The following is a 44,835-nucleotide window of genomic DNA, read 5'->3' on the forward strand; positions in this document are numbered from 1 at the left end:
GTAGCCCGGACAGATGCGCAGCATCGCCTCCGGAAAAAACACCGGAAAACATCTCAGCGCAGCGACCACCACTCCCGCAGGCAGGCCTTGCCTTCCGGGCAGCTTTTACAGCTGCCGGAGAGGCAGCCATCGGCATCTTCGGTGGTTTTCACCGCTTTACCCATTGCTTCCAAGCGGCCCAGCATGGCGTCGATTAACGGCTGCGGCGCACGCAGGCGGGCGCTGATCTGCTTTGCTTCCATCCTTCCCTGCAGGGCGAGCATATCGCGAACTTCAATTAACGACGCCATCATCGCTCCTTAGTGGCAATCGCCAGCAGGACTCTGGCAGCAGGAAGACGGCGTTTTGCGCGTCGCCAGCAGCGAAACGTCCACCCGGCTACGCGCTCTGCGCAGCAGGCCAAAGACCACGATATTGAACAGCACCACCGCCAGAATGCATACCAGGCTGTAGCGCGGATGCTGGCTAAAGCTGACGGTCTGGTAGTACAGCGTAGAGAGCGAATAAGCGATATTCAGCCCCCACAGGACGGAGAACATCATCCAGCCGCGGCTCGACTCGCGGGCAATCGCCCCCATAACCGAGATGCAGGGAATATAGAGCAGGACGAAAATCAGGTAGCTATACGCCGCCGCAGCGCTGCCGAATTTGCTTCCCATCACGCCCATCGCACCGGTTTCCATTTCGCCGTCGCCTTTACTGGCTTCGATGGGGTTGGCCAGCACGCTCAGGCTGAACGTATCTTTCAGGCTCTGCCAGGTCTCGTCCACTGCAGCCAGCAGCTCATCGCCGAGGCTAAACGTCTGCGGATTGAACTCTTCGTTCTGGATATCTTCGGCGGTGTAGAGGGTGTTCAGCGTCCCTACCACGACTTCCTTGGCCATCGCGCCGGTGAACAGTCCGACGGTCGCCTGCCAGTTATCCTCATGTACGCCAATCGGTTTAAACACCGGGGTAATCACCCGGCTGACCGACGCCAGCGCCGAGTCGTTGATGTTATCGACGATCTTACCGCTCAGCGAGAAGCTGTTCAGCGCGCTGAGGAAGATACTAACGATAACGATCACTTTACCCGCGCGCAGCACGAAACCTTTCAGGCGCTGCCAGGTCTGAATAATCAGGCTCTTCACGTGCGGAACGTGGTACACCGGCAGCTCCATGACGAACGGCGAAGCTTCGCCGCGCATAATGGTATGCTTCAGCATAAGACCGGTGGCAATCGCCATCACGATACCCAGCACGTACAGCGAGAAGACCGCCAGCGCGCCATTCTGGCCGAAAAAGGCGGCGGCAAAGACGGCAAAAATCGCCAGCCGCGCGCCGCAGGACATAAACGGCGCCATCATAATGGTCATCAGACGCTCACGCGGCGCATCAAGCGTACGCGCGCCCATCACCGAAGGGACGTTACAGCCAAAACCCACGATTAACGGCACGAAGGATTTCCCCGGCAACCCCAGCGCCTGCATCAGGCGGTCCATCACAAACGCCGCCCGCGCCATATAGCCGGAATCTTCAAGGAAGGAGAGGAACAGATACATCATGCCGATTTGCGGCACCAGCGGCAGCACGGTATTGATCCCCCCACCAATCCCCTGGGCGAGGAAAACGGTCAGCCAGTCCGGGAAATGCAGGGTATAGCCAATCCACTGAATGCCGTGGATAAAGATCGCCACGGAACCGGCATCGAAAATGGGCTGCAACGCGCCGCCGATATTGATCGCCAGTAAGAACATCAGATACATAACGAACAGGAAGACCGGCAGTCCGAGGAAACGGTTGAGGATGACTTTATCCATCGCTGCGGTAAAGCGGCTGGGCTCGGCGGTAAGCGTGTTACTGACCGCATCGCAAATAGCAGCAATGCTTTGGTAACGGGCATCGGCGATATGCAGCGCGGGATCATCCAGCTCTTCGCTCAGGTGCGCCAGGGCCACGTCCAGCTTATGGGCGGCATCACCGGCGTAGGCGCGGCTGTAAATATCGCCTTCAAGCATCTGTAAGCCCAGCCACCGACGCTGGCGCTGCGGGATCTCCCCGGACATCACCTGCGCCAGCTTGTCCGCTTCGCGCAGCAGCGGCTGCGGATAGTGCACCAGTTCTACAGGCTGATTTTGCTGATGGAGATCGATCGCCATTTTCAGGGCTTCAATACCGCGTCCGCGGGTGGAAACCAGCGGGATAACCGGGCACCCGAGGCGGGCGGCCAGCGCGTCGACATCGATACGGATGTTCTGTTTTTCCGCGATATCGAGCATGTTCAGCGCGACGACGCAGGGGATGCCCAGCTCCAGCAGCTGCAGCGTCAGATAGAGGTTACGTTCCAGATTGGACGCATCGACCACGTTAATCAGCATGTCGGCGTCGCCGCTGAGAATATAGTGGCAGGCAATCTGTTCATCCAGCGAGGTTTGCGAGGAGATAGTGGTTAGCGAATAGGTGCCCGGAAGATCCACCAGCGTGACCTGATGATCGGTGGTGTTGAAGCCCCCCTCTTTACGCTCAACGGTCACCCCCGCCCAGTTACCAACGCGCTGACGCGCACCGGTGAGCTGGTTAAACAGGGTAGTCTTACCGGAATTAGGATTACCAATTAAACCAAGGGTTAATTTTTTCATATTCATGCTCTTAGTGCCGGTCAGGCATTATTGTGCAACCGCTTCCAGCTCAATTAACGCAAGATCCTTTTTACGTAATACCAGGCTCACGCGTCGGGTTTCAATATGGATAGGGTCGCCGAGCGGCGCCACGCGAACCACATTAAAAGATGAACCCGGCAGCATTCCGAGGGACAGCAGTTTCTGCCGATACGCCGGACTAATATCGCGGGAGAAACCAATGATTTTCCACGCACTATCAGGTGTGAATTGCATAGGACCTACTTGTGTATCGCCAACTGAAAAAGAGTTTTCCGTACGCGCCGAAGATGCGGCGCAAGGGACCGTAGCCAACGAAGAATAAAAAATATTCAATGCAAATAATGATAATGAGAATAGTTTTTATCATCAATACATATAATGCGGTCGATTGTTTTTTTAAACAGGAGATTGAGCTTTTGTTGATATTGAGCAAACTCTATTTTGTAACAGGCGTCGAAATAATAATAATTCTTAATGACCAAATGTTTAATTAAGGTTTCGATAGTTAACGAAATGAAAATAATAATCTCACCGTCCGCATTTCGCGCTTATTACGACGTTATAAGAAAATACTGATGCTTGTTTGCACAATATGGCGAATGCCGGAAGAAATGCGGCCCCTCGACAAAAGGGGCCGGAGAGTTTAGCGTTTTTTACCCATCGCCGCCGCCAGCGCGTCCATCATCGCGCTGTTGCCCGCAGGTTGCGTCTCACGACCGCGAGGTTTAGCAGCCTTCGCCGCCGGGCGGTTGCCCTGAGGGCGATCGTTCCCACCGCCGCGGCGCGCGTTGCTGTCGCCGGGCTGTTCGTCCAGACGCATCGTCAGCGCGATACGCTTGCGCGGCAGATCAACTTCCATCACTTTAACCTTCACGATATCCCCCGCTTTCACCACCGTATGCGGGTCTTCAACGAACTTGTTCGAAAGGGAAGAGATATGCACCAGGCCGTCCTGGTGAACGCCGATATCAACAAACGCGCCGAAGTTGGTGACGTTGGTCACCGCGCCTTCGAGGATCATCCCCGGCAGCAGGTCGTTCATCGTTTCTACGCCATCGGCAAACTGGGCGGTTTTAAACTCCGGGCGCGGGTCGCGGCCCGGTTTTTCCAGCTCTTTGATGATGTCGGTGACCGTCGGCACGCCGAATTTCTCATCAGTAAAATCAACGGCTTTCAGATGACGTAGCTCGCTGCTGTTGCCCATCAAATCTTTCAGCGCCTGCTGAGTCGCCGCCAGAATGCGCTCCACCACCGGGTACGCTTCCGGGTGCACGGTTGAGGCATCCAGCGGGTTATCGCCATGGTTGATACGCAGGAAGCCCGCGCACTGTTCAAAGGCCTTCGGCCCCAGACGGCTAACCTTCAGAAGCTGCTGGCGGTTCTGGAACTGACCGTTCTCATCGCGCCAGGAGACGATATTCTGCGCCATCATGCGGGTCAGGCCGGCAACGCGGGTGAGCAGCGGAACGGATGCGGTATTCAGATCGACGCCAACGGCGTTCACGCAGTCTTCCACCACCGCGTCCAGCTTACGCGCCAGCTGGGTCTGGCTGACGTCATGCTGATACTGGCCGACGCCGATGGATTTCGGGTCGATCTTCACCAGTTCGGCCAACGGGTCCTGGAGCCGGCGGGCGATAGAGACCGCGCCGCGCAGGGAAACGTCGAGGTCCGGGAACTCCTGCGCCGCCAGCTCGGAGGCGGAATACACGGATGCGCCCGCTTCGCTGACGATGACCTTCTGCGCGGTCACTTTCGGGAACTGCTTCTGGACGTCGAGGAAGAAGCGCTCGGTTTCACGCGAAGCGGTACCGTTGCCTATCGCTACCAGCTCAACGTTGTACTTTTCGCACAGTGCGGCAACCGCTACCGCCGCTTTGGCGGCCTGTCCGGTATGCGGGTAGATGGTATCGGTAGCCACCAGTTTGCCGGTGCCGTCAACGACGGCGACTTTTACGCCGGTGCGCAGGCCAGGATCGAGCCCCATGGTGGCGCGTAGTCCGGCCGGCGCGGCCATCAGCAGGTCGTGCAGGTTGCGGGCAAAGACGTTAATGGCTTCGTCTTCCGCGCGTTCGCGCACGGTGCCCATCAGCTCGGTTTCCAGGTGCATCAGCACCTTGATACGCCACGTCCAGCTCACTACGCCCTTACGCCAGCCGTCGGCCGGAGCGTTATTCAGGCGCAGGCCGAGATGGTCGATAATAATCTGCTCGCCGTGGCTCTCTTTCGGCGGCTCATCGAACTGCGGGTCAGCGTTCAAAGAGAGCTGCAGCACGCCTTCGTTACGGCCGCGGAACATCGCCAGCGCGCGGTGCGACGGCACGGTGGAGATCGGTTCATGGTGATCGAAGTAGTCGCGGAATTTCGCGCCTTCCTCTTCTTTGCCGCTAACGACGGTGGCCACCAGATGGGCGTTTTTCCACAGATAGTCGCGCACTTTCGCCAGCAGGCCCGCATCTTCAGCAAAGCGCTCCATCAGAATATAGCGCGCGCCATCGAGGGCAGCTTTGCTGTCCGCGATGCCTTTATCAGCGTCGATATATTTGGCAGCTTCGGTTTCCGGGTCATGAGAGGGCTCGTTCCACAGCAGCTCAGCCAGCGGCTCCAGCCCGGCCTCAATGGCGATCTGCCCGCGAGTGCGGCGCTTCGGCTTGTACGGCAGATAGAGGTCTTCGAGCTCGGTCTTACTCAGCGTCCCGTTGATGGCTTTTTCCAGCGCCTCGGTCAGCTTGCCCTGCTCGCCGATGGACTTCAGGATCGCCTGACGACGGTCTTCGAGTTCTCGCAGGTAACCCAGGCGGGTTTCCAGATTACGCAGCTGCGTGTCATCCAGACCGCCGGTGACTTCTTTACGATAGCGTGCGATAAACGGCACGGTATTCCCTTCATCAAGCAGGCGAACGGCAGCTTCTACCTGTTCAGCCCTGGCCTGAAGTTCACCCGCAATAATGCGGCAGAGCGAATCATTCATCATCGGTTTAATTCATCTTTAGGATCAAAAATCAGGGGGATAGTTATACGGACTGGCACGCTAAAATGCCAGCCGCGACCCAAGCCTCTCGGAATGTTCCGCACCTATTTAGCTTTGACGTATTCAATTTCGTTCACGTACCAGGCAGCCTCGCCCGCGGGCGTGTTAACGATAGCTAAATCGCCGACCTCTTTTTTCAGCAGCGCGCGCGCCATTGGCGAATCAATGGAGATGTAGTCATTGCGGCCAAAGATTTCATCGTAGCCGACAATCCGAAAGCGCTTCGTCTCGCCCGCATCGTTTTCAATCTCTACCCAGGCGCCGAAAAAGACCTTTCCTTCCTGCTGCGGCGAATAATCGACGATTTTCAGCTGTTCGAGGCATTTGGTCAGATAGCGCACCCGGCGGTCGATTTCACGCAGGCGCTTTTTATTGTACTGATAGTCGGCGTTTTCGCTGCGGTCGCCAAGGCTCGCCGCCCAGGTCACTTTTTTAGTGACTTCCGGACGTTCTTCGCGCCACAGGGTATCCATCTCTTTCTTCAGTTTTTCATACCCTTCACGGGTGATCAGCGGCGTTTTCATCGAAGGTTACGGCTCCTGATTACAAATCTTTGTGCAATGCTGCGCACAATTCGTCGCGCGTCATAATAGCAACAGGATAAATAATGCGTCTTATGCTTAAATGTATACTTAAGCTGCTGTTAAATATGCTTTGTAACAATTTAGCCTGGAATATATACCAGATTTCGCTGGTGGGCGACCCGGGCTTTTTTGAGAATACGTACTGACAATTGCAGTGAACCTTTGGGAGTATAAACAATGCAAGAGAATTATAAGATTCTGGTTGTCGATGACGATATGCGCCTGCGTGCGCTACTCGAACGTTATCTGACCGAGCAGGGCTTCCAGGTTCGTAGCGTGGCGAACGCTGAACAGATGGATCGCCTGCTGACCCGTGAATCCTTCCACCTGATGGTGCTGGATCTTATGCTGCCGGGCGAAGATGGCTTGTCCATTTGCCGCCGCCTGCGCAGTCAGAGCAACCCGATGCCGATCATCATGGTCACGGCGAAAGGGGAAGAAGTTGACCGAATCGTGGGCCTGGAAATCGGCGCCGACGACTATATCCCAAAACCGTTCAACCCGCGCGAGCTGCTGGCCCGTATCCGCGCCGTGCTTCGCCGTCAGGCCAACGAACTACCGGGCGCGCCCTCGCAGGAAGAGGCGGTTATCGCCTTTGGTAAATTCAAGCTGAACCTCGGCACCCGCGAAATGTTCCGTGAAGATGAACCCATGCCGCTGACCAGCGGTGAATTCGCGGTGCTAAAAGCGCTGGTGAGCCATCCGCGCGAACCGCTGTCCCGCGATAAGCTGATGAACCTCGCCCGCGGCCGTGAGTATTCAGCCATGGAGCGTTCCATCGACGTACAAATCTCACGCCTGCGCCGCATGGTGGAAGAAGATCCGGCGCATCCTCGCTATATCCAGACCGTATGGGGCCTGGGCTACGTTTTCGTCCCGGACGGCTCTAAGGCATGAAACGCGTGCGCTTTTCGCCGCGAAGCTCGTTTGCCCGTACCCTGCTACTGATCGTCACCCTGCTGTTCGCCAGCCTGGTGACGACCTATTTAGTGGTGCTGAATTTCGCGATCCTGCCCAGTCTCCAGCAGTTTAATAAGGTTCTGGCCTACGAAGTGCGTATGCTGATGACCGATAAACTGCAGCTGGAAGACGGCACCCAGCTGGTGGTTCCGCCGGCGTTTCGCCGCGAAATTTACCGCGAGCTGGGCATTTCGCTCTATTCCAACGAAGCGGCGGAAGACGCAGGCCTGCGCTGGGCGCAGCATTATGAATTCTTAAGCCAGCAGATGGCGCACCAGCTCGGCGGGCCGACCGAAGTGCGGGTTGAGGTCAACAAAAGCTCCCCCGTGGTGTGGTTAAAAACCTGGCTCTCCCCCAATATCTGGGTGCGCGTACCGCTGACCGAAATCCACCAGGGCGACTTCTCGCCGCTGTTCCGCTACACCCTGGCGATCATGCTGCTGGCGATTGGCGGCGCCTGGCTCTTTATTCGTATACAGAACCGACCGCTGGTCGATCTGGAGCACGCTGCGCTGCAGGTCGGGCGTGGGATTATCCCTCCGCCGCTGCGCGAATACGGCGCATCAGAGGTGCGTTCGGTGACACGTGCCTTTAACCATATGGCCGCAGGCGTTAAGCAACTGGCGGACGACCGTACGCTGCTGATGGCCGGGGTGAGCCACGATTTACGGACTCCGCTCACGCGTATCCGTCTGGCGACGGAAATGATGGGCGAAGAGGACGGCTACCTCGCCGAGTCGATTAATAAAGATATCGAAGAGTGCAACGCCATTATCGAGCAGTTTATCGACTATCTGCGCACCGGTCAGGAGATGCCGGTGGAGCTGGTGGACCTGAATGCGGTGCTGGGCGAAGTGATTGCGGCGGAGAGCGGCTATGAGCGGGAAATCGCTACCGATCTGCAGCCGGGAGAGATCCCGCTGCGCGTGCATCCGCTCTCCATCAAGCGCGCGCTGGCGAATATGGTGGTCAACGCCGCCCGCTACGGCAACGGCTGGATCAAGGTCAGCAGCGGCAGCGAAGGTAACCGGGCCTGGTTCCAGGTCGAAGACGATGGACCGGGAATCAAGCCGGAGCAGCGCGAACATCTGTTCCAGCCTTTCGTTCGCGGTGACAGCGCCCGAACGATTAGCGGAACCGGCCTTGGGCTGGCTATCGTTCAGCGCATCATCGATAACCATAACGGCAAGCTGGAACTTGGCTCCAGCGAACGCGGCGGATTATTAATTCGCGCCTGGCTGCCGGTGCCGATGCATCGCACCCTGCCGGCGGTAAAACCCACAAAAGAGAGCTAATTCCGCAATCATCAGCTGGCTGCGGGCCGGTAGCCCGGACAGGTGCGCCAGCACCGCCTCCGGGGAGTCGCTTCTCAGATAATACCAGCAGGAATTAAAACAGCACGGTACCGCAGCGGTAATCCAGGCGGATCTGCGGTAAACTATCGGTTATCTTGTTTAATTCCCGGAATCACCGCATCCATGCTCAGTTATCGCCACAGCTTTCACGCAGGCAACCACGCCGACGTTCTAAAACACACCGTTCAGAGCCTGATCATTGAATCGCTCAAAGAGAAAGAAAAACCGTTTCTCTATCTGGACACCCACGCCGGCGCTGGCCGCTATCAGCTGAGCAGCGAACATGCCGAGCGCACCGGTGAGTATCTCGAAGGTATCGCCCGCATCTGGCAGCAGGATGACCTGCCCGCCGAGCTGGAGCCGTATATCTCCGTGGTCCAGCACTTCAACCGTAGCGGCCAGCTGCGCTACTACCCCGGCTCTCCGCTGATTGCCCGCCAGCTGCTGCGCGAGCAGGATAGCCTGCAGATGACAGAACTGCATCCCAGCGATTTTCCGCTGCTGCGCGCGGAGTTCCAGAAAGACGACCGCGCCCGGGTTGAAAAAACCGATGGCTATCAGCAGCTGAAATCTAAGCTGCCGCCGGTATCTCGTCGTGGCCTGGTGCTAATCGACCCGCCTTATGAAATCAAAAGTGACTACCAGGCGGTGGTCACCGGAATTCATGAAGGCTACAAACGCTTTGCTACCGGCACCTACGCGCTGTGGTATCCGGTCGTACTGCGTGCGCAGATTAAGCGCATGATCAAAGAGTTAGAGGCCACCGGCATTCGCAAAATTCTGCAAATCGAGCTGGCGGTGCGTCCGGATAGCGACCAGCGCGGGATGACCGCCTCCGGGATGATCGTCATCAACCCGCCGTGGAAGCTGGAGCAGCAGATGAACAACGTTCTGCCCTGGCTACATAAAAAGCTGGTGCCGACCGGTATCGGCCATGCCACCGTCAGCTGGATCGTGCCTGAGTAACAATCACAGCAATCGGTGGAACCTGGTGATTTCAGGTATACAATCGCGCCAATCAGACATTAAGGATAAGACTCATGAGCAAGCATTATGACTATATCGCCATTGGCGGCGGCAGCGGCGGTATCGCCTCCATTAACCGTGCCGCTATGTACGGCCAAAAGTGTGCGCTGATTGAAGCCAAAGACCTGGGCGGCACCTGCGTGAACGTCGGCTGTGTACCGAAGAAAGTGATGTGGCATGCGGCGCAGATCCGTGAAGCCATCCATCTGTATGGCCCGGATTACGGTTTTGATACCACAATTAATCACTTCGACTGGGATAAGCTGGTCGCCAGCCGTAGCGCCTATATCGATCGTATCCACACCTCTTACGATAACGTGCTGGGCAAAAACAAGGTCGATGTCATTAAAGGCTTCGCCCGTTTTGTCGATGCGAAAACCGTCGAAGTTAACGGCGAGACGATAACCGCCGACCATATTCTGATCGCCACCGGCGGCCGTCCGAGCCATCCGAGCATTCCCGGCGTCGAGTACGGTATTGATTCCGATGGTTTCTTCGAACTGCCGGCGCTGCCGAAGCGCGTTGCGGTAGTCGGCGCGGGCTATATCGCCGTTGAGCTGGCGGGCGTGATTAACGGACTGGGCGCGGAGACCCATCTGTTCGTGCGTAAACACGCGCCGCTGCGTAGCTTCGATCCGCTGATCGTTGAAACGCTGGTTGAGGTGATGAACGCCGAAGGCCCGCAGCTGCATACCCATGCCATTCCGAAAGCGGTAGTGAAGAACGCCGACGGCAGCCTGACCCTGGAGCTGGAAGATGGCCGCAGCCAGACCGTGGACTGCCTGATTTGGGCGATCGGTCGCGAACCGGCAACCGATAACTTCAATCTCGCCGCTACCGGAGTGGAAACTAACGATAAAGGCTATATCGTCGTCGATAAATTCCAGAATACCAACGTTCCGGGTATTTACGCCGTCGGCGATAATACCGGTGCCGTCGAGCTGACTCCGGTCGCCGTTGCCGCCGGCCGCCGTCTCTCCGAGCGTCTGTTTAACAACAAGCCGGACGAACATCTGGACTACAGCAACATCCCGACCGTGGTATTCAGCCATCCGCCAATCGGTACCGTCGGTTTAACCGAGCCGCAGGCGCGCGAGCAGTACGGCGATGAGGCGGTAAAAGTGTATAAATCCTCTTTCACCGCCATGTATACCGCCGTCACTTCACACCGCCAGCCGTGCCGCATGAAGCTGGTCTGCGTCGGCCCGGAAGAGAAAATTGTCGGCATTCACGGTATCGGCTTCGGTATGGATGAAATGCTGCAGGGCTTCGCGGTGGCGCTGAAGATGGGCGCAACCAAGAAAGACTTCGACAATACCGTGGCGATCCACCCAACCGCAGCGGAAGAGTTTGTGACGATGCGGTAACACGCGCACCGTACTTGAAAAAGAAGCTCTCCGGAGCTTCTTTTTTTATCTTTACGCCACGCCGTTATTGCCGTGGCGCTTAAACGCCGGGCGCTGATTCAGCGCCATATACCAGCGCTCCACTTCGGCCATTTCCGGATGCGCGAACGGCGTCATTTTCCAGCGATGCACCGACAGTCCCAGGACGATATCCGCGAGCGTAAACTGGCTGCCGGCAACCCATGCCCCGGTTTGCTGAAGCTGCGCATTGAGGATCTGCACGCAGCGGGTCCAGGCGACAATGCTCTCTTTGATAGCCGTCGGTTCCTGAAAACGCGGGTCCTTGCGCACCAGTCCCATAAAGGCGTAGCGCCAGGCAGTATTGAATTCCGTTGCCTGCCAGTCCATCCAGCGCTCAACCTCGGCGGCAGCCTGCGGCGCCGTGGGGAGCAGGTCTTCCCGCCCGGCTTTGCGCGCCAGATAGCGGCAGATGCTGTTTGACTCCCACAGCACAAAATCGCCATCCAGCAGCACCGGGACCAGGCTATTCGGATTAAGGGCGCGAAACGCCGGAGTCTCGATGGACTGGAACCCGCTACCGTAATCCTCCTGCTGATATGCTATTCCCGCTTCTTCACAGGTCCACAGTACCTTACGCACGTTAATTGATGAGCGTTTGCCCAGTATTTTTATCATTGTCAGCAATTCCTCAATCAAAAGAGATGGTTGTTTCACAATACTGCATCGGCGGCTCATGTACAGCCGGATAATGTGTATAGTGGATTGCACGATTTTTCTCCAGAACAGGTTACCCGACATGTTGACCTCTTTTAACGTTTTAACTCCGGGCAATATCCGCTTTGGGCGCGGCCTTGCTCTAAGCGCGGCCCCCTGGCTCGCCGGGCGCTCGACAAAGATTCTGCTGATTCACGGCGCCACCCCGCAGCGCGCGGAGTGCTTGCTAAGCGAACTCCACGCGCTTCGGCTGCACGTCACCACACTCTCTATCGCCCATGAACCCTGCCTGCAGGATATTGAACGGGGCGTGAGTCTGGCACGGGAAAAAGGCGTCGGCGCCATCGTCAGCCTCGGCGGCGGCGCGGTCATTGATGCGGGCAAAGCCATTGCGGCGCTGGTTCCCGCGCAGGGGCCCGCGATCGAATACCTGGAAGTGGTGGGTAGCGGCCGCATATTAGAGGCCAATCCGCTGCCGTTCGTCGCCATTCCCACGACGGCCGGTACCGGCGCGGAAGTCACAAAGAACGCGGTGATTAACGTCCCCGAGCAGCAGCGCAAGGTCAGCCTGCGTGACGACCGCATGCTGCCGGACCTGGCGATTATCGACCCGTCCCTCACCGACAGCGCGCCGCGCGCGGTGACCTTAGCCTCCGGTCTCGACGCTATCACCCAGGTGATTGAGCCCTGGCTGTGCACCCGCGCGAATCCTTTTACCGACGCACTCTGTCGGGAGGCGATCCCGCGCGGTATGAAAGCGCTCAGAACGCTGATGGAACATGAGTGTCCGGATAGCCGCGATGAGATGGCGTGGGTCAGCCTGTGCGGCGGACTGGCGTTAGCCAATGCCGGACTCGGCGTGGTTCACGGCCTGGCAGGCCCGCTGGGAGGCCTGAGCAACGCTGCCCACGGCGCACTTTGCGGTAGTCTGCTCCCCTTCGGCCTGGCGCTCAACGAAGCACAAATTAGCGACGCACGCCTCCGCCAGCGTTTTGCGGATGTACGCCAGTGGCTGGCCGCTGGACTGGATTCCGATCCTGACAGCGCATGGGAGAGCCTGCGCGAATGGAGCCAGCGCGCCGGTCTGGGTAATCTGCGCGATCTCGGCGTCCCCCGCGAAGCGCTGGAGCCTGCGGCCCTCGCCGCCAGCAGCTCCTCATCCATGAAGGCTAACCCGGTCACGTTGACCAGCGAGCAACTGCTGGAGCTGCTGGAAGCCGCGTGGGAGTAATGGCTGAATAGCGGCAGCGCCCGGGAATTTAGATTTTGTTGCAAAACGAAATCTCCGAATTTTTCGACGCAATACGCAGCGGTTAAAACGGTTTTAATCCGGTAGATCAAAAAGTTAAAGCAAAAACTCCGAACCGATTGTTCCGAGGAAAGCGTGATCTACCGCACACTTCTCTTTTCGTTTCCCGCTGCGAATGTCTAAGCTTATTAGACAGGTCGGGCGTGCCCGGCATCCTCTACTGACGCAATCCGGAGGTCCGTACCCCTATGTTCAGCCAGAAATTACGCAACGTTGATGACGATGAGCTCAGGATCGACACCGATCCGTGCTACGAAGCCGATCCGTATGAGTTAAAGCTGGATGAAATGTTCGACGCCGAACCTGAACCGGAGATCATTGAAGGGCTGCCCGCCTCGGATGCCCTCACCCCTGCCGATCGTTATCTGGAGCTGTTCGCCCACGTCCAGAAATCGCGAATTTTCGCCGATAGTAAAACCTTCCCGGACTGCGCGCCGAAGCAGGATCCGCTGGATATCTTGATTCACTATCGTCGCATCAGGCGCACCCCCGGATTCGATTTACGCCAGTTTGTGGAAGATCATTTCTGGCTGCCGGAAAGCCGCGCCGAGGACTACGTCTCCGATCCCACGCGATCCCTTAAGGAGCATATTGATAATCTGTGGCCAATCCTCACCCGCGAGCCGCAGGATCATATTCCGTGGTCGTCGCTGCTGGCGCTGCCGCAGTCATATATTGTTCCCGGCGGGCGCTTTAGCGAAACCTACTACTGGGATTCCTACTTCACTATGCTGGGGCTGGCGGAAAGCGGCCGCGAAGACCTGCTGAAATGCATGGCCGATAATTTCGCGTGGATGATCGAAATCTATGGCCATATTCCTAACGGCAACCGCACCTACTATCTCAGCCGCTCGCAGCCGCCGGTCTTTGCCCTGATGGTCGAACTGTTTGAAGAAGATGGCGTCCGCGGCGCTAAACGGTACCTTGACCACCTGCAAATGGAGTACAGCTTCTGGATGGACGGCGCGGAATCGCTGATCCCCAATCAGGCGTATCGTCACGTGGTGCGTATGCCGGACGGCTCTTTGCTGAACCGCTACTGGGACGATCGCGACACGCCGCGCGATGAGTCGTGGCGGGAAGATGTTGAAACGGCGAAGCGCTCCGGGCGCCCGCCGAATGAAGTTTATCGCGACCTGCGCGCGGGGGCGGAGTCCGGCTGGGATTACTCCAGCCGCTGGCTGCGCGATATCACCCGACTGGCAAGCATCCGCACTACCCAGTTTATCCCCATTGATCTGAACGCCTTGCTGTTCAAGCTGGAGAATACCATCGCCAACCTCTCCGGCCTGAAGGGCGACCGGGAAACCGAGGCCGCTTTCCGCCAGAAGGCCAGCGACCGTCGGGCGGCGGTGACCCGCTATCTGTGGGATGACGAAAGCGGTTGTTTCCGCGATTATGACTGGCGCCGCGAGCAGCTGGCGCTGTTTTCCGCCGCCAGCATCGTCGCGCTCTATGTCGGTATGGCGACCCACGATCAGGCCGACAGGCTTGCCGATGCGGTACGCGCCCGCCTGCTTACCCCCGGCGGTATTATGGCAACCGAATATCAAAGCGGTGAACAGTGGGATAAGCCCAACGGCTGGGCGCCGCTGCAGTGGATGGCGGTACAGGGTTTTAAAATGTACGGTCAGGATCCGCTCGGCGATGAGATAGCCCACAGCTGGCTGCAAACGGTGAATCATTTCTATAAACAGCACTTTAAGTTGATTGAAAAGTACCACATCGCCAGCGCCACTCCTCACGAAGGCGGAGGGGGTGAGTACCCGCTTCAGGACGGCTTCGGCTGGACCAATGGCGTGGTGCGCCGGCTTATTGGTCTGTACGGCGAACCGTTGTAACGGCAGACTGTTCCGGCAGTCGATGTCCTGCTATGTTCATGGCATCGACTTTTGCCGGAACCCTGCTATGCCAGAACTGATGACCCCACGTCTGCGCTGTTCCCCGCTGCAGCTTGACGACTGGCCTTTTTTCCTCGCCCTCCAGCAGGATCCCCAGGTGATGCTTTACGTCGCGGATCCTCGCCCGGTCGCCGACATTCGTGAGGCTTTTGATTCGCGGCTTCCCTTATGGTCCCCGGGCGCGGCCCACTGGCTGTGTCTGGTCGTGCGCGATCGCTTCACCCATGCTCCCCTTGGCCTCACCGGCTACCAGCATCACGCTGGCGATAGCGCTGAAGTGGGTTTTCTGTTCGCTCCCCACGCGCAGGGGAAGGGATACGCCAGTGAATCGCTGCGCGCGCTGTGCGAGTACGCGTTGACTACGGGCGGTATCCGGCGGCTGACGGCGACCGTCACCGCGGGCAATCTGGCGTCAAAAAATCTGCTGCTAAAGGTTGGTTTTCATCAGGAAGGCGAGCTGCGTGAATGCTACTGGCTCAACGGTCGCTGGCACAACGATTGGCTTTTCGGCCTGCTGCGCCGCGAGCATAACCAGCCTGGGCCATCTGGCGAATAGGGCGCGGTTAACTTTTCCTCTACACTGCGGGCCAGCCAAAGAGGAAGAGAACATGTCCCCCATAACACTGTCGCTAAGCCCGCAGGGCCTGGACTTTATTAAACGAACTCAGGGATTAGCACTCGCCCCCTATCGGGACGAGAGCGGCCTGCGCGTGATTGGCTATGGCCACGTTCTCAACGATTATGAAACGTTCAACCACTTCACGCGCGAGATCGCGGAGACCTTGCTTACCGTCGACCTGGTGCAATGCCAGCGCCAGCTTAAGCGCAACCTGCGGGTGAGGCTTAACCCATCGCAGTATGATGCGCTGGTCTCTTTAGCCTTTAGCTGCGGCCCGGCGTCTCCGGAGTTTGATATTGTTTTAACTCACCTCAACCATCAGCGGTTCGCTGAGGCGCTGACCGCCTGGGAAAATATTCGCAGCGGCCACGAACAGCGGCGTGAAGAGTGCGCAAGATTCAAGGCGACAACCGATTAAGTTTCGCTGACGCCATTAAACACCATCGCCGCCTGGGTACGATTCTTCACATCCAGTCGGCGATACAGCGACTCCAGATGCGCCTTGACCGTGCCCGCGCTAATATTTAAGGCGCGGCTAATCTCTTTATTGGAATCCCCCGCCGCCAGCAGCTGTAAAATCTCGCGCTGACGCTGGCTTAAATGAACCAATTTATTATCCCGCGCTTCCGCCGTCATTAGCCAATCGCCCGGCAAACAGAGCAGGCCATGCATGATGCTGTTGATCGCCTGGGCGAATGTTTGCAGGCTTTCCCTGCGTTGAATGATCCCGCGCACATTCCAGGAAAGCGCGCGCTGTAGCCAGCTTTTATTATCGTCGGACACGATCAGCAGCACCTGAGTCGCCGGGAAGCGGAGCTGCTTTTCCTGCAGTAGCCAGCAGCAAAACTCGCTGTGCATATCGCCATCCAGAATGAGCAGTGCTTCAGGATTCGCCGTTAGCTTCTGCCAGAGCTGATCCGCCTGACAGGTGCCAAAAATATCAAGTTCAGGAATGTGTTGCTGGAGGCCAATTTTCATTCCGTGAATAAATATCGACTGCCTGTCAAACATGATTACCTGCATGGATTTATCTCCAACAAAGAAATGCCCGATTAAAAGAGGGGGAAGGGTAATATCAGCAAGATAAAATAAGAACTCGCTGTTTGGCCTGGGGCATTTTACCGATAGGGAGGATTATCTAAACATCATAACAATGAATAGTTACAGGCCTTATTCACGCCATTACTTATTCACAATATTTATTACATTTAAATTAAGGAAATCCTTAATGAACCAGGCAGGTAAAAATAAATATAATATTATTTTTCTATTTTAAACGAACCCGCAAACGCAGGCGATGGCAAAGCGGGGAAAGTGTGTTACGGAGTAAGAAAGCGCATGAAATGCGTATACCCCTTCATGATCCATGAAGGGGCTCGGGATTACAAAAACATTCCGCCAGAGACCTCAACGCGCTGGGCGTTCATCCAGCGCAGATCGTCGCTGAGTAGCGCGGCGATAGCATCGCCTATATCATCCGGCTGCCCCACTCTTCCCAGCGCCGTTTGCCCGGCGATATGCTGATTCACCTGCGGGTTATCGCGTACCACGCCGCCGCCAAAATCGGTTTCAATGGCGCCAGGAGCAATGATATTGACCGAAATTCCGCGTTCCCCAAGCTCCTTCGCCTGATAGCGCGTCAGTACCTCCATCGCGCCTTTCATCGCGGCATAGGCCGCATAACCCGGCAGAGCAAAACGCGCCAGTCCGCTGGAAACGTTGAGGATGCGTCCCCCGTCCTGCAATAGCGGTAACAGACGCTGGGTAAGGAAGAACGGTCCCTTAAACTGGATGTTCATTAATTCATCAAACTGCGCTTCGCTGGTTTCGGCAAAAGCGACGTTCAGGCCAATACCGGCATTGTTTAATAAATAGTCGAATGTCTCCCGCTGCCAGCGTTGTTGAAGCACTTCCCCAACCTTGTGTGCAAAACCATCAAAACTGGTGATATCACCGACGTTTAACGGTAATGCTGCGGCTTTTACGCCTTTTTTCTCAATTTCAGCTACCACGTCAAGCGCCGCCTGCGGGTTGCTATGCCAGGTCAGAATAATATCGGTTCCCTTCTCCGCCAGCTTCAGGGCGGCGTTTTTCCCCAGCCCGCGGCTGCCGCCGGTCACCAAAGCGATACGTTGTGTCATCAGAAAACCCCTTTTCGGTTGCGTTTGCCTCGTTAAAGAGCTTATTAGCTGCTATAAAAACAATAAATACTGAAAATTACGCTTTACTGTTTCATTAAGAGCAACAAAAGGTCTGCGGAATGGATAAAATTCACGCAATGCAGCTGTTCATCAGAGTAGCGGAGCTGGAGAGTTTTTCCCGCGCTGCGGATACGCTTGGCCTGCCTAAAGGGAGCGTTTCGCGCCAGATTCAGGCACTGGAAAACCATCTTGGCGTTCGTCTGCTGCATCGCACCACCCGCCGGGTGCAGCTGACTCAGGATGGTATGGTCTACTACGAACGCGCCAGAGACCTGCTCAGCAATCTCGATGAGCTGGACGGGATGTTTCAGCTCGATCCCTCCAGCATTAGCGGACGCCTGCGGGTCGATATGCCGGTCGCCGTGGCGAAAAAACTGGTTATTCCGCAACTGCCGGCATTTCTGCAGCAGTATCCCGGCATCGAACTGGAGCTCAGCAGCAGCGACAGGTTGGTTGACGTAATCCGCGAGGGTTTTGATTGTGTGATACGCGTCGGTACGCTGAAAGATTCCGGGCTGATTGCGCGACCGCTGGGCAAGCTCACGCAAATCAACTGCGCCAGTCCTCAATATCTCACCCGCTTTGGCTACCCGCAGTCGCTGGACGATCTCGCCGATCATGCGCTGATCCACTACGCCAGCAATCTGGGCGTGCGCCCGCTGGGCTTCGAAGTGGTTAGCGATGGTGCCGTCCGCTGGGTCAAAACCGGTGGCGTTCTGACGGTTAACAGCACCGAAACTTATCAAGCCTCGTGCCTGGCGGGGCTGGGGATTATTCAGGTACCCCGGGTGGGCGTTCGTGAAATGCTGCGCACCGGGGAGCTGATAGAAATTCTGCCCCACTACCGCGCCGAGCCGCTGCCGGTTTCGCTCATTTATCCGCACCGGCGCAACCTTTCACGTCGGGTACATCTGTTTATGGAGTGGCTGGGCGGGCTCATGAAAAGCTATGTTGATGAGTCCGCATGATGAAAAATCCGTATTTGTGGGAGTAGCGGTATTTTATGTCGGGTAGCGGCTAACGCCTTACCCTGGATAAATATAGATAACTATCAGTGAATTATGAATTTTCCGCGGCCCTGCGCAAACAAAACGCCGGCGAGCGATTAGCGCAGAACAGGCAGCAAACAGGAACGTATTCATGCCTCCGATGCCCCCGGCACGCCTTATCCGTGATTTTACGTATATAATTTTGATGAATATCGCTGTAAAAAAGGAAGAAATAATTTATGACGCCGGAAAACGACGCCCAACGACCAGCCCAGGATCCGGACCAGCAGCCGGATGAAAATAAAAGCGCCCTGGCTGCGATAAATGACTCCACCGTGGCGAAAAAAGCCAACCAGGCGCTAAAAAGCGTCACCGGAACGGCGGAAAAAGTCCAGCGTAACCCCATTATTGCGCACCTCATCCGCGCCGCAGAGCGTTTCAACGACAGGCTGGGCAATCAGTTTGGCGCGGCGATCACCTACTTCTCATTTTTATCGATGATCCCGATTCTGATGGTCTCTTTTGCGGCAGCCGGTTTTGTTCTGGCCTCGCATCCTACGCTGCTACAGGACATCTTCGATAAAATCCTGCTTAACGTCAGCGACCCGACGCTCGCGGCAACGCTGAAAAATACCATCAATACCGCCGTACAGCAGCGCACCACCGTCGGCATCGTCGGTCTGCTGGTGGCGCTCTATTCCGGCATTAACTGGATGGGCAACCTGCGTGAGGCGATTCGCGCCCAGTCCCGCGACGTCTGGGAGCGTACGCCGCAGGATCAGGAAAAAATTTGGGTGAAGTACTTTCGCGACTTTATCTCGCTAATCGGCCTGCTGGTGGCGCTGGTGATCACCTTGTCAATCACCTCCATCGCCGGGTCGGCTCAGCAGATGATTATCTCGGCGCTCTATCTGGACTACATCGAGTGGCTGAAACCGGCGTGGCGGCTTATTGGCCTGGCCATTTCCATCTTCGCCAACTATCTGCTCTTTTTCTGGATTTTCTGGCGACTCCCGCGCCACCGCCCGCGCCGTAGGGCGCTGATTCGCGGCACCCTGATTGCGGCGGTCGGCTTTGAGATAATCAAGATCGTCATGACCTGGACGCTACCGTCGCTGGTCAAGTCGCCGTCCGGGGCGGCATTCGGCTCGGTGCTGGGAATCATGGCCTTCTTCTATTTCTTCGCCCGCCTGACGCTTTTCTGCGCCGCGTGGATTGCGACCGCCGAGTATAAAGACGACCGCCGGATGCCGGGCAAAGCCCACGACTAAACCATCACTGGGCTGAATAAAAGACGCAAAATTCAGCCCAACCTGGCATTTCAGCAGATAAATCCAATATGTAACTTTTATTTAACCTAAACCTGGTTTTATCAACCATTATTTGAATTGTGTGAAGCATTTCATAGAACTTATTTTTCTGGCACAGAAATTATTCACTTTTTGCCTGTTTTTTAGCCTCCCCGTCCCCTTGTTACAGATTGAAATGTCCCCAAGGCTGTGGCTATATGGCCTTTCGTTCGCAAAAAATAAGAAAGATCTATGCAAGCCACAGCCACAACACTCGACAATGCTCAGGAAACCGTTCCGGTTAACTCACGCAACAAGGTCGTCGTCGCTTCGCTCATTGGCACCGCCATCGAGTTCTTCGACTTCTATATCTATGCCACCGCGGCGGTCATTGTATTTCCGCATATTTTCTTCCCGCAGGGCGATCCCGCCGCCGCGACGCTACAATCGCTGGCGACCTTCGCCATCGCGTTTATTGCCCGCCCTATCGGTTCTGCGGTATTCGGCCATTTCGGCGACCGCGTAGGCCGTAAAGCGACCCTCGTGGCCTCGCTGCTGACGATGGGGATCTCAACCGTAGTTATCGGCCTGCTGCCCGGCTATGAAACCATTGGCATTATGGCGCCGGTGCTGCTGGCGCTGGCCCGCTTTGGCCAGGGGCTGGGCCTTGGCGGCGAATGGGGCGGCGCGGCGCTGCTGGCGACGGAAAACGCCCCGCCGCGCAAGCGCGCGCTGTATGGCTCATTCCCACAGCTGGGCGCGCCTATCGGCTTCTTCTTCGCTAACGGCACATTCCTGCTGCTCTCCTGGCTGCTGACCGACCAGCAGTTTATGGAATGGGGCTGGCGTATGCCGTTTATCTTCTCCGCCGTGCTGGTCATTATCGGCCTGTACGTCCGCGTTTCGCTGCACGAGTCGCCGGTGTTCGCAAAGGTAGCCGCCGCGAAGAAACAGGTCAAAATCCCGCTGGGCACCCTGCTGACAAAACACGTACGCGTCACCGTTCTCGGCACCTTTATCATGCTGGCGACCTACACGCTGTTTTACATCATGACCGTCTACTCCATGACCTTCAGTACCGCCGCCGCGCCGATTGGTCTCGGCTTGCCGCGCAACGAAGTGCTGTGGATGCTGATGATGGCGGTCATTGGTTTTGGCGTGATGGTGCCGGTGGCGGGCCTGCTGGCGGATGCCTTTGGCCGTCGTAAGAGCATGGTCGTGATCACGACTCTCATCATCCTCTTCGCGCTGTTTGCCTTTAAACCGCTGCTCGGCTCCGGCAATCCGCTGCTGGTCTTTGCCTTCCTGCTGATTGGCCTGAGCCTGATGGGGCTGACCTTTGGCCCTATGGGCGCGCTGCTGCCGGAGCTATTCCCGACCGAAGTTCGCTACACCGGCGCCTCGTTCTCCTACAACGTCTCGTCGATCCTCGGGGCGTCCGTAGCGCCGTATATCGCCGCATGGCTGCAGGGCAACTACGGTCTGCCCGCGGTTGGGCTCTACCTCGCCGCCATGGCGGCGCTGACGATGATCGCGCTGCTGCTGACTCACGAAACGCGTCATCAATCGCTGTAGCTCTCCGTCCACTCCCCCGGCCATCCGGCCAGGGGAGTCTTCTTCCCGACTATTTTTTCATCTGCGACAAGATTGCCCGACACTGGTTCGCCTCGCCTTCGGCAGGTGATATCAGCGCCAGCAGCGCTGCTGCCGGCGTCACCAGCGTCGCCAGCGCTGCCGCTACCGCGCCGCGGGCAATCAGCGGCCCCGCCTTCACGCCCGCATTCGGCGACTTAAAGCTGCCGCGAACGTACAGTGGGGAGCGCAGGGTGATAATACGAAAGCCCTTACTCTCCGGATCGATAGTGAGGTCCAGCTGCTCCGACGCAAAGCTGGCGGTCCCGGTCACGTTGATCAGCGCGTTTTCGGTATCAAACGCGAACACCTGCGGCCGGGCGACGCCGTTGACCACGTCGATATTCGCCGCCGCGCAGTTCACCCGCACCTCATCATCGCCAAAGATCTGGCCGATAATAAAGTTACCGACGTTCAGGCCGAGGATCTCCATCAGGTTACGGCTAATCAGCCCGTCGTTCATCAGCAGCTTCAGGTTACCGTTACTGTTGCCCAGCAGCGCGGCGACGGAGTTACCGGTGCCGCGAAGCTCAACATCGCCGTTCATTTCGCCGAGCGTTTTCTGCATCATCTCCACGTTTGGCATCAGCGCTTTCAGCTTCAGGCGGCGCGCCTGCAGGTTGGCCGTCCCCTGCAGCGGTTTTTTATCCCCTTCAAGATGAATGCTGCCGGCGAGGGTACCGTTAGCCAGCCCCAGACGCAGCGGCTGCAGGCGCAGGTCGCCCCGCTGCAGGATGATGTGCGTAGAAAGGTCGCTGATGGGTAGCGTGCTGCCGTGCTCAATCCGCCGTCCTTTGAAGCGCACATCGGCATCCATTACCTGCCACTTGTCGGTTTCAAAGCGGTCATACGGCAACACTTTTCCGGCTGGCTGCGGAGAAGCTTCACCTTTACGCCGTTCAGTCTGGCTGCCTTTGCCGCCGGAATCGACGCCAATCAGCGGCCCCAGATCCGCCAGCCGTAGCTGCCTGGACTCCAGATCGCCCTCCAGCTTAGGCCGGGGTTTACCGGTGGTGTAGATCAGCGACCCGTGGATATCGCTCTCGCCAATACGGCCATTGAAATCCTGATAGGCGAAGCGTGAACCGTTTTTCTCCTTAAAGGTGGCGCGCAGATGGCCGTCAGTAGAGAAAGTCGGCGTATCCGGCAGCAATACGCCGGTCAGATCGTAGAGATCGCCCAGCGAATCACCGGAAAACTTGAGGCGCAGATCGACGCCGCCGAGATTGAGCGGATCGCTGACCGTGCCGGTAAAAGCGACCCGGGTATTGCCGGAACGAAAATCCCCCTGCAGCGGGAACGGCGTCCCTTCGCTGCGCAGCGCCAGCATGCCGCCGATTTTGCCGTTACCGGAGAGCGGCTGCCCGTTGTAGCTCCCTTTCGCCTGCAGGCCGAAGACGTAATCGCCCACTTTCTGCGACGCTCCTTTCCCTTTTTCGCCGGTCACTTCACTAAACGCCAGCGGTTTACCGAGCGGATCAACCACGATCGTCACGTCGGCGCGCGATACCTTGTCATCGATAGCAATCTTGCCGCGATCGAAAAGAATATTGTCGAGTCGGAAAGACCAGCTGGAAGGCGCCGCATCTTTCTCAGACGCTCCCGCCGAAGCCAGGTCGAAAGTCCAGTTGTTGGTCTTCTCCGACAGTCGAATCAATCGCGCGTCCGGCTGTTCAAGCTTAATCCACGGTAGATAGACCGTTTTGCTGAGCAGCGCCAGCGGGGCGAGGGTCGCCTCAACGCGCGGCAGGTGAACCATGGTGACCTGCGGGATGTCAGGCGGGTTGCCGAGGATAATATCTTCGGCATGCACGTGCGGCCAGGGTATCCAGCTTCGCCAGCCTCTTTCGCCGGGCTGGCGCTCCCACACGACGCCCAGATCGCCGCGAATCGCAAACGGACGGTTCAGCTCGGCCGACACTTTCTGATTAATCGTCGGCTTCAGGCGATTCCAGTCAAAGGTCGCCACTACAATAAAAAACAGAACGATCAGTACGACTATCGTTCCGAGGATAATAGCCACGGTTTTACGGGTTCTGGTCATCCCTTCTGCACTCCTTTTGCGTCTCGTCAGTCATGAATATAGTTGAGAAACGTCAGGTGCTCTGCCAAATGCGCTTTTCGTCACATAATCCGCGTCAGGTCAAAAAAATAATGGAACGTTGTTTTAATATCATTGACCATAAAAGCGGCCCAGCGCACACTAGGGTTAATATTGATTTAATTTCAGGTCATCACTATGTCTAAGAAAATTGCCGTCATTGGCGAATGCATGATTGAGCTGTCAGAGAAAGGCGCGGCGGTAAATCGCGGCTTTGGCGGCGACACCTTAAACACTTCCGTCTACATTGCCCGCCAGACCGACGCCAGCGAGCTGGGCGTACACTATGTTACCGCCCTGGGCACGGACACCTTCAGCCAGCAGATGCTCGAATCCTGGCAGAGTGAGAATGTCCAGACGGACCTGATTCAGCGCATGGCCGACCGTTTACCGGGCCTCTACTACATCGAAACTGACGATACCGGCGAGCGTACGTTTTACTACTGGCGTAATGAAGCCGCAGCGAAGTTCTGGCTGGAGAGCGAGCAGTCTGCGGCCATCTGCGAAGAGCTGGCGACCTATGATTATCTTTACCTCAGCGGCATCAGCCTGGCAATCCTGAGCCCGACAAGCCGCGAGAAGCTGCTGACCCTGCTGCGGGAATGCCGGGCAAACGGCGGTAAAGTTATCTTTGATAACAACTATCGTCCGCGCCTGTGGAGCAGTAAAGAAGAGACGCAGCAGGTTTACCAGCAGATGCTGGCCTGCACCGACATTGCGTTCCTGACCCTTGATGACGAAGACGCGCTGTGGGGCGAGAAGCCAGTGGCAGAGGTGATTGCCCGCACTCACGCCGCTGGCGTTGAAGAAGTGGTGGTGAAGCGCGGCGCCGACTCCTGCCTGGTAGCGATTGCCGGACAGCCGCAGCTGGAAGTCCCGGCCGTTAAGCTGGCAAAAGAGAAAGTCGTTGATACCACGGCAGCGGGCGATTCATTCAGCGCCGGCTATCTGGCCGTGCGCCTGACCGGCGGCGATGCCGAATCGGCGGCAAAACGCGGCCACCTGACCGCCAGCACGGTGATTCAGTATCACGGTGCGATTATCCCGCGCGAGGCGATGCCGCAGTAATTTCGATGGAGTTACGCCCGCCGGCGAGAATCCCGGCTTGCGCTGCGCTTAGCCGGGCTACGGGTTTACCGCCATCTGCGGGTCGGTAGCCCGGAGAAGGCGCGCCAGCGCCGCCTCCGGGAAAATCACCGGGCCAATCCCGAGCAATAGTTAAAACAGATAAGCCATAAACCTCACCGGATAGCCACGCTATCCGGTTTTGCTTTACTGCGCAGGCGGGATATCCGTCGCTTCGCTACGTCCTTGCGCAACATCACCGGCGCTGTTCGACGCCGCGGCGGCCGCTGGCGCTGGCGCCATCAGCTTTTCCCACGTCGCCTGCAGGTCCTTCATGTTGTACTCCGGTTCGCCCTGCGGCTGCTGCAACACCAGCGCCATATCCTGCGAAAGCTGCTGACGCAGGTACTGATTCAGCATGTCAACCGTCAGCGAATTGAGGAACTCCTGACGCAGCTTCTGATACTGCTCGGGAGCGATATCCACCACCTGATTTTGCAACGAACGCATCCGCTGGCTAATCAGAAGATAGGTATCCGTACGGGCATAGGTGGCAAACAGCTTCTGCAGTTCAAGGTTTTTCTGCGCAATCAGGGCATCAAACTCATCCTGCGGCAGACCGTTATCGCGCACTTTCGCCAGCTCGCGCGCCACGGTCGTTAAGTTGGCGTTCAGCCGCTCGCCCGGCGATTCGATATTGATCGCGCACTGGGCGCGCTGGTAAAGCACGCGGCAGTCAAAGCCCAGGCCGATATCCTTGATGTTACTTTTGCTCAGATTCTGCTGAACGTGCCAGAACAGCGCTTCTCTGGCGAGGTCATCTCGCCAGTAGCGCTGCAGCGCGACCGAGTCGCGAATCGGCTGCCACGGCGCATCCCACATCAGCGACAGCTTATCCTGGCGCACTGCATCGGTCATGATGCTGACCGGCGTCGTCGGCAGCGGCGACAGGGTAGGAACCGCCACCGGCGTTTCGCGCTTGCCCTTCAGGCCGCCGAAAGTTTTGTTAATTTGCTCCGCGACGCTGCGGCTATCGACGTTGCCGACCACAATCAGGGTCATGGCATCCGGCGTGTACCACTTGTGGTAATAGTCTTTAAGCTGAGCAATATCCACCGGCTGCTTCAGCGGCGCCGCCGGATCATGCCCCAGCATGGTGGAGCCTTTCAGCCGATAACGCCACCAGCCCTCTTTAGTATCCGCAGGCCAGGTGACCACCATATCTTCGCCCTGCAGCGCATGGTTGACCGCTTCCGGAGTGATCGACATTTTACCGCTGGCGCTCGCCAGCCAGCTCAGCGCCTCTTTCAGCAGGTCGTTACGGTTATTCGGTAAGCTCAGGTTAAACAAACTGTAGTCATAAGAGACGATGGCGGGCGGCAGAGGACGTTTCGGGTCAATACTCTGCTGCCATAGCGAACGGGCCTGCATGGTCGGGAGGCCACCGTTTTGCGTCAGCGCGAGGCGCGGGATAAAGTGGCTAAAGCCGCTCTGCTGAGTGCTTTCGCTCAGCGAGCCAATATTCACGGACAGGCGAACTTCGATACGATCGCTGGGACGCTGCGGGGTGGCTAAAACCTGCCACTGAAACCCGTTTGCCAGTGTGCCCTGTTGCCAGGCCGGGTCCGGCTGGAGCGCTTCTGCCTGCACATAACCGACCGTCGCCAACATCAGCAAACCACCGGTTAAGAGTCGAATTTTTGTGCCCTGCATGTGAACCCCTGATGAACAATCCTGGTTACAACAGCGGCCCACGGGAGGGCCGCCGAAAAAATGGTGAGTTAAGTACGTCGGTTAGACCACACGGAGACGAAAATGTCGCATGTTGACGTGAAATAATCATAAGGGTCACCGCCGCGCATGCGGCAGCGACCCCTAATTATGCGCAGGAGCCCATAGTCCAGCAAGGGACTATGGACCTAACAGATGGATTTATGAGGATAATTCGTGCGATTTGTCTACCGGCGTACGGTTATTCAGCACATTATCGAGCTGCTGTGAGTCCAGCTCTTTAACCCATTTCGCGACCACAATAGTCGCTACGCCGTTACCCACCAGGTTGGTCAGCGCGCGCGCCTCGGACATAAAGCGGTCAATGCCAAGGATTAACGCCAGGCCAGCGACCGGCAAATGACCGACGGCGGAGATGGTCGCCGCCAGGACGATAAAGCCGCTGCCCGTCACGCCCGCCGCGCCTTTCGAGGAGAGCAGCAGCACCACCAGCAGGGTAATCTGATGGAAAATATCCATATGGCTGTTTGTCGCCTGGGCGATAAACACCGCCGCCATCGTCAGGTATATTGAGGTGCCATCGAGGTTAAAGGAGTACCCCGTCGGGATCACCAGCCCCACCACCGATTTACGGCAGCCCAGCTTCTCCATCTTATCAAGCATCCGCGGCAGCGCCGACTCGGACGAAGAGGTTCCCAGGACGATCAGCAGCTCTTCGCGGATATAGCGGATGAACTTAAAGATGCTGAAGCCGGTGGCTTTGGCGATCGAGCCCAGTACCACCACGACAAACAGGATACAGGTGATGTAGAAGCAGACGATCAGCTGACCAAGCTGCACCAGCGTACCGACGCCGTATTTCCCGATAGTAAAGGCCATGGCGCCGAATGCGCCAATCGGCGCCAGGCGCATGATCATATTGATGATGCCGAATATAACCTGCGAGAAGCTTTCGATAACGTTAAAAATCAGCTGGCCTTTGCTGCCCAGACGATGCAGCGCAAAACCGAACAGCACGGCAAACATCAGCACCTGCAGAATGTTGCCGCTGGCAAACGCGCCAATCACGCTGCCGGGGATAATATCGAGCAGGAACGCCACGATACCCTGATCTTTCGCCTGTTCGGCATAAACCGCCACGGCCTTCGCATCAAGGGTGGCCGGGTCAACGTTCATACCCGCGCCGGGCTGCACCACGTTAACAATGATCAGACCGATGATCAGCGCGATGGTGCTCACGACTTCAAAATAGAGCAGCGCCACCGCCCCGGTGCGGCCGACGGCCTTCATGCTCTCCATCCCGGCAATCCCCGTCACAACGGTACAGAAGATAACCGGGGCAATAATCATTTTAATCAGCTTAACGAAGGCATCGCCGAGGGGTTTCATCTGCGCACCCAGCTCCGGGTAAAAATGGCCCAGCAGAATACCGATCGCTATGGCCGATAAAACCTGGACATAGAGGCTTTTAAAGAAAGAGATTTTCATAGGGTGTCCTTTGGATATAACCACAGACTGTGAGGGGGTATTGCGTCTGTGGCTTAAAAATAACACCCATGAAACATTTCAGAAATAACGAGTGATGAAATTGCAATGCAATTGTTAATTTATTTGAACTGACTCGCATAAGCTAACAATGTTGTTACAAACTTGCATCCTCAACAACAGCCGGTAAAAAGCGGGCCTTAAAAGCCTCAGGCGGCATGGCGCAGCCAAAAAGATAACCTTGCACCGTCTCGACACCCGCCTCCTGCAGCCAGCGATACTGCTTATCGGTTTCAACGCCCTCCGCGACGATGTGCAGATTCAGCCCCCGCGCCAGCTGGATAATCGCGGGCACCATGCTGATGTCATCAGGTAGCATATCGATAAAGACTTTATCGATTTTCAGGATATCCACCGGCAGCGATTTAATATGCTGCAGTTGACGCAGCCCGGCGTAGCCCATACCAAAGTCGTCCAGCGCGATCCGCACGCCCGCTTCACGCAGCGGACGCAGCAGGGAAATTATGGCCTGCGGGTCGTCTATTCGACGGCTTTCGGTGACTTCGAGGATCAGCGTGCCCGGCGCGATACGATAGCGCGCGAGCAGCGCCAGCATCTCCGCGCCGCGATCGTGATGCAGCAGCTGTAGCTGCGACACGTTGACCGATAGCGGCAACATGATCCCCTGATTTTGCCAGGCGGCAAGCTGTCGGCAGGCCTCTTCCATCACCCAGTAGCCGACCGGGACGATCAGCCCGCAGGCTTCGATACGCTCAATCAGATCGCCAGGCAGCGACCAGCTCCCGTCAGCCTGACGCTGACGCAGCAGCGCTTCTGCACCGCAGACCTCGCCGCTGATAGTATCCACCTGCGGCTGCAGCCAGATGGCAAACTGCTGATTATCAAGCGCCGTTAAAATATCGTGCTCTTCCATCAGGCGGCGCTGCGCTTTTTCCATCTGTTCCGGATCGAAGAACTCAATCTGATTTTTACCTTTACGCCGCGCGGTAACGGCGGCGGAAAACGCCCGGCGATAGAGCTGTTCGCCGTTAATTTCGCCGTTAAACATCGCAATGCCGACGCTGGCGCAGGGGCGCAGCTGGATGCCGTGCAGGGGTAAACGTTCGCTTAAGACAGTAAGTACTTGCTTACTTAACGTCACCGCCTGCCAGGGCTCGGTAATTCCGTGGGCCAGAATCGCAAAGTCGTAGCCGCTCACCTGGGCCAGGACCATCTGCGTCGGGATAACCGCCCGCAGTTTTTCAACGAGCGTCAACAGCAGCATTTCGCGCTGCGTCTCTTTGAGTACGCCAGCGGTATCCTGCAGCGTTTCGCAGGCGACAATCAGCAGCGCAGACGCCTGCCCACGGGCGACGGTTTGCTCCAGCATCGCCATCAAAAAGGCTTTATTTGGCAGCTCGGATACCGGGAAACGGGTCGATTGCAAAGAGAGTTCATCGTGCAGGCGCAGCAGAGTCTGCTGGTTACGGTTATAGCTGCGCACCAGCATGCCGATTTCATCGTCATGATGTAAGCGCGGTATAGAAAGCTGATGGCCAAGACGCTCCTGCTGCGGGACATCATTCAGCTCGCGGGCGATTTTACGCAGCGGTCGTACCATCAGACGGTTGATGCACCAGGTGATGGCTACCGTCAGCATCAGCACCAAAAGTAAGTAAGCAGTCACTAATGTTGCCAGGGCGCTCATCACGAATTTATACATGCGATATGAATCGGCCTGCAGCACCAGATAGGCCAGCGGCTGTGGGTTAGCGGGCCGCTCAAGGGAGTAGATAGGCAGCGAAATCTGTACCGGCAGTTCAAACATGCGGGTGATGGTTACCGGCACCGGACGCTCGGGGATAAAGCGCATCCGCAGCGCCTGGAACTGATTAGGCAGGACAACATCCGCCCGGCTGACGATGCCAGCAGGCTGAATGCGGCTCAGAATGGCTTCCGCCTCCGGGATATCGGCTTTCAGAATAGCCGCTGACAGCGGTTCGCGGACGGAACGCGCAATGCTCTCTAACTGCGTGGCCGTGGTATAGCGACTCTGCTGAACAAAATGGAACAGCAAAATAGAACAGAAGACGAGTACAAACGCCATGGACACGCTCGCGACCATTGCCATCTGTTTAATTGTAAGTGAACGGCTGACGCGCAACGGGGTTCTCCACTGAAACTGAACGCATACCCGGTTTAGATCCATCATCTCCGGTCGTTTTCAGGCTGATTATATACTCAAATTGTTCGCTCACGCCCGCAAGGCGCGAAGCAATGCCATCGGGAGGCTTTCCCGGCGGCGGCACGGACCTGTAAGCATAGCGCGACCCGGGGACAATTCCCGGGCGGCGGCTGACGCCTTACCCGGGCTACAAAACCCGCAGGACCTGTAGCCCCGGTAAGCACAGCATTCCCGGGTCGCGGCTGACGCCTTACCCGGGCTACAAAACGACAAAACCGTCCGGGGGACAAGTTCACCACCGCCATCGGGTCGGTAGCCCGGACAAGGTGCCTCTGGCACCTTGTCCGGGATACAGCGCGCAATGCAGCTTCGCTAGCTCTCCCCAGTGGCGCCGCGCTTACCGGAGCTAAAGGTTCACAATCGCCACCGGAGGGGAAATCGGGCTGTATGGCCGGAGGCAACGAGTATACGCGAAGAGCGTCGTGGAGTGACGCCCTGTCGCATAATTCAGCCTAATCTGCTACCAGTCGGCGTAAGGGACCAGCGGTTGCGGCGGCATATCCATATCGCCCTGCCAGCCGGAAGCCGAATAGCGGACGTACAGCAGCGCATGGCTCGGGGTATAATCCTTCGCCTGCTGAATATCCACCGCCGCCCCGACAAACCAGTTGCTGGTTACCCGTCGTTCAATCAGCGCCCGCGCGGTATAGCCGACGCCAGAGCTGCTGCTGCCTTCTTCCGTAAGCTGGCTGGCATCATGACGATACTGAGAGGGGATCAAATTGAGCAGCGGATAGCGCGCCTCGGTTTTGGTCCGCGAGTGGGACCACGACACCGAGCCCCCCAGCTCCCATGACCAGTTCTCCGTCCGCTGACGCCAGGTCACAGGTACCGAGAAGGAGACATATTCCTGCGGACTGTAATATCCCCCCTGACCCAGGGTATAGCCGCTCAGGTCTTTATCGTAGTGCCAGAGCATATTGTTCAGGCCGACGGTGACCCGGCGGTTATCTTCGTTGATCGCTTTATAGTAGTAGCCGGTCATCCAGCGCACGCGCCAGTTGTCGGCAACGTTTTTCCCGGTCAGCTGGTCGACGCCCAACGAAGACCAGACCCCGTTGGCCTCGCCTTTATCGTAGCTCAGACTCACACCGCCGCCGTCGGCGCGCACCCCGCCCCAGGTCTTGCCAGTATGGCCGCCGTTAGGGTTATCTTTCTGCCCGCCGAAGGCCAACAGCGAGCTGGAGATGGGTCGCCGATGAAGATTAACGGTGTAGCCCAGCGGGCCAACGTCGCTGCTGTAGCTCAGGCCGCCCACCACATCAACGACGTTAAAGCCCATCGGCGTGGTGCCGATATCGCCGCTCCAGGTCTCGTTCTGCCAGCCCACCGCTACGCTGGCGCCGCTGTCGCTCTGATGTTTGCTGCCGCCGGTACAGGCGATTTCGCCGCAGGTGCCCCAGCTCGGCGCATAGCTGCCGTCGCTATTGGTAGAAAAACTCCCGGCATCCATATTAACCAGATCGGTACGGAAGAACATTCGCCCGTCGGCCAGCGGGGCATCTACGTGTAACATGGTGGTATGCGCTTTCAGATCGGAATAGCCGCCGGTACCGCTGGAGCCCCAGTAATCATGCTCGAGGGTGACGTTAAGATCCTGCTGGCGATAAAGATCGGCGGCATCACTGCGGATCCCGCGCTTGAGCCAGTCATCGCTGCTGTCGTTACGCGTTAAGCGCGTAAAGGTGTCGTTATCCTGCGGGCGCTCGCGAGTAACCCCGGAGGCCACCATGGCATCCTTATAACCTTCCAGCGCCTGCTGCGGCTCGCCGTTCTGCGCCTGGAAACGCGCGGCGTCGCGCAGCACCAGCGCGCTTTCCATCGACGGCGGCTGCGCTTTCGCCTGGGGCACGATGCGGGCGAAGGTTTGCTGCGCCTGAACGCGATCGCCCAGACCGGCCTGCGCGAGGGCAATACGCCGCTGCATATTGATAGAATCGATGTCTTCGCCCTTGAGCTGCGCCACCTGAGCGCGGGCAGCATTCTTATCGCCGTCGGCAAGATACACTTCCGCGAGTCCCAGACGCGCATCGCCGTTATCCGGCTGCTGGCCAAGCACCCGCTGATATTCCGCTATCGCAGTCTGGCTGTCGCCGCGCTGCTGCGCCCAGTCCGCCAGCGTGAGCGCGTAGCGCACCGACGTCGGTTGCTGTTTAATCAGCGCGATAGCCTGGGCCTCCTGGCCGCTATCGCGCAGCTGGTTTGCCTGCCGCAAGATCCTGTCGCTTTGCAGACGCGCCTCCAGCTCGCGAATATTGTCCGTCCACTGCCCTTGAGGCAGGGCGTTTATCTGCGCCAGCGCCATCTCATCCTGATTATTACCGGATAAATAGAGGCCGTAGGCGTAAACCCGATCAGCATCGCCAGGCTGGCGGTTGACCATCGCGCGCATCAGCGCGTCAGCCTCGCTGCGGCTGCCCGCGCTGACCAGATCCCGCGCCAGGCGGTAGGTTATCCACACGCTATCCGGATCCAGCGCCAGCCGACGGCGCTGCACTTCCGCCGCCTGCGCCCAGTCCCCCTGGCTCTCCAGCGCTTCGGCCTGTTTCTCCAGGCGTTCGTTCGTCAGGCTACGTTCAATATCATCAATGCTGCGCCGCTGGGCCGGCGACAGGCTGGCGATATACGCGCTGGCTTTTTCCGGCGATTCGCCGCGATACAGATTCGCCAGACCGCGTACCGCCAGGCTATTGCCGCGATCCATTCGCAGCGCGCGCTGGTAGTAACGCTCCGCCGCGGCGTTTTCTTTACGCGCCGCGGCCACGTCACCCAGCCCCAGCACCGCATAGCTATCGGTAGTGTCTATCCGCTGCGCCTGAGCGTAAGCATTTTGCGCTTGCGCCAGCTGGCCGCTTTTCAGAGCGCTATCGCCCTGCTTGATCAGCAGCCAGTAGCGGTTAGTCTTGAGCAGGCTGTCCCACTTATCGCGGCTCGGGCTATCCGGGGCCATTTTGATAGCTTTACTCAACTGAGCAACCGCCCGCGCCCGATCGCCGCGCTGGGAGTACGCCTGCCCCAATGCGCCAACCGCGTCGCTGTCTTTGGCATCCGCCCGGACAGCCTGTTGTAAATCGGCCACGGCCACCGAACCTTTCCCGGCCTTCACCGCCGCCAGCCCCTCCGCGCGATCGCGGAACGTCGGATCTTTGAGCTGGGTCTGCTGCTGATCGAGCAGAACGCGGGCATTTGCCGAGGTGGAACCGGTGGGGAATTGCACGATAAACCGCTGTAGCGCCTGTACGCTGGCCCGGCTCACCGGCATGCTTTTCACTTCGTTAAACCAGATGTCTGCTGCGATGCCACGACCCGCCGCCGAGCGCGACATCTGTTCAAGATACGCAAATCCCTCTTCCGGCTTATTATCGCCAAACATCTGTTTCGCCAGCGCCGTTTGCAGCTGGATGTTGTCCGGTAAGCGGGCGTTGAGTTTTTTCAGCTGATTGATGCCTTCGTTATGTCGGGCGGGCAGGCGCGCCACCAGCGTCCAGTACTCAATCGCCGCCTCATCATCATCCGGGACGCCGTTAAACAACTTCTCGTAAGCGGCGATGGCCTCGTCAACTTTCCCGGCCACGCCCAGCAGGCGCGCCTGCTGCAGCTCCTGGCGGCCATCGCCGGTGCTGCTTTTCATCTCGTCGCGCGAAGCTTTCAGCTCCGCCGATTCCGGCGCCAGCTTCGCCAGACGCGCCAGCTGCTTCTGCGCCCCGGCCGTATCGCCCTGGCGGAGAAGATAGCGCACTCGCGCGGCGACAACGTCCGGATTGTTCGGATCGATCAATTCCAGGCGGTAGAGCGACTGACGCACCAAATCCTCTCGTTTGCTGGCCTCGCCGAGGCGCACCTGCTCCAGCAGATGCTCCTGAACAGGCGTGTTCACGGCGTGAGCCAGCGGCATCAGCGCGACGCTTAGGGAGAGCGTGAATAAGCTTAATGAGAACTTGTGCATTCCTGGTTCCAGTCAGGCCGTAATTCGCCACCGGCAGTGAAGCGAAAACGGTGTTGATCCCATCCCTGGCCGAAAAGGGTCAGGACCGTGCTGTAGTAAGCATCCGCGCCGGGATAGTGGTCGGCGACGCGCTGCCGCTGAATGGCCCGGGCATCTTCATGCTGCAAGAAAGGCAGTAGCGCCGCGGAGAAGCCCACCGGACCGTTGCCGGTGGTTTTACCGGTCGCAACGTTGGTTTTTTCCGGCGGCACACCCTGCACTACCGTCCGGGCCGCCATCGGTTTAAAGCGCGTCAGCAGGCGGGCTTTTTGCTTATCGCCGTCATCGAGCATACCGGCCCACAGATAGACGCGAATGGCGTCATAGCTGCCGATAATGGGTTTCTCCGCCTTCAACTGCCAGCCTTTGCCTTTTTCGTAACGGACCCAGTCAGGCGAAAAGCCTTTCGGCGCGGTCTCCAGCAGCAGGCGCAGATTGCCGTCGCGTATCTTTGGCCAGGGAGCGCCAAACGCCGCAAAGTAGGTCGCCAGCTGCGGCGGCAGATAGCTGGGATTAAAACGCCAGCCGCCGTCATCGACGAAGCCGACTTTCCCCGGCAAAATCATCGGCCCCAGCCCCGGTACGGTAGCCACTTCTTCATCAGCAATACGCGCCAGCAGCGCTTTGCCGACTTCCGTATACTGGGGCGTTTCCCACAGTCGTCCGGCCTCCAGCAGCGCCCAGGCTATCCACAGGTCGGAATCCGAGGCTGAGTTGTTATCGAGCACCGTCCATTCGTCATCGCTCTTTTTCCCCCACAGCCATCCCGGCAGATGCGCGCGCAGATCGCCCTCGGCAAGGTTGTTTTGCGTCCACTCGAACAGCTTGCGGAAGCCTTCGCGGTCGTTGGCCGCCAGGGCAAAGAACAGCCCGTAGCTTTGTCCTTCCGAGGTGGTGATTTTTCGTGAATCGCTGGGGTCGATAACCCGCCCTTCGGCGCTGACGTACTCTTGTTTAAACTGCTCCCAGGCCGGCCACCGGCAGGCGGCGCTCGCCTGCGCCGCCGCCAGCATGCATATCGACAACACCACTGCACGTACCGCGTTCATCAGCAACTACTCATCATCAAGGTGGAGGCGACGGCGGCTGATAATACGCAGCATGCGCCACAGCACCCACGCCAGTAGTACGATGCTTAATGCCGCCAGCACCGCCAGCAGTACCGGATGGCTGGAGAGCGCAAACCAGATGCGTTCGAACCACGGCAGATGCCCGATATAGTAAACATCACCTACCCGCAGGCTGTTGACGCCCGACTCGCGAATCACCGAGACGGAGCCAAACATCGCCGCGCGTTTACCGCTATCGTTAAGCGCCTGGGTGAGCAATTCGTTACCGCGAGGGCTATCGGCCAGCAGCGCCACGACGCTGCGTTGATCGTTGTAAGGCGACTGGAAGCCGATTATCGCCGCCATCGGCCCGGATGACGTGATATCAGTGCGGGTATTCGGCGTTCTGGCTTCGGTATCGGGGTAAATGCTCGCCAGGTCGTAATGGCGCATCGGCATTTTCACCCAGCTTTTGGTCGCTTCAACCAGCAGGTTAATTTTCGTTTCGTCCTTCAGCGCCTGCGGAATAGAGCCAATCAGCAGCAGGTCGGCGTCTTTGTCCTTAATCTGGCTGCCGTCATCGGTCATGCGCAGGTTAATCGCCGCCAGGCCGGTTTGCGCGCCGATGCCGCCGGCCGTTTCCAGCAGCGTGGCCACCTGGCCCTCGGTCGGCGCTTTCGGCACCACGACTAAGGTATCGGAGAGATCGGCCATCCGGCTGTAGGGGAAGCCCGCGTTAGCAAACACGCGCAGATCCGGCATGGCCATAAAGTGATAGTACTTCGAGAAGTCGATGGTCGAGTCGTCCCCAATCACCACATGATTCTGCACCGGCTGGAAGGTAATACAGTTATCGATAGAGCCGCCGGGCATCGGGTTCATATACTGAAAATCGAAGCGCAGCTGGTTCATCGCCCCAAGGCGCAGCGCCGGGATTGTCACTTCCGTTTTGCCATCCAGCAGCCCCTGCAGCACCGGCAGGCGCAGAATCAGCTTATTCACATCCTGCGAACTGTTGAGGCTGAAAGACTGTAAGAACTGATCGTTCAGGCTGATATCCATGCGCGAGCTGTCCTTGATCGGCGGCATGGTGTAGCGATAGTTCAGGTTCATATCGATGCCGTTGGCGCGCAGCAGGTAGAGATCCGGCGGCAGGTTCAGCGCGACGTTAATGGAATCCGGCACCAGGCCGCTGGATTGCAGCTGCTGTTCGTAGGTTTTCAGCTCGGCAAAGGTCACCGCGCGATCGGTGCGCACCCAGTTTGGCGCATCGTACGGTTTACGCGCCTGCAGCTGTTTGACATCGTCAACCGTCACGCTGCTGCCGCGGAACAGAATATTGCCCTGCGCTATCCCCTTCGCCGCCTGCAACAGGTCTTTGTCATCTCGCCCAAAGACCACCAGTAGCTTAACGTACGGATTATCCGGATGGTCGATCATTTCAATAGTCGGCGCGTTAACCGGTGGATGCTCGCGCAGGAAGTCCGGGCGCTTATCGTTGGTCGCAAAAACAACGGCGTTGCGGTCCGGCAGCGCGTTGAACTGCACCGGGAACTGCTGACCGCGCCAGCCCGCCTTGCTGCCGAACCAGGAGGCAACGATCGCCGCCGCCTGCTGCTGCAGAACACCCGGCGAGGAGGCAAAGACCATCGGTAGCGTCAGCTGGCGGTTATCACGCGAATCGTAGAACGGCACAGGAAAATGCGAAAGATCGTTGCGCACGTTCAGCGACTGATAGGTTAAATCCAGATAGCTTTCGCGACCGACGTCCAGCCACAGGGTACTGCTGGCCGGGTTTTCACAGACGTCGCGATAGTGGCCGACGAACTCAAGGCGCACGCGGTTAAAGTCGGTGATATAGAGCGGATCGATTGGGATCTGCGCGCTGACTTTTTTGCCCAACTGCTCTTTGGTGACCGGCAAAACGCCCATCAGCTCATCATTAAGATAAACCTTCAGCTGCGACTGCACCGGCAGCAGTGACGGAGAGGGGGTGTAGTCGAGATTAAGCAACGCTTTCGCCACCACCTCATCGCTGCGCATGCCGAACTCGACCGAACCCTCGGGGCGCGCGCCGCGCAGTACCATGCTGCCGGGAGGCGGAGCGATTTTGGCGAAGGTCAGCTTCACGTCGCGGCTCGGGGCGTTATCGAGCACCACCACCGGCGCCGCCGGATCGGCAAGGGTCGCCGTTGGCTGGCCGTCCGCTACCGTACCGGCAATACCGGGCACGGTTGTCGTCTGCGCCGCTGCCGTTGCCGCCGTCGGTTCCGCATACGACGCGAAGGAGGACCAGCCGCCAATGCCCACCGCTACTGCACAAATCAAAGAGAGTTTTCTGTTCATCGCATTATCATCATTGTTGGGCCATCGCCGGTTCTGCCGAGAGTGTCGCCGCAGCGCGTTCCGGACGGCGCGGAATAAACGAAACAAACCAGGCCACCAGCATGGTGAGCGAGCGGAAAATAACCTTCACCGACGGCGGGGAGAACTCCGCCAGGTGACGATATCCACGGAACCCCAGCTTCAGGATATCCAGCAGGCTTTCCATCGGCTTATCTTCCGGGAAGCTATCCTGCCAAAGCGCCCACGTATCTGCGCGGGCAAACGTACACTGCACAAAATCAATATGTTGTTGATTGCTTAGCGGCAGCAGCTGTAGCCCAACTTCACTGCCGTTAACCCGCGCGACCCGCACCGGGAAGGCATACTCCTGCTGCCCGCGTTTCAGCAGCAGCTTAACGTGCTGGCTTTCCAGCACCTGCGCCTCGCCGTGAATTCTGACGCCGAGGCCGCCGTCGGAGTAATCATGGACGGTACAGGAGAACAGGTGCCCGTCCTCGCGGGCAATCGCCGCCGGCATCGACATCTCCACGCGATGCGAGCGCCGCACCTGCTTGCTTTCAACCGATACCGCCACCGCGCCGCCGAGAATAATCAGGTTATAGAACACCCAGATAATGCTGACCCAGACGGTCAAAATTTCGTTTTCCGGGCCGTACATAAAGCGCCAGATACCCACGCCAACGCCGACCAGATTCAGCAGCACGAGGTAGATATAGGGACGCGAGATCACCCAGTCGACGTACTCGTCCTCCACCAGGCCGCCTTTTGCCGTCACGTTGAATTTGCCCTTATGCGGGTTAATCAACGCGACAACGGTCGGCGGCGCGATATACCACGCCAGTACCGTTTCATAGATCTCACTCCAGAAAGAGTGGCGGTATTTACCCTGAATCTTCGAGTTAGTCAGGCTGGCGTGAATCATATGCGGTAGCACGAACAGGGCGATCATCAGCGCCGGCGCATAGATGATATAGGCGTGGAGGAGCAGAAACGCCAGCGGCGCGGTCAGGAAGATCAGCCGCGGAATACCGGACAGGAAGTGCAGCATCGCGTTGACGTAGCAGATGCGCTGCGCCAGCTTCAGCCCTTTACCAAACAACGGGTTATCAAGGCGGAATATCTGCACCATCCCGCGCGCCCAGCGGATGCGCTGGCCGATATGCGCCGACAGGCTCTCCGTCGCCAGGCCGGCCGCCTGCGGAATACGCATATAGGCCGAAGTGTGCCCGCGACGATGCAGGCGCAAAGAGGTGTGGGCGTCTTCGGTGACCGTTTCCACGGCAATGCCGCCGATTTCATCCAGCGGGCCGCGGCGGATCACCGCACAGGAGCCGCAGAAGAAGGTGGCATCCCACATGTCGTTGCCGTCCTGCACCAGGCCATAAAACAACGTGCCTTCGTTCGGCGTTTTGCGAAAACGCCCCAGGTTACGTTCAAACGGGTCTGGAGAGAAGAAGTGGTGCGGCGTCTGCATCATCGCCAGCTCTTTCTCCTTCAGGAACCAGCCCATGGTCATCTGCAGGAACGAGCGGGTCGGCACGTGGTCGCAGTCGAAAATCGACACAAACTCGCCTTTGGCGTACTTCAGCGCATTGTTGATATTCCCGGCTTTCGCGTGTTCGTGCGTGGTGCGCGCGATGTAATGCACGCCAACGTCTTTGGCGAACTGGCGGAACTCTTCGCGCCCGCCGTCATCGAGGATCCAGATATTAAGCTTGTCCTTCGGCCAGTCGATCCCCTGCGAGGCGTAAATGGTGTTTTTCACCACGTTGAGATCTTCGTTATAAGTCGGCACGAAGATATCGACCGTCGGCCATTGCGCCATATCTTCCGGCAGCGGAACCGGCTGACGGTTCAGCGGCCAGACGACCTGGAAATAGCCCAGCACCAGCACCACCCAGGCGTAGGTTTCAGCGAACAGCAGGATTATCCCGCACACCAGGCTTACGGGGTCGTCCCAGTTTAGCGTCGAGGTGTAGCGCCACCAGATATAGCGGCACGAGACCGTCAGCGAAAGCACGATCAGCATCAGCGCCGAGAAGCGCCCGGGGATGCGCCGTACCAGCAGCGCCACGCCCCACAGCAGCAGCAGAAAAATAAACTGCGAGAGCGGATTAAACGGCTGGGTAATACAGAGTAGCGCCAGGATCAGCGAGAAAAAGGTTATCGTGCCAAGGAGAAGCCGCCGCACTTTTGGATGCAGATGCCCCAGCTCCTTATGCTTATCCAGATGACCGGTGCGGGCGTTGACCTTTTCCGGTAGCTTTTCCAGCCACTGCGCATAGCGCCCCTGCACGCCTTCCAGCGCCGCCAGCGAACGCCAGTTGATCTTTTTATCCGGCTCCGGCACCCGCGTCACCAGCAGCCACAGGGCTTGCAGCAGATAGCGAATCGGGTCCAGCGGGCGCGGTCGATGCGGATTAATATGCGGAAAAAACTCGCCATGACGTTCGCGAATTGCCTGCCAGCGCGGGGTTTCCAGCGGCATCAACGCCCATGCCAGAGATGCCCACAAGCAGCCCAGCGCGGCCGCCAGCCGCGACGCGCCGTGCTGGCGATAATCGCGATAGCGTTCGCTCAACCGCTCTCCAACCGGCGGCGCCAGCAGTAGCGTACTCAGGCGAATCATTCCGCGCCCCTTCCGGCGTAGTGCAGCAGGCACCAGTTGGCCAGCGTCAGTATCTCTTCCGCCGCCAGCGAGTCCTGGCGATATTCGCCGAGCGGTTGCTTCGCCGCCAGACACTCCGCCATCGCTTCATCACGATGAATAGTCACCGGCAGAATGCGGCGCTGGCTCTCCAGCCACAGCTGATAGAGATCCTCCTGCAGCTGGCTGCCGACGCGCAGATCGTTAATCAAAATATCGCTATTGACCGGCAGCGCCTGCTGATGCAGGCGAATATGGCTGTTGCCGTCCGGATGCACCACGACCAGCGTGCGATCGCAGACGTCAATCAGGGAGCGGGTCAGCGGTGAGAACCCGTCCGGCAGATCAATCAGCAGCCAGCGGTGATCGCCCTGCTGATGGAGCTTCTGCACCATCCCGGCCATCGGGGCCAGCGGCGTCTGAAGCTGGTCAATATTCTCGCGCTCGCCCGGCGTTAGCTGGCCAAAGGGCAGCAGATCGATATGCGAGGTGTAGCGCAGCCCGGCGTCTCGCCAGTCGTTCCCGTCGATGAGGGCGCGCGCCCAGCCCGCGTTGTGGCGGTAATCGACGTTGAAAAAGAAGCGCAGCATGTTATCCGGGCTGGCGTCCACCACCAGCACGGTTTCCCCGAGTAATTGCAGCGCCCAAGCCAGCGCAGCGGTGATCGACGTGGTGCCGGTGCCGCCGCGCACGCCTTGTAATCCCAGAATAGCCATCGATGGCTTCCTTACTTTTTCTCTGCTAATTCAGCCAGTAGCGGCCAGCGTTTCAGCGCCGCGGTTAACTGCTCGCGTCGGGAAATATCATGATAATCAATATCAGGCAGGGAAAATGCCCGGCTTAACGCCAGGAAATCATTTTGAAACGTATAGCCCAAAGTCGCATCGGTGGGTACAGCAGGCTCTTTTGCTGGCATTTCTCTGTCCGTTGGAAAAATTAATAAATTATACCGAGAGGCGTTCGTTCATCCTTAAAATAGGTTTACATGCTAAAACTGATGTCCTTTAATTTCAATGTTAGGTTTACTCTGTCGCTTTCGCTAGTAAACTAATCAAGTGTAAAACAGGTCTCACGAGGGACACCGTGGATATCGTATATTCTTTGGGTATTTCATCATTATGGGACGAAGTGTGCCATATGCCCGTTGGCGGCGTGTGGTGGCTCAATGTCGACCGCCATGCGGACGCGGTAAGCTTGCTCAACCAAACGCTTGCGGCCCAGGATAAACAGGCTCGCGTTGCGACGATAGCCATGGGTGATAACCCAAATGAAATCATAAAATTAGAAAAAGAACGCGGGCCTGAGAAAATCGCATTATTTACCATGCCGAACCGCTTTGAAGGGCTGGAAGAAATGCACCGCGATTTAGTCTGTTCCCTCGAACCTGGCAATTATTTGTTTATTCTGCTATGTGCTGAAAATGCCTGGCAGAATATTAAAAGCGAACAATTATGCAATTGGGTTGAGAAATCATATCGATGGACTAATTATCATCGTTGTTCATTATTAGTGCTTAATTCCGGGCACGATATCGATAAGCAACTTTCCCCTTTATTACGCGAGTACCGCTCGCTTTCCGGACTGGCAAGTATACGTTACCAGGGAGATAACCACCTGTTCGATATTGCCTGGTGGGGCAGCGAAAAGGGCATCAGCGCCCGGCAGCAGCTCATTGTTTTACACGATGAAAACGGCTGGCGGCTGGCGCAGGACGAGGAAACGGTGGTACAACCGCGCAGCGACGAGAAAACCATCCTCAGCAACCTGCGCGTACTGGAGGGGGCGCCCGCGCTTTCCGAATACTGGACGCTGTTCGAAACCAATGACGCCGTTTTCAACGCCGGCAGAATGGCGCAGGCGGCGACGCTGATTTTCTCCATTACCCAGAACGAACAGATTGAACAGCTGGGACGCTATATCCACACCCTGCGCCGCCAGCGCGGTAGCGCGCTGAAAATTGTCGTGCGCGAGCAAACGCCAAGCCTGCGCGCCACCGATGAACGCCTGCTGCTGAGCAGCGGCGCCAATATGGTTATTCCCAGCGGCGCACCGTTATCGCGCTGCCTCACGCTTATAGAAAGCGTTCAAAAACAGCAGTTTACTCGCCATATTCCGGAGGATTTTAATACTCTGCTGAACTGGAGCCAGCCGCTGAAGCTGCGCGGCTACCAGAAGTGGGATGCCTTCTGCGAAGCGGTGCACAATATTATGGCCAACACCATGCTGCCCGCCGACGGCAAAGGGGTGATGGTGGCGCTGCGCCCGGCGCCCGGTCTGCGCGTAGAGCAGGCGCTGACGCTGTGTAAGCCTAATCGCATGGGCGACATCATGACCATCGGTAATAATCGCCTGGTGCTGTTTCTGTCATTTTGCCGGGTGAACGACCTCGACACCGCGTTAAACCATATCTTCCCTTTACCTACCGGCGATATTTTCTCTAATCGTATGATTTGGTTCGAAGATAAGCAGATAGCGGCTGAAATCCTGCAGATGCGCGGGATTATGCCGGAGAACTGGAATACGCCGCTGCCTGTTTCGCTTGCCAAAAAAACGCCTATCAACGCGACCCACGACGGACGTAGCTGGCGGCGAACCCCCGAGCCGCATCGTCTGTCCATCGACGGGGAGCCAACCTTATGATGTCGATTGCCGATATTATTCAGCTGGTCGTCCTGTGCGCCCTGCTGTTCTTTCCGCTGGGTTACCTTACGCGCCACTACCAGCGGCGAATTCGCACCACGTTAAGACTGATGTTCTTTAAACCCCGTTATGTCAAACCGGCTGGCGTGCTGCGCCGGGAAGCGGCATCCAGGCAAGGCAAATCAACGAAATGACCAAACCTAAAACCCCCTCAGCGTCGCTTCCGCTCTGGCGCTACTGGCGCGGCCTATCTGGCTGGAACTTCTACTTTCTGGTGAAGTTTGCCTTGCTATGGGCGGGATACCTCAATTTTCATCCCATGCTAAACCTGGTGTTTCTGGCCTTTCTGCTGGTGCCGATTCCGCAATATAAGCTGCACCGTATTCGCCACTGGATAGCGATCCCGCTGGGCTTTATGCTGTTCTGGCACGACACCTGGCTGCCCGGCCCGGAAAGCATCGTCAGCCAGGGTTCGCAGATTGCCGGCTTCAGCGCCGACTATATCTGGGATTTGGTAACCCGCTTTATTAACTGGAATATGATTGGCGCGTTCTTCGTGCTGCTGGTTCTGTGGCTGTTTATCAGCCAGTGGCTACGGGTAACGGTATTTGTCTCAGCAATTATGATTTGGCTGGTCGCCAGTCCGCTGCTACCTTCGTTTACCCTTTGGCCGACAGGTCAGCCGACGACCGCGGCGGCGAATAACGCGCCAAATACCGGTGGCGGGGCAATCGTCGCGACCAACGCCGCCCCGGCGAATAACGATATCCCGGCGCAAACGGAGCCGCCGACATCGGCCAATCTGACCAACTGGCTGAATACCTTTTACGCCTCTGAGCAGAAACGCAAAACCACGTTTCCTGATGCGCTCCCGGCCGATGCCCAGCCGTTTGATGTCTTGATCATCAACATCTGCTCGCTCTCATGGTCGGATATCGAAGCAGCGGGATTGATGGAGCATCCGCTGTGGAAGCATTTTGACCTGCTGTTCAAAAACTTTAACTCGGCGACCTCTTACAGCGGGCCGGCAGCGGCGCGTCTGCTGCGCGCCAGCTGCGGCCAGCTCTCTCACGCCAACCTTTATCAACCCTCAGGCAGCGAATGCTATCTGTTTGAAAACCTGGCGAAGCTGGGTTTCACCCAGCAGCTGATGCTCGGTCACAACGGTGTCTTCGGCGACTTCCTGAAAGAGCTTCGTTCGTTGGGCGGTATCCAGAGCCCACTGATGGATCAAAGCGGCCTGCCGGTCATTCTGCAGGGCTTTGACGGCTCACCGGTCTATGATGACCAGGCGACGCTGAACCGCTGGCTGCAGTCGCTGGATAAGCTGAATACGCCGCGCACGGCGACCTTCTACAACACGCTGCCGCTGCACGACGGCAACCACTATCCGGGCCAGAGCAAAACCGCGGACTATAAAGCCCGTGCGCAGAAGTTCTTCGACGAACTGGACAGTTTCTTTACTGAGCTGGAGAAATCGGGACGCAAGGTGATGGTCATCGTCGTGCCTGAACACGGCGCGGCATTAAAAGGCGATAAAATGCAGGTCTCCGGTCTGCGCGATATTCCCAGCCCATCCATTACCAACGTGCCGGCGGCGGTGAAATTCTTCGGCATTAAGGCAAGACATCCCGATGCGCCCATTATCATCAGCCAGCCAAGCAGCTACCTGGCGGTTTCTGAGCTGGTGGTTCGCGCCCTCGACGGCAAGATGTTTGATGAGAATGACATCAACTGGCAGCAGTACATTGCCAACCTGCCGCAGAGCGCGGCGGTGTCGGAAAACTCCAACGCCATCGTCATTCAGTATCAGGGTAAACCGTATGTTCAGTTGAACGGCGGCAGTTGGGTACCTTATCCGCAATAAAACGAAAAAGGCCGCAGGATGTTCCCCCTGCGGCCCCGTTCGGGCGCATGCTGCCACT

General features: G+C 57.7%; 33 protein-coding genes. 15 read left to right on the plus strand and 18 right to left on the minus strand.

All coding sequences use genetic code 11. The annotated features are described in order from the left end of the window. Positions 1-53: 53 nt before the first annotated feature. The 5 genes from feoC to greB all read right to left on the minus strand — a co-directional run bounded on the left by feoC (position 54) and on the right by greB (position 6,194). Positions 54-290: a [Fe-S]-dependent transcriptional repressor FeoC gene (gene feoC / locus HMPREF3178_RS01340; protein ID WP_004106668.1), complete on the minus strand. Its 237-nt coding sequence runs from the start codon at positions 288-290 to the stop codon at positions 54-56. Between the two features lie 9 nt (positions 291-299). Next, complete coding sequence (gene feoB, locus HMPREF3178_RS01345; RefSeq protein ID WP_029496769.1) at positions 300-2,618, minus strand: Fe(2+) transporter permease subunit FeoB; 2,319 nt, start codon at positions 2,616-2,618, stop codon at positions 300-302. 27 nt (positions 2,619-2,645) lie between these two features. Then, a complete protein-coding gene (gene feoA, locus HMPREF3178_RS01350; protein ID WP_004106673.1) occupies positions 2,646-2,873 on the minus strand; it encodes a ferrous iron transporter A in 228 nt (75 codons plus the stop codon). A 409-nt stretch (positions 2,874-3,282) separates the two neighbouring features. Further along, positions 3,283-5,613: a Tex family protein gene (locus HMPREF3178_RS01355; protein WP_017145278.1), complete on the minus strand. Its 2,331-nt coding sequence runs from the start codon at positions 5,611-5,613 to the stop codon at positions 3,283-3,285. Between the two features lie 101 nt (positions 5,614-5,714). Then, the gene (gene greB / locus HMPREF3178_RS01360) at positions 5,715-6,194 is read right to left on the minus strand and encodes a transcription elongation factor GreB (protein WP_004106676.1); all 480 of its coding nucleotides are present in this window, start codon (positions 6,192-6,194) and stop codon (positions 5,715-5,717) included. 237 nt (positions 6,195-6,431) lie between these two features. Here greB and ompR point away from each other — a divergent pair, with 237 nt between their 5' ends. The 4 genes from ompR to gorA all read left to right on the plus strand — a co-directional run bounded on the left by ompR (position 6,432) and on the right by gorA (position 10,962). Continuing rightward, positions 6,432-7,151 (plus strand): osmolarity response regulator transcription factor OmpR, encoded by a 720-nt coding sequence (gene ompR / locus HMPREF3178_RS01365; protein ID WP_001157751.1) that lies wholly within the window; start codon positions 6,432-6,434, stop codon positions 7,149-7,151. After that, positions 7,148-8,509 (plus strand): two-component system sensor histidine kinase EnvZ, encoded by a 1,362-nt coding sequence (envZ, locus tag HMPREF3178_RS01370; protein ID WP_070584974.1) that lies wholly within the window; start codon positions 7,148-7,150, stop codon positions 8,507-8,509. Before ompR ends, envZ begins: the two co-directional genes overlap by 4 nt. 183 nt (positions 8,510-8,692) lie before the next feature. After that, the gene (locus tag HMPREF3178_RS01375; protein ID WP_017145277.1) at positions 8,693-9,535 is read left to right on the plus strand and encodes a 23S rRNA (adenine(2030)-N(6))-methyltransferase RlmJ; all 843 of its coding nucleotides are present in this window, start codon (positions 8,693-8,695) and stop codon (positions 9,533-9,535) included. Between the two features lie 74 nt (positions 9,536-9,609). Next, positions 9,610-10,962 carry a glutathione-disulfide reductase gene (gene gorA / locus HMPREF3178_RS01380; RefSeq protein ID WP_004116189.1) on the plus strand — a complete coding sequence of 451 codons (1,353 nt, stop codon included), beginning with the start codon at positions 9,610-9,612 and terminating at the stop codon, positions 10,960-10,962. Positions 10,963-11,013: 51 nt separating this feature from the next. Here the strand turns inward: gorA and HMPREF3178_RS01385 are convergent, their stop codons facing one another. Further along, entirely contained in the window at positions 11,014-11,637 is a 624-nt protein-coding gene (locus HMPREF3178_RS01385) for a glutathione S-transferase family protein (RefSeq protein WP_004106681.1), read from the minus strand. A gap of 121 nt (positions 11,638-11,758) precedes the next feature. Here HMPREF3178_RS01385 and HMPREF3178_RS01390 point away from each other — a divergent pair, with 121 nt between their 5' ends. The 4 genes from HMPREF3178_RS01390 (at position 11,759) to HMPREF3178_RS01405 (ending at position 15,923) form a co-directional block, all read left to right on the plus strand. Beyond that, the gene (locus tag HMPREF3178_RS01390) at positions 11,759-12,907 is read left to right on the plus strand and encodes an iron-containing alcohol dehydrogenase (protein ID WP_004106682.1); all 1,149 of its coding nucleotides are present in this window, start codon (positions 11,759-11,761) and stop codon (positions 12,905-12,907) included. A 266-nt stretch (positions 12,908-13,173) separates the two neighbouring features. Beyond that, positions 13,174-14,826: an alpha,alpha-trehalase gene (locus HMPREF3178_RS01395; RefSeq protein ID WP_004106683.1), complete on the plus strand. Its 1,653-nt coding sequence runs from the start codon at positions 13,174-13,176 to the stop codon at positions 14,824-14,826. Positions 14,827-14,893: 67 nt separating this feature from the next. Continuing rightward, positions 14,894-15,442 carry a GNAT family N-acetyltransferase gene (locus HMPREF3178_RS01400; RefSeq protein WP_004116195.1) on the plus strand — a complete coding sequence of 183 codons (549 nt, stop codon included), beginning with the start codon at positions 14,894-14,896 and terminating at the stop codon, positions 15,440-15,442. 52 nt (positions 15,443-15,494) lie between these two features. Further along, positions 15,495-15,923 carry a lysozyme gene (locus HMPREF3178_RS01405; RefSeq protein ID WP_017145276.1) on the plus strand — a complete coding sequence of 143 codons (429 nt, stop codon included), beginning with the start codon at positions 15,495-15,497 and terminating at the stop codon, positions 15,921-15,923. Here the strand turns inward: HMPREF3178_RS01405 and HMPREF3178_RS01410 are convergent. Both HMPREF3178_RS01410 and HMPREF3178_RS01415 read right to left on the minus strand, forming a co-directional pair. Further along, a complete protein-coding gene (locus HMPREF3178_RS01410; protein WP_004106686.1) occupies positions 15,920-16,528 on the minus strand; it encodes a response regulator transcription factor in 609 nt (202 codons plus the stop codon). The two genes, HMPREF3178_RS01405 and HMPREF3178_RS01410, sit on opposite strands and share 4 nt — an antisense overlap. Before the next feature lie 359 nt (positions 16,529-16,887). After that, positions 16,888-17,646, minus strand: a complete 759-nt coding sequence (locus HMPREF3178_RS01415) for an SDR family NAD(P)-dependent oxidoreductase (RefSeq protein WP_004106687.1) — start codon at positions 17,644-17,646, stop codon at positions 16,888-16,890. Between the two features lie 119 nt (positions 17,647-17,765). On the opposite strand from HMPREF3178_RS01415, the gene HMPREF3178_RS01420 reads away from it, so the two are divergent. The 3 genes from HMPREF3178_RS01420 to HMPREF3178_RS01430 all read left to right on the plus strand — a co-directional run bounded on the left by HMPREF3178_RS01420 (position 17,766) and on the right by HMPREF3178_RS01430 (position 21,559). Then, a complete protein-coding gene (locus HMPREF3178_RS01420) occupies positions 17,766-18,674 on the plus strand; it encodes a LysR family transcriptional regulator (RefSeq protein WP_016807554.1) in 909 nt (302 codons plus the stop codon). A 260-nt stretch (positions 18,675-18,934) separates the two neighbouring features. After that, on the plus strand, positions 18,935-19,966 hold the full coding sequence (gene yhjD / locus HMPREF3178_RS01425) for an inner membrane protein YhjD (protein ID WP_016807553.1): 1,032 nt from the start codon (positions 18,935-18,937) through the stop codon (positions 19,964-19,966). Positions 19,967-20,236: 270 nt separating this feature from the next. Then, entirely contained in the window at positions 20,237-21,559 is a 1,323-nt protein-coding gene (locus HMPREF3178_RS01430) for an MFS transporter (RefSeq protein ID WP_004106691.1), read from the plus strand. A 49-nt stretch (positions 21,560-21,608) separates the two neighbouring features. Here the strand turns inward: HMPREF3178_RS01430 and HMPREF3178_RS01435 are convergent, their stop codons facing one another. Continuing rightward, positions 21,609-23,660 (minus strand): AsmA family protein, encoded by a 2,052-nt coding sequence (locus HMPREF3178_RS01435; protein WP_017145275.1) that lies wholly within the window; start codon positions 23,658-23,660, stop codon positions 21,609-21,611. A gap of 195 nt (positions 23,661-23,855) precedes the next feature. Between HMPREF3178_RS01435 and HMPREF3178_RS01440 the strand changes: the two genes are divergently transcribed. Beyond that, positions 23,856-24,785: a 2-dehydro-3-deoxygluconokinase gene (locus HMPREF3178_RS01440; protein ID WP_017145274.1), complete on the plus strand. Its 930-nt coding sequence runs from the start codon at positions 23,856-23,858 to the stop codon at positions 24,783-24,785. A gap of 204 nt (positions 24,786-24,989) precedes the next feature. Here the strand turns inward: HMPREF3178_RS01440 and HMPREF3178_RS01445 are convergent, their stop codons facing one another. The 9 genes from HMPREF3178_RS01445 to bcsR form a co-directional block, all read right to left on the minus strand. Further along, entirely contained in the window at positions 24,990-26,495 is a 1,506-nt protein-coding gene (locus HMPREF3178_RS01445) for a M16 family metallopeptidase (RefSeq protein ID WP_004106697.1), read from the minus strand. A 219-nt stretch (positions 26,496-26,714) separates the two neighbouring features. Next, positions 26,715-28,001 (minus strand): dicarboxylate/amino acid:cation symporter, encoded by a 1,287-nt coding sequence (locus tag HMPREF3178_RS01450; protein WP_016807550.1) that lies wholly within the window; start codon positions 27,999-28,001, stop codon positions 26,715-26,717. 154 nt (positions 28,002-28,155) lie between these two features. Next, a complete protein-coding gene (gene hmsP, locus HMPREF3178_RS01455; RefSeq protein ID WP_016807549.1) occupies positions 28,156-30,162 on the minus strand; it encodes a biofilm formation regulator HmsP in 2,007 nt (668 codons plus the stop codon). A 541-nt stretch (positions 30,163-30,703) separates the two neighbouring features. Beyond that, the gene (gene bcsC, locus HMPREF3178_RS01460; RefSeq protein ID WP_017145273.1) at positions 30,704-34,189 is read right to left on the minus strand and encodes a cellulose synthase complex outer membrane protein BcsC; all 3,486 of its coding nucleotides are present in this window, start codon (positions 34,187-34,189) and stop codon (positions 30,704-30,706) included. Further along, positions 34,171-35,277: a cellulose synthase complex periplasmic endoglucanase BcsZ gene (gene bcsZ, locus HMPREF3178_RS01465; protein WP_029496768.1), complete on the minus strand. Its 1,107-nt coding sequence runs from the start codon at positions 35,275-35,277 to the stop codon at positions 34,171-34,173. Before bcsZ ends, bcsC begins: the two co-directional genes overlap by 19 nt. Positions 35,278-35,283: 6 nt before the next feature. Continuing rightward, the gene (gene bcsB / locus HMPREF3178_RS01470; RefSeq protein ID WP_023321744.1) at positions 35,284-37,623 is read right to left on the minus strand and encodes a cellulose biosynthesis cyclic di-GMP-binding regulatory protein BcsB; all 2,340 of its coding nucleotides are present in this window, start codon (positions 37,621-37,623) and stop codon (positions 35,284-35,286) included. 10 nt (positions 37,624-37,633) lie between these two features. Next, a complete protein-coding gene (gene bcsA / locus HMPREF3178_RS01475) occupies positions 37,634-40,252 on the minus strand; it encodes a UDP-forming cellulose synthase catalytic subunit (RefSeq protein ID WP_017145271.1) in 2,619 nt (872 codons plus the stop codon). Then, positions 40,249-40,986 (minus strand): cellulose biosynthesis protein BcsQ, encoded by a 738-nt coding sequence (gene bcsQ / locus HMPREF3178_RS01480; protein WP_004106711.1) that lies wholly within the window; start codon positions 40,984-40,986, stop codon positions 40,249-40,251. The genes bcsA and bcsQ overlap by 4 nt, the downstream gene beginning before the upstream one ends. 11 nt (positions 40,987-40,997) lie before the next feature. Further along, a complete protein-coding gene (gene bcsR, locus HMPREF3178_RS01485) occupies positions 40,998-41,186 on the minus strand; it encodes a cellulose biosynthesis protein BcsR (protein ID WP_004106713.1) in 189 nt (62 codons plus the stop codon). A 167-nt stretch (positions 41,187-41,353) separates the two neighbouring features. On the opposite strand from bcsR, the gene bcsE reads away from it, so the two are divergent. The 3 genes from bcsE to bcsG are packed head-to-tail and all read left to right on the plus strand — an operon-like array spanning position 41,354 to position 44,777. After that, positions 41,354-42,910, plus strand: a complete 1,557-nt coding sequence (gene bcsE / locus HMPREF3178_RS01490) for a cellulose biosynthesis protein BcsE (protein WP_029496767.1) — start codon at positions 41,354-41,356, stop codon at positions 42,908-42,910. Continuing rightward, positions 42,907-43,104 (plus strand): cellulose biosynthesis protein BcsF, encoded by a 198-nt coding sequence (gene bcsF, locus HMPREF3178_RS01495; RefSeq protein ID WP_004106715.1) that lies wholly within the window; start codon positions 42,907-42,909, stop codon positions 43,102-43,104. Before bcsE ends, bcsF begins: the two co-directional genes overlap by 4 nt. Beyond that, positions 43,101-44,777 carry a cellulose biosynthesis protein BcsG gene (bcsG, locus tag HMPREF3178_RS01500; protein ID WP_017145269.1) on the plus strand — a complete coding sequence of 559 codons (1,677 nt, stop codon included), beginning with the start codon at positions 43,101-43,103 and terminating at the stop codon, positions 44,775-44,777. Before bcsF ends, bcsG begins: the two co-directional genes overlap by 4 nt. Positions 44,778-44,835 lie beyond the last annotated feature (58 nt).

It is taken from the genome of Klebsiella sp. HMSC09D12 (assembly GCF_001808475.1).
Classification (GTDB): domain Bacteria; phylum Pseudomonadota; class Gammaproteobacteria; order Enterobacterales; family Enterobacteriaceae; genus Klebsiella; species Klebsiella oxytoca.

What these genes read in the sequence shown, in the direction of transcription:
- bcsR (WP_004106713.1), bottom strand. Translation starts at nt 41,186, where the DNA reads ATGCCAGCAAAAGAGCCTGCTGTACCCACCGATGCGACTTTGGGCTAT.
- yhjD (WP_016807553.1), top strand. Translation starts at nt 18,935, where the DNA reads ATGACGCCGGAAAACGACGCCCAACGACCAGCCCAGGATCCGGACCAG.
- bcsA (WP_017145271.1), bottom strand. Translation starts at nt 40,252, where the DNA reads ATGATTCGCCTGAGTACGCTACTGCTGGCGCCGCCGGTTGGAGAGCGG.
- HMPREF3178_RS01410 (WP_004106686.1), bottom strand. Translation starts at nt 16,528, where the DNA reads ATGCAGGTAATCATGTTTGACAGGCAGTCGATATTTATTCACGGAATG.
- feoC (WP_004106668.1), bottom strand. Translation starts at nt 290, where the DNA reads ATGGCGTCGTTAATTGAAGTTCGCGATATGCTCGCCCTGCAGGGAAGG.
- bcsB (WP_023321744.1), bottom strand. Translation starts at nt 37,623, where the DNA reads ATGAACAGAAAACTCTCTTTGATTTGTGCAGTAGCGGTGGGCATTGGC.
- bcsC (WP_017145273.1), bottom strand. Translation starts at nt 34,189, where the DNA reads ATGCACAAGTTCTCATTAAGCTTATTCACGCTCTCCCTAAGCGTCGCG.
- HMPREF3178_RS01445 (WP_004106697.1), bottom strand. Translation starts at nt 26,495, where the DNA reads ATGCAGGGCACAAAAATTCGACTCTTAACCGGTGGTTTGCTGATGTTG.
- HMPREF3178_RS01415 (WP_004106687.1), bottom strand. Translation starts at nt 17,646, where the DNA reads ATGACACAACGTATCGCTTTGGTGACCGGCGGCAGCCGCGGGCTGGGG.
- gorA (WP_004116189.1), top strand. Translation starts at nt 9,610, where the DNA reads ATGAGCAAGCATTATGACTATATCGCCATTGGCGGCGGCAGCGGCGGT.
- bcsZ (WP_029496768.1), bottom strand. Translation starts at nt 35,277, where the DNA reads ATGAACGCGGTACGTGCAGTGGTGTTGTCGATATGCATGCTGGCGGCG.
- HMPREF3178_RS01405 (WP_017145276.1), top strand. Translation starts at nt 15,495, where the DNA reads ATGTCCCCCATAACACTGTCGCTAAGCCCGCAGGGCCTGGACTTTATT.
- feoA (WP_004106673.1), bottom strand. Translation starts at nt 2,873, where the DNA reads ATGCAATTCACACCTGATAGTGCGTGGAAAATCATTGGTTTCTCCCGC.
- greB (WP_004106676.1), bottom strand. Translation starts at nt 6,194, where the DNA reads ATGAAAACGCCGCTGATCACCCGTGAAGGGTATGAAAAACTGAAGAAA.
- HMPREF3178_RS01450 (WP_016807550.1), bottom strand. Translation starts at nt 28,001, where the DNA reads ATGAAAATCTCTTTCTTTAAAAGCCTCTATGTCCAGGTTTTATCGGCC.
- HMPREF3178_RS01440 (WP_017145274.1), top strand. Translation starts at nt 23,856, where the DNA reads ATGTCTAAGAAAATTGCCGTCATTGGCGAATGCATGATTGAGCTGTCA.
- HMPREF3178_RS01390 (WP_004106682.1), top strand. Translation starts at nt 11,759, where the DNA reads ATGTTGACCTCTTTTAACGTTTTAACTCCGGGCAATATCCGCTTTGGG.
- HMPREF3178_RS01355 (WP_017145278.1), bottom strand. Translation starts at nt 5,613, where the DNA reads ATGATGAATGATTCGCTCTGCCGCATTATTGCGGGTGAACTTCAGGCC.
- HMPREF3178_RS01395 (WP_004106683.1), top strand. Translation starts at nt 13,174, where the DNA reads ATGTTCAGCCAGAAATTACGCAACGTTGATGACGATGAGCTCAGGATC.
- envZ (WP_070584974.1), top strand. Translation starts at nt 7,148, where the DNA reads ATGAAACGCGTGCGCTTTTCGCCGCGAAGCTCGTTTGCCCGTACCCTG.
- feoB (WP_029496769.1), bottom strand. Translation starts at nt 2,618, where the DNA reads ATGAAAAAATTAACCCTTGGTTTAATTGGTAATCCTAATTCCGGTAAG.
- bcsF (WP_004106715.1), top strand. Translation starts at nt 42,907, where the DNA reads ATGATGTCGATTGCCGATATTATTCAGCTGGTCGTCCTGTGCGCCCTG.
- HMPREF3178_RS01435 (WP_017145275.1), bottom strand. Translation starts at nt 23,660, where the DNA reads ATGACCAGAACCCGTAAAACCGTGGCTATTATCCTCGGAACGATAGTC.
- bcsG (WP_017145269.1), top strand. Translation starts at nt 43,101, where the DNA reads ATGACCAAACCTAAAACCCCCTCAGCGTCGCTTCCGCTCTGGCGCTAC.
- HMPREF3178_RS01430 (WP_004106691.1), top strand. Translation starts at nt 20,237, where the DNA reads ATGCAAGCCACAGCCACAACACTCGACAATGCTCAGGAAACCGTTCCG.
- HMPREF3178_RS01375 (WP_017145277.1), top strand. Translation starts at nt 8,693, where the DNA reads ATGCTCAGTTATCGCCACAGCTTTCACGCAGGCAACCACGCCGACGTT.
- HMPREF3178_RS01400 (WP_004116195.1), top strand. Translation starts at nt 14,894, where the DNA reads ATGCCAGAACTGATGACCCCACGTCTGCGCTGTTCCCCGCTGCAGCTT.
- ompR (WP_001157751.1), top strand. Translation starts at nt 6,432, where the DNA reads ATGCAAGAGAATTATAAGATTCTGGTTGTCGATGACGATATGCGCCTG.
- bcsQ (WP_004106711.1), bottom strand. Translation starts at nt 40,986, where the DNA reads ATGGCTATTCTGGGATTACAAGGCGTGCGCGGCGGCACCGGCACCACG.
- HMPREF3178_RS01420 (WP_016807554.1), top strand. Translation starts at nt 17,766, where the DNA reads ATGGATAAAATTCACGCAATGCAGCTGTTCATCAGAGTAGCGGAGCTG.
- HMPREF3178_RS01385 (WP_004106681.1), bottom strand. Translation starts at nt 11,637, where the DNA reads ATGATAAAAATACTGGGCAAACGCTCATCAATTAACGTGCGTAAGGTA.